The organism is Acidovorax sp. 22279 (assembly GCF_052045435.1).
Classification (GTDB): Bacteria; Pseudomonadota; Gammaproteobacteria; order Burkholderiales; family Burkholderiaceae_C; genus Acidovorax; species Acidovorax delafieldii.
Genome location: NZ_JBQEOV010000002.1, coordinates 112,945 through 170,131 on the forward strand (window position 1 = coordinate 112,945; position 57,187 = coordinate 170,131).

Consider the following 57,187-nt stretch of genomic DNA (forward strand, 5'->3'; position numbering starts at 1 on the left):
TCCCATGCGGGCTGGAACTTGCGCAAGAACTGCGCTGCGATGTCTGCCACCAAGGCCTCAAAACGGTTGTCCCAGCCGTACTCGCGCCCATAGATCTCGCCATGCTGCTGCACTACCCAGCCCATGTCGCCGGGCAAAGGGTCGCGCAGGACGGCGATTCGGGTGCCATCCGCCGCGTTGGAGGGGGAGGACAGCAGGGTTTCGATCCGTTCCATGGCCTCCACGACCTCCTGGCGCCGAGCCGGGGGCAAGGGGGCCAGCAGTGCTGCAGCTTCGTCGCGCGAACGCTGCTGCAGCGGCTCGAACACCTCGCGCCCGGCAGTGGTGAGCGTGACCAGGCTTTGTCGCGCGTCCTTGGTGCTGGCGTGGCGTTCTATCCACCCTGACTGCTCAAAACGCCGCAGTATCCGGCTCATGTACCCACCGTCCAGGCCGAGCTCCCGTGCGAGTTCGCTGGCCACGGGTGCCTCGCGGTGGGCCAGTTCATACAACACGCGCACATCGGTCAATGACAGCTTGCTGCCCAGGTATGGGTCCAGCACGCCAATGCGGCGGGTGATGAAGCGGTTGAAGCGGCGCACGGCCTTCACCGCGCTCGGGGAAACGGGGAGGGGGGCGGAAGGGGCGGGGGCAACGTTGCTCATGAATGCCTTTGTCAGTTAATTAATTGACAAAGGCAAGTATATGCTTGATGGTCATCAAACCTGTACCGGTGAGGGGCAAGGGCTACCAAGGGGACAAAAACCGTCTGCCAACGTAAAATCACAGGTTATCCACCACAGACGCGCCCTCCAAAGGCCCCCATCGCACCGGGGGCGGCCGCGACCCCCTTTGCATGAACGCCCCCGTTGACGTCTCCTTTTTTGCGCGCGCCGCAAAGCCCTTGACCAGCTACCGTCCGTACTGGGCCAAGCGCTTTGGCACGGCCCCGTTCCTGCCAATGAGCCGCGCCGAGATGGAGAAACTGGGCTGGGACAGCTGCGACATCATCCTGGTGACGGGCGACGCGTATGTGGACCACCCCAGCTTCGGCATGGCCGTGATCGGCCGCACGCTGGAAGCCCAGGGCTTTCGCGTGGGGATCATCGCCCAGCCTGACTGGCAGAGCGCCGAGCCCTTCAAGGTGCTGGGCAAGCCCAACCTGTTCTGGGGCGTGACGGCGGGCAACATGGATTCGATGATCAACCGGTACACCGCCGACCGGAAGATCCGTAGCGATGACGCCTACACCCCCGGCGACGTGGGCGGCAAGCGCCCCGACCGCGCCGCCATCGTCTACAGCCAGCGCTGCCGTGAGGCTTACAAAGACGTGCCCATCATCCTGGGCGGCATCGAAGGCAGCCTGCGCCGCATCGCCCACTACGACTACTGGAGCGACAAGGTGCGCCGCTCCATCGTGGTGGATAGCAAGTGCGACCTGCTGCTGTACGGCAATGCCGAGCGTGCGCTGGTCGAGGTGGCCCACCGCATTGCTGCGCGCGAGCCGGTCGAGAAAATCACCGACGTGCGCGGCACGGCCTTTGTGCGCCGTCCCGACGATGAAAGCGGCAAAGGTTGGTTCGAGATCGACTCCACCACCGTGGATGAGCCCGGTCGTGTGGAAGCGCACATCAACCCTTACATGACCACCAGCGAGCAGGCCGCCGCGCAAGGCAGTACCTGCAGCAAAGACGATGAAAGTGCTACTGATTCTGTAGCGATTGCCGCAGATATCACTAGCGCTACCGACCAAAATAGCCCCAATCCCGCCATCCAGCCGATCCAGTTCGTTGCCAACCCCGCGCTCAAGGTCAAGCTCAAGGTCCCTCCGCGCGAGAAGACCGTGATCCGCCTGCCCAGCTACGAGCAGGTCAAAAGCGACCCCGTACTCTACGCCCACGCCAACCGTGTGCTGCATCTGGAGACCAACCCTGGCAATGCGCGCGCACTGGTGCAGGCCCATGGCGAGGGTGTGACGGCGCGTGACGTGTGGATCAACCCGCCCCCCATCCCGCTGACCACGGCCGAGATGGACTACGTGTTCGACCTGCCTTACGCGCGTGGCCCGCACCCCAGCTACGCCGACGAAAACGGCAGCCATGACGGCGCGACCAAGATCCCCGCGTGGGAGATGATCCGGTTCTCCATCAACATCATGCGTGGTTGCTTTGGCGGCTGCACCTTTTGCTCCATCACCGAGCACGAGGGCCGCATCATCCAGAGCCGATCGGAAGATTCGATCATCCAGGAGATCGAGGACATCCGCGACAAGGTCAAGGGCTTCACCGGCACCATCTCCGACCTGGGCGGCCCCACGGCCAACATGTACCGCCTGGGCTGTCGCTCGCCCGAGATCGAGGCCGCCTGCCGCAAGCCCAGCTGCGTGTACCCCGGCATCTGCCAGAACCTCACGACCGACCACGGTCCGCTGATCAAGATCTACCGCCGTGGCCGTGCACTCAAGGGCATCAAGAAGATCCTGATCGGCTCAGGCCTGCGTTACGACCTGGCTGTGAAGAGCCCTGAATACGTGAAGGAGCTGGTGCAGCACCACGTGGGCGGGTATCTGAAGATCGCGCCCGAGCACACCGAGCAGGGGCCGCTCACCAAGATGATGAAGCCGGGCATCGGCAGCTATGACAAGTTCAAGCAGATGTTCGAGAAGTTCAGCGAAGAGGCGGGCAAGAAGCAGTTCCTGATCCCGTACTTCATCGCCGCACACCCGGGCACCAGCGACGAGGACATGATGAACCTCGCCATCTGGCTGAAGAAGAACGGCTTCCGCGCCGACCAGGTGCAGACCTTCTACCCCAGCCCCATGGCCACGGCTACGGCCATGTACCACTCGGGCCGCAACACGCTGACCCGCGTGCGCCGCGAAATGCGCGATGTGGATGAAGAGTCTGTGGACATCGTGCGCGGCGAAAAGCGCCGCCGTCTGCACAAGGCCTTCCTGCGCTACCACGACCCGAACAACTGGCCGCTGCTGCGCGATGCGCTCAAGGCCATGGGCCGGGCGGACCTGATCGGCAACGGCAAGCACCACCTGATCCCGACCTTCCAGCCGCTCACCGACGGTGGTTACCAGAGCGCGCGGCGCAAGAACTCGACCCCGACGGGGGCCAAGCCCGCCGTGGCACCGGCGTCGCGCACGGTGCAGCAGCCCACCAAGGGGCGCATCCTGACCCAGCACACGGGCCTGCCACCGCGCGTGACCGGGGGCGCGGCCAAGCCGGCTGCTGGCGGCAAACCGTTCAAGAAAGCGCGATAGTCCGCTGCTTGCTTGCTTGCTTGCTTGCGTGGCGTGGCGTGGCGTGGCGTGGCGTGGCGGGCAGGGCGTCCATCTGCCCATTGCATCTGCAGGCTGAAACGGGGCGCTGGCATGCCGCGCCAACGGCATCGGTGGGGTGGCGGGACTCAGGCGCGTCAGGCCCGCGCGGTGGTCAGGCGGTGGTGTAGTCCCTTGCCAGACATTCCGACAGCGGCACGGGCTTTGCCACCGCATAGCCTTGGGCGTAGTTCACGCCGATGAGTCGCAACGCATCAACGGTGGCGTCGGACTCGGCGAACTCGGCAATCGTCTGCTTGCCCATCACATGGCCGATGCGGTGGATCATTTCCACCATGGCACGGTTGGTGGGGTCTTGCAGAAGGTCTTTCACGAAAGCGCCGTCGATCTTGAGGTAGTTCACCGGCAGGTGCTTGAGGTAGGTGAAGGACGACATCCCCGCGCCAAAGTCATCGAGCGCGAACCGGCAGCCCAGTTGCTGCAGCTCCTTCATCAGGCGCACCGCGTTGGGCAGGTGCGATATCGCACTGGTCTCGGTGATCTCGAAGCACAGCAGCGCGGGGTCCAGGCCGGATTCGGTGAGCGTGGTACGGATGTACTTGAGCAGGCTGTCATCCCCCAGGCTGGTGCCCGAGAGGTTGATGGCGCAGGTGTGCAGCGGCTGGGCGCCCGGGGTGCGCTGGTGCTGCGCCAGCGCCTGCAGTGTGTGGCGGATCACCCAGCGGTCGATGGACGGCATCATCCCGTAGTGCTCGGCGGCCGGGATGAAGGTGCCAGGCGCCACCAGCTGGCCGTTTTCCTCCTCGCGCAGGCGCAGCAGCACCTCCATGTGCAGGCCTTCATCACCGGTGCCTTGCAGCGCGCGGATGGTCTGCGCGTACACCTGGAAACGGTTGTGCTCCAGCGCCAGGCGCAGGCGCCGCACCCAGTCCATGTCGCCTTCGCGCCGGGTCATCTCGATGTCTTCGGGCTGGTAGATGAACACCCTGTTGCGCCCACCTTCCTTGGCACGGTAGCAGGCCATGTCGGCCACGCGCATGGCCTCCTGGATGGAGGTGAGCGCTGGGATGAGCTGCACCATGCCGATGGAGAGGCCCGTGCTGAGCTGCTGGCCTTCCCACGCCAGGCGCAGGTCCTGGCCAGCCTGGCGCAATTGCTCTGCAATACGCGCCGAGGGGCCAACGGGGCAGTCCTTGAGCAGGATGCCGAATTCGTCGCCGCCCAGCCGTGCCAGCGTGTCCCCTTCGCGCAGGTGGCTTTGCAGCATGCGACAGACCTCCCGCAGCATCTCGTCGCCGGCCTGGTGGCCGCAGGTGTCGTTGATGAGCTTGAACTGGTCCATGTCCACGTAGAGCAGCGAGCCCTCGCGGCCCGGCTGGCGCGGGTGGCTGAGCAGGGCTTCAAGCCGGTGCTCGAACTCGCGGCGGTTCACCAGGCCCGTCAGCGCATCATGGCTGGCCTGCCACGAGAGCTGCTCTACATAGTGCTGCTCGCGCGTGATGTCGTGCAGCGCCAGCACCGCCCCGGTCAGCACACCCCGGTGCCGGATGGGAGAGCCCACCAGCCTCACCGGAACGATGCTCTGGTCCGGTCGCACCAGGGTGCGGTGGATGTTGCCCTTGGCGGCACCATCGCTGCGCAGCAGCGTCTGCACCAGGGCCTCGGCCGACAGGGGTGGTGCATCACCTTCGAAGACCAGCAACTGCGCCAGAGGTTGCCCGGTGGCCTGGGCGGCTGGGCGGGCCAGCAAGGTTTCTGCGGCTGGATTCATGTAGGTGACCTCGCCGTGGATGTTGGTCGTCAACACGGCATCGCCAATGGCGGCCAGCGTGGTGCGAGCCTGTTCCCGCTCGACCTCCAGGGCGCGCTCCGCGTTCTGGCGCTGGGCCAGCAACTTGTGCGTGTGCCACAGGGTCAGAAGGATCAGCACCAGGGCCATGCCCATGTTGGTCCACATCAGCAGGAGCACGATGTGGCGCGAACTTTCGCCCAGGGCCTCGCTGAAGTTCCGGGCCGCCGGGGTCACGCCCGCGTTGATCTCGCGGATGGTGTTCTGCCACCGTTCGCGCGTGGGGGCGTCCGCCGTGCCGGCGGTGTTGCGCTGGTGGATCTCGTGCGACAGCTCGCGCAGCGCACGGATGTACTCGTCGCCCACCAGCCATTGGTCTACCGGCTTCTTCACCAGATCAAAGCCGTCAAAGTAGCGCAGCAGCCAGATCAGGCCGTCAATGTCATCGGGGTGGTTGCCACCGCGCAGAAAGCCGTCGCGCGCCACATCCGTCTGCACCTGGCCTGGCTCCAGGGCCAGCCGGGCCGCCCGGTCGCCCAGCGGGATCTCCATGGCGCGGGTGAACCCTTCAAAGGCCTGGGGGGAGCCGGTGATGGCGTACTGGTTCAGAAAATAGATGGCGTCCTTCTGGCCTTTGGTCCATAGGCTTTCGCCAGCGACGAAGGCACGCACCGAGGACAAGACATGCAGGCTGGCCGTGGCGCACACCGCCAGCAGCAACACCATGGTGATGAAAGGCCAGGTCACCCGCAACGTCAACGGCACAGGCCTTCGCTCGACCGGCTGCAATACATCCATGGATGGGTCCCTCGCCTCGTACCAAGCTGCTTGCGCCAGTGATGCCTGGTGGCCCCATCCGGTGCGCCCTCATCAGTGTGTCCGCATGCTCCATCAATGCCTGCGGTCCAGTGTTGTCCTGGAACGCGTGGCTGATTCGGCGGTGCGGTGCTTCCGACCCACTATATAGAGATCAACTTGCCAGCGCATGCAAAGTTTGGCAACCCCTTGTGCCTGCGGGGAATGGCCGCCATGCCGATGCGCACCCGCACCTGAACCTGCGCGCGGCGGGCCATCGCTGGCTCCGCCCAGGTGTTGCCCGGCCTGGCAGAAGCCGGTGTTTACGGCGCCGCAGCGTGGGTGCCCACCAGCACGGACTGCGGGCCATCGTCTGCGGGCTGCGAGATCAGGTCTTCGATGATGAAGGTGCGGTAATAGAACGCCGTGACCGCGCCTTCGGGGGCAATGGCTGCCACCAGCGTGTCGGTGTCGTCTTTGTCGTTCACTGCGATCAGAATGCCGTGGTGGCCGGAGCCCGCCAGGTCGGCAATGCGCCGCACCATGTCGCCTTCGGCGCCCACAGATGGCAGCGGCGCATCTGCAGTGCCCAGGGTGTGCACAATTTCTTGCAGGATGACTTCGGGGCTGGCGTAGGCGACATCGCCCTGATGGCCTGCTGCCTGCAATGCGAGTGCGGCCTGGCGCGCGCAGTCCTCGTCGGGGAACAGCGCAAACACCTGGCCGGTGGGGTAGAAAACGCCGCCCATGGTGGTCATGGTGGAATCAAGGACGAGGGGTTTCATGGGCATCTCCCGAAGTGTTTCAGACCTTTGGGATTGAAACCGGGCCTCCCGGCGCGCTGTGTAGGCCAGCGGGCCATCCGTGCGTCAGCCCGCTTTGCGTTGCAGGGGGCTGGGTCACAAGAATATGTGCCAAAAGCGCTTGATGCGCTAGTGCTTTATGGGTTGGTTGCTATCAATTTGTAAGTTTTTGACCGCATCTGCTAGCCCAGCCATCCGCCCAGCCAGGCCCCCAGCGCCGCGCAATGTAGCACCACCGTCGCCCAATACACCGCGCGAAACTCCGCCTTGCGGGATTTGTGCCGCAGCCACTGCTGGGCCCACCATGCGCCGGGCCAGCCGCCTGCAAGGCTCAGCAGGTGCAGGTGGCTTTCCTTGGTGCGCCACCGGCCGTTTTGCGCGGCGCTTTTGTCGATGGCGTAGACCAGAAAGGTCAGGAGGTTGACGGCGACCGCCGCGCCCAGCACCCACCACGGCAGCCGGCCTGCCCAGAGGCCCCAGGCCAGCAGCCCCGCCCAGCCGAGCATGAGTAGCCGTATCAGCGCCGAGCCGGTGGGAGTGGTCGGTTCGATGGCCGCCACAGGGCGCCTGCGCCTGGGGGCTTGAGTTTGCCCCGCCCGTTGCACCGGCGCGCGCCGCGTGGGGTGCGCAGGGGGAGGCGGCGTCGGTGCCGTGCTGCGGGGCTGGAACGCGCCACCCGCGTGTGCAGTGGGCAACACTGCCATGGCCCGGGGCCCTTTTCCGCCGACATGAATCTCCTCGTACACCACGGCGAGCCCTTCGCGGGGCGGGGTGGTACCCCGGTAGTCCCGCACATGAAAGAACACATCGGCGGACGTGTCAGGGCTGCGGATAAAACCGAAGGCGCGGCTGGCGTCCCAGCGGACGACGGTGCCTTGTTTCTGCATCGGTCAGGAAGTGCTTTCAGGCCAGGGTGTGCAAAGGAATGTCTTGCGCCACCGCCAAAGCATCAAGCTGCGCGCGGGTCTGTGTGTGCAAGAACGCCGCCACGGCCGCGTGGGTGGCGGGGGCGCGCAGCACCTGCGGGTCGCCCGTGGCGGGCAAGCCTGCGGCAGCACACAGGCTGGCGGCGAAGTGGGGTTCCAACGCGGCCACGGCCACGCGGCCGTCGGCGCAGGGGTAGATGCGGTAGCCTGCGTGGTTGCCCCCCACGTCGCCCTCGGGGGTGGTCAGGCCCCAGTCGCGCGGCTGGGCCAGCCAGGCGGCGGCGTCGGCCAGGGCGACTTCGATGCACACGCCGTTGCCGGTGTGGGCGCGCTCCAGCAGGGCCTGCAGCACGGCTTCGCTGGCCATCAGGGCGCCACCCATGTCGGCGTACAGGGTGGGGGGCATCTCGGTGCCGGTCACCAGGCCTGCGTCGGCCAGGTAGGTGAGGTCGTGGCCGGGCTCTTCGGCCCGCTCGGCCGCCGCGCCCACGATGCGTACCAGCGAGAGGCGTGGATATTTTGATTGAAGCGCCTCCCAGGAGAGGCCCAGCTTGGCCAGGGCCGACGGACGGAACGAGGTGATCAGCACATCGGTGCTTGCCAGCTCTGCATGCAGCGTGGCCTGGCCTTCGGTCGTCTTGAGGTGGGCATGCACCACGCGCACGCCCTGGTGCAGCGTGGCATAGGCCGCAGGGCTGTAGATGCCCATGGGGTCGGCACTGGGGTAGCCGGGGGGCGGGGGCGGTTCGAGCTTGGTGCACTCGGCGCCCATGCGTGCACAGCGCATCAGGGCGGCAGGGCCGGGCAGGTTCAGCGCGAGGCTCAGGACGCGGACATTGCGCAGAGGCTGGGGCAGGGCGTTTGTCATGGGTGGGGCTTGTCTCGGTGTTGTGGTTTTGAAAGGAAGGCGCGGCGCCGGAACTTCAGGGGCGTGCGCGGGCTCACTCCCTGCGTTATACATAATTTGTTACGCTCCCTGACCCATGCAACGCAGAACCTCTTTGGCCGCCCTCACGGGCCTGGCCGCCTTTCCGGGAGCTTTCATGACTACGTCCCTGAGCAGCGCCGCCACGGCATCTGCATTGCAGGCGCTCAAGCCCTCGCCCCGCATGCCCGTGCTGTTTGTGGGCCACGGCAGCCCCATGAACGCCATCGAGGACAACGCCTGGCGCCGCAGCTGGCAGGCCATGGGCGCGGAGCTGATGGCGCGCGCCGTGCAGCCGCAGCTCATCCTGTGTGTGTCGGCCCACTGGCTCACGCGTGGTGGCTGGCAGCTCACTGGCATGGCCAACCCCAAAACTATTCACGACTTTGGCGGCTTCCCGCAGGCGCTGTTCGACCAGCAGTACCCCGTGCCGGGCGCCCCGGCGGTGGCGCGCAGCCTGGCCAAGGAGCTGAAATCCCCGGCCACGGGCGCTGCGCTGGGTGTGGACGAGGGCGAGTGGGGGCTGGACCACGGCACCTGGTCGGTGCTCAAGCCCATGTTTCCCCAGGCGCGCATTCCGGTGATGCAGCTCAGCATGGACTACAGCCGCGCCCCGGCCGAGCACTATGCACTGGGCCAGCAACTCAAGGCCCTGCGCGAGCGGGGTGTGCTCATTGTGGGCAGCGGCAACATCGTGCACAACCTGCGCGCATCCCGCCGTGGCTCGGCTGCCAACGAAGCCTACGACTGGGCCACGGAGTTCGACACCGTGGTGCAGGAGCAAATCAAGAAGGGCCAGCTGGGCGCCTTGCAGGACTTTCAGAAGCTGGGCGCCGTGGCCCAGCAGGCGCATCCCACGCACGAGCACTACCTGCCGCTGCTTTACGCAGCGGGAGCCGTGCTGCCCAGCGAGATGCCCCGCTTTTTCAACACGGGCTATCAGTCGGCATCGATCTCGATGCGGTCGGTGCTGTGGGGCTGATGGATGCTTTCTGAAGCGGATTGAATGCTTCTTTTTTGATAGCTATTGGTGCATGTACATCTAGCACTTGAGGCCAAAAACGCCTGAAATCGCCGCGTCGCAGCGGTGGGGCGGTCTTCAGGTCGCCGCGCGACCTGCGGCCTGGATCGTCAGCCACGGCCAGCGTTCGCGATAGCTTTGCGCCTTGGCCTCAAACAACGGCAGGTGCGGGCAGGCGGGGTTGGGTTTGAGAAGTCCTGCGTACAGCTCTTCCAGTCCGTACGGCGCGTACAGCGTGGGCTGAGCAACGCCGGGGGTGATGGCAGGTTGCAGGCCCACGCAGGTGCAGGGCACCAGAAAACGCTCGATCCCGTTGCGGGCGGACTGCAGCGGCGCATACGGGTAACCAAACCAGCGCTCGTACCAGAGGTGCACTCGGGCCTGGTTCTTGGCTTCCACGGTGATGGGCAGGTCGGCGAAGAGGGCGGTGACTTGGGCTTGCACCTGCTGCTCCGCCGATTCGGACAAGTCGTTGCCGTCGAAGTAGAACAGGTCGTAGTCCTTGATGTTCGCCGTGGGTTCCAGGCCTGAACGCAGGTTCCACACCGTCTGAAACAGGCAGCCCGCCACCAGCCATGCATCGGGCAGACCCAGAAACGGCAAACGCTCCAGAAGGGCCGCGTTGTGCGGGTTCTGGAGCGTTTCGCTCACAAAGCGGCGCGCGAGCGCCACTTCCTCATCGTGCTCAGACAACCTTTGCAATGGCCTGGCAGACGTAGTCGATGTTCTTGCTGTTGAGCGCGGCCACGCACATGCGGCCGGTGTCGGTGCCGTACACGCCGAACTCGTTGCGCAGGCGCACCATCTGGTCCTTGGACAGGCCCGAGTAGCTGAACATGCCGATCTGGGTGGTGATGAAGGACATGTCCTGCTTCACGCCAGCGGCCTTGAGGCCGTCCACCAGCTTCTGGCGCATGGCCTTGATGCGCACGCGCATTTCGGCCAGTTCTTGTTCCCACATCGCGCGCAGCTCAGGGTTGTTCAGCACAGCGGCCACCACTGCGCCACCGTGGATGGGTGGGTTGGAGTAGTTGGTGCGGATGACGATCTTGAGCTGGCTCAGCACGCGGCCGGCTTCTTCCTTGTCGGCGCACAGCACCGACAGGCCACCCACGCGTTCGCCGTACAGGCTGAAGCTCTTGGAGAACGAGGTGGAGACGAAGAAGTTCAGGCCAGCGGCCACAAACTTGCCGATCACGGCGCCGTCTTCGGCGATGCCGTGGCCGAAGCCCTGGTAAGCCATGTCCAGGAAAGGTGTCAGGCCCTTGGCCTTGACGGCGGCGATGACCTGGTCCCACTGGGCGGCGGTGATGTCGTAGCCGGTGGGGTTGTGGCAGCAGGCGTGCAGCACAACGATGGTGCCGGGGGCGGCAGCGTTCAGGCTGGCGAGAAAGCCTTCAAAGTTCACGCCGCGCTTTTCAGCGTCGTAGTAAGCGTAGGTATCGACTTCAAAACCGGCGTTGGTGAACAGCGCGCGGTGGTTTTCCCAGCTGGGGTCGGAGATCAGCACCTTGGCGTTGGGGCTGACCTTCTTCAGGAAATCGGCACCGATCTTGAGGCCGCCGGTGCCGCCGATGGCCTGCACGGTGGCCACGCGGCCAGACTTCACGGGTTCGCTCTCAGCGCCGAACACCAGGCTCTTGACGGCGTTGTCGTACGCCACGATGCCGTCGATGGGCAGGTAGCCACGGGCGGTGGGGGTGGACATCATGGTCTTTTCTGCGGCCTGCACACATTGCAGCAGGGGCAGCTTGCCGTTGTCGTCGAAATAAACGCCGACGCCCAGGTTGACCTTGTTGGGGTTGGTGTCGGCGTTGAATTGCTCGTTGAGGCCCAGGATGGGGTCGCGGGGGGCCATTTCGACGGCGGTGAACAGAGACATGAAAATCCTTGAAAGGTTGTCAGTAGCGAAGAATCCGGGCGTGGTGTACTGTGCCGGGTTCGGCCGATTTTAACGGCCCGCCTTCACCACCCGTTGACCGCCCCCATGCCGGATATCACAGAAGTCATAACTGAAAAGCAAGACGGCGAGTTCGTCCGCTTCCCCGATTCCCCGTTTGAACTGTTCCAGCCGTATCCACCGGCAGGCGACCAGCCCGAGGCCATCAACAAGCTGGTGGAGGGACTGAATGATGGGGAGACCTTCCAGACGTTGCTGGGTGTGACGGGATCGGGCAAGACCTTCACCATGGCCAACGTGATCGCGCGCATGGGCCGCCCCGCCATCATCTTTGCGCCCAACAAAACGCTGGCCGCGCAGCTGTACAGCGAGTTCCGCGAGTTCTTTCCCAAGAACGCCGTGGAATATTTCGTCAGCTACTACGACTACTACCAGCCAGAGGCCTACGTGCCGCAGCGCGACCTGTTCATCGAGAAGGACAGCGCGATCAACGAGCACATCGAGCAGATGCGGCTGTCTTGCACCAAGAGCCTGATGGAGCGGCGCGATGTGGTGATCGTGGCCACCGTGTCGGCCATCTACGGCATTGGCGAGCCTGAGAGCTACCACCGCATGGTGATGACGCTGCGGGTTGGGGACAAGCTGGGGCAGCGGGACGTGATCGCTCAGTTGATCCGCATGCAGTACCAGCGCAACGAGGCGGATTTCAGCCGAGGCAAGTTCCGTGTGCGGGGCGACACCATCGATGTGTTCCCGGCCGAACACTCCGAGCTGGCGATTCGCATTGAGCTGTTTGACGACGAGATTGAGAGCCTGCAGCTGTTCGACCCGCTCACGGGCCGCGTCAAGCAGAAGATCCCGCGTTTTACCGTGTACCCCAGCAGTCACTACGTGACGCCGCGCGACAAGGTGCTGGCGGCGGTTGAGACCATCAAGCTGGAACTGGCCGAACGCCTGCAGCAGCTGGTGGCTGACGGCAAGCTGGTCGAAGCGCAGCGGCTGGAGCAGCGCACGCGATTTGATCTGGAAATGCTGAGCGAAGTGGGCCACTGCAAAGGCATCGAGAACTACACGCGCCACCTGTCGGGCGCGGCGCCGGGCGATCCGCCCAGCACGCTGACCGACTACATGCCCAAAGACGCGATCATGTTTCTGGACGAAAGCCACCAGATGATCGGCCAGCTCAACGCGATGTACAGCGGCGACCGCTCGCGCAAGACCACGCTGGTCGAATATGGTTTTCGCCTGCCTTCGGCCCTGGACAATCGACCGCTCAAGTTCGAGGAGTTTGAGCAACGTATGCGGCAGGTAATCTTTGTATCGGCCACGCCCGCCGACTACGAAAAGACCCATGCAGGCCAGGTGGTGGATCAGGTAGTGCGCCCCACGGGCTTGGTGGACCCGGTGGTGGAAGTTCGTCCAGCCACCCATCAGGTGGATGACGTGCTACAAGAAATACGCATTCGTGTAGAAAAGCATGAGCGCGTACTCATTACCACGTTGACCAAGCGCATGGCCGAGCAGTTGACCGACTATCTCACCGACAACGGTGTCAAGGTGCGCTACCTGCACAGCGATGTGGACACCGTGGAGCGGGTGGAGATCATCCGTGACCTGCGCCTGGGGGCGTTTGACGTGCTGGTGGGCATCAACCTGCTGCGCGAGGGGCTGGACATTCCTGAGGTGTCACTCGTGGCGATCCTCGATGCGGACAAGGAGGGCTTCTTGCGCGCCGAGCGCAGCCTGATACAGACCATTGGCCGTGCAGCGCGCAACTTGAACGGCCATGCCATCCTGTACGCCGACCGCATCACCGACTCCATGAAAAAAGCCATGGGTGAGACGGAACGCCGGCGCATCAAGCAGATCGCATACAACGAGGCCAACGGGATCACGCCGCGCAGCATTGTCAAGCGGGTAAGAGACCTGATTGACGGCGTGTACAGCGAAAAAGCCGGCAAGGACGCCGAGCGCCTGGAGCAGGAAGCGTTGCAGCGGGCGCAGGTGGAGGACATGTCCGAGAAAGACGTGGCACGCGAGATCAAGCGCCTGGAAAAGCTCATGCTGGAACATGCTCGCAATCTGGAGTTCGAGCAGGCGGCCCGGGTGCGCGACCAGCTCACTCGGCTCAAGGACCAGGCCTTTGGTGCGCACGGCAGCGATTCCGTGGCCTTGTAAAAGGGATTGCGATTGGGAATGCGATGAGAAAATACTATTGAGTCGATTAATAACTATTTGGTTTTTTAACCCGACAGAATCAATAGGGATTTGTGCTATACTCGCACAAAACACTCAACAAAACAGCCCAACGATGAAGGGCTCCGCAGCAGGTGACTGGGCGGAGTAAGGGGCGGAGACGGTGCCTCGCTGGCAAACAGTCAGCGCAGGCGGTTTCTTCAACGAACAAGCCTTAGCACAAGGAGCTTGCGATGCGTCTCACAACCAAAGGCCGTTTTGCGGTCACCGCCATGATTGACCTGGCCCTGCGCCAGAACAACGGCCCCGTCACGCTGGCTGCCATCAGCCAGCGCCAGCAGATTTCGCTGTCGTACCTGGAGCAACTCTTTGGCAAGCTGCGCCGCCATGAACTGGTGGAATCCACCCGTGGCCCCGGCGGCGGTTATACGCTGGCCCGCAAGGCAGGCGACATCACGGTGGCCGACATCATCGTTTCGGTGGATGAACCCATCGACGCCACGCAGTGTGGTGGCAAGGAAAACTGCCTGGGTGAAGCCGGCCGTTGCATGACGCATGAACTGTGGGCCTCGCTGAACCAGCGCATGGTGGAGTTTCTGGACTCGGTCACCCTGCAAAAGCTGGTGGACGAGCAGCTCGCCAAGGGCGTGCAGATCGAAGACAAGCCTGTGGTTCGCCGCGCCATCTCCACGACGCCGGTGGTCAAGCCCATCCGCGTGAACGCCCCCAATTCGGTGTTCGCACTGGGTAACGTCTTCGCCAAATCCTGATGCTTGGTGCGCCGTGCTGGCCCTGGGGTCGGCACTGCCCTGACCGCGTTGTAATCGTTTTCCTATCTGTTCTGCCTCTTCTGTTTGCCAGCCAGAACCTTTTACTGAGCCAGCCATGGACATGACCCCGCACTTTCCCATCTATCTCGACTATGGCGCCACGACCCCGGTAGACCCCCGCGTGGTGGACGCCATGATTCCCTGGTTGCGTGAGCACTTTGGCAACCCGGCGTCGCGCAGCCACGCATGGGGCTGGGAGGCCGAAGAGGCGGTGGAAAAAGCGCGTGTGCAAGTGGCCGACCTGATTGGTGCCGACCCTCGCGAAATCGTATGGACCAGTGGTGCGACCGAGTCCATCAACCTGGCCTTGAAGGGCGCTGCGCATTTCTACAAAGGCAAGGGCAAACACCTCATCACGCTCAAGACCGAGCACAAGGCCGTGCTGGACACCATGCGCGAACTGGAGCGCCAAGGCTTTGAAGCCACCTATCTGGACGTGCAGGAAGACGGCTTGGTCAACATGGATGCCCTGAAGGCTGCCATCCGTCCAGACACCGTGCTGATCAGCATCCTCTTCGTGAACAACGAAATCGGTGTGATCCAGGACATCCCCGCCATTGGCGCCCTGTGCCGTGAGAAGGGCATCCTGCTGCATGTGGATGCCGCCCAGGCGACGGGCCGTGTCGAGATCGACATGAACGTGCTGCCCATCGATCTGATGAGCATGACCGCCCACAAGACCTACGGCCCCAAAGGCATCGGTGCGCTGTACGTGCGCCGCAAGCCCCGCGTGCGGCTGGAAGCCCAGATGCACGGTGGCGGCCATGAACGCGGCATGCGTTCGGGCACCTTGCCCACGCACCAGATCGTGGGCATGGGCGAGGCTTTCCGCATCGCCAAGGAAGAAATGGCCGAGAGCAACGCCAAGGCCAAGGCCCTGCAGCAGCGTTTGCTCGACGGCCTCAAGGACATCGAACAGGTCTACATCAACGGCAGCCTGGAGCGTCGTGTGCCGCAGAACCTGAACATGAGCTTCAATTTCGTCGAAGGCGAATCGCTCATCATGGGTATCAAGGGCCTGGCGGTGTCTTCGGGCTCGGCCTGCACCTCTGCCAGCCTGGAGCCCAGCTATGTGCTGCGCGCTTTGGGCCGCAGCGACGAGCTGGCCCACAGCAGCCTGCGCATGACCATCGGCCGTTTCACGACCGAGGAAGAGATTGACTACGCCATCTCCACCATTCGCGAGAACGTGGCCCGCCTGCGCGAACTGAGCCCGCTGTGGGAGATGTACAAGGACGGCATCGACATCAGCACCATCCAGTGGGCTGCTCACTGATTCCGCACAAATTCTGGACGTATTGAAGAGGTACACATCATGGCTTATTCAGACAAAGTGGTTGACCATTACGAGAACCCCCGCAACGTGGGTTCGTTCGACAAGGGTGACGATTCGGTGGGCACCGGTATGGTGGGCGCGCCTGCCTGCGGCGACGTGATGAAGCTGCAGATCAAGGTGAACCCTGAAACCGGCGTGATCGAAGACGCCCGCTTCAAGACCTACGGCTGTGGCTCGGCGATTGCCTCCTCGTCGCTGGTGACCGAGTGGGTCAAGGGCAAGACGCTGGACGAAGCCGCAGCGCTCAAGAACAGCGAGATCGCCGAAGAGCTGGCCTTGCCGCCCGTCAAGATCCACTGCTCCATCCTGGCGGAAGATGCCATCAAGGCAGCTGTGCTGGACTACAAGACCAAGCACGCCGCCACGGCCACTGCCGCCTGATTGTTTGACAGATAGATCGAGAGACATGGCCATTACGCTGACAGAAGCTGCAGCCCGGCACGTCAACCGCTACCTTGCCCGCCGTGGCAAGGGGTTGGGCGTGCGTCTGGGGGTCAAGACGACCGGCTGCTCGGGGCTTGCCTACAAGCTGGAGTATGTGGACGCGAGCGAGCCCGAGGACATCGTGTTTGAAAACCACGGCGTCAAGGTGCTGATTGACCCCAAGAGCCTGGCCTACATCGATGGCACCGAGCTGGACTTTGTCCGTGAGGGGCTGAACGAAGGCTTCAAGTTCAACAACCCCAACGAGCGTGATCGCTGCGGTTGCGGGGAGAGCTTCCGCGTCTGAACGTCTTCAGCTGATGTAACGCCAAACCGCCAACGCGCTCTGTGCTGGCGGTTTTTTCTTGGATTTTCTTCACGCCCCCTTGCGCATGAATCTGCAATCTGACGACTTCGAACTGTTTGGCCTGGCTTGCCGCTTTGCACAAGAACGCAGCGCCATCGACGCGCGCTGGAAGGAACTGCAGCGCGAAGCCCACCCCGACAAGTTTGCTGCGCAAGGCGCTGCGGCGCAGCGCGTAGCGATGCAGTGGTCCGTGCGCATCAACGAGGCTTACCAACGCCTGAAGGACCCCATGCGCCGGGCGGCCTATCTGTGCGAACTGCACGGAGCGCCTATCCGTGCCGAAGACAACACCGCCATGCCCGCTGCGTTTTTGATGCAGCAGATGGAATGGCGCGAGGCACTGGAAGATGCCCGCGCAGACAGCGAGCTGGACGCACTGGACGATGAGGTGGAACAAGCCCGGCGTGCCGCTCTGTCGCAGTGCGAGCAACTCATCGACCAGCAGCAGGACTATGCGGGCGCGGCCCGCCAGGTCAGAGCCCTCATGTTCATTGCGCGATTTGCGGACGACATAGAACGTCGCCGAGAGCAACTGGGACAATAGAGCGGTTTTGCTTTCCCCCTGGGGCCCCTGTCGCTTGCTGAGGTGATGGCGTCCCCCACCACGTTGAGACCCGAAATTTCATGGCGCTTTTGCAGATCTCCGAACCCGGCCAGTCCCCCGACCCGCACCAGCGGCGCATCGCGGTGGGCATTGACCTGGGCACCACCCATTCTCTGGTTGCCGCTGTGCGCAATGGTGTGTCCGAATGCCTGCCCGATGCGCAGGGTAGGGTGCTGCTGCCCTCGGTGGTGCGCTACCTGGCCAACGGCGGTCGCCAGATCGGATATGACGCCGTGGCGGCGCAGGCCCAGGATGCACGCAACACCATCGCCTCGGCCAAACGCTTCATGGGGCGTGGCCTCAAGGACGTGGCGGAAGCGGGCAAGCTGCCATACGACTTCGTGGCTGCTGCTGATGGCGGCGAGGGCGGTATGGTCAGCCTGGCCACGGTGGATGGCAACAAGTCGCCCGTCGAGATCAGTGCCGAGATTCTGGCCACGCTGCGCTACCGCGCTGAAGACACCTTCAATGATGATCTGTATGGCGCAGTGATCACCGTGCCTGCTTACTTCGACGACGCCCAGCGCCAGGCCACCAAAGATGCGGCCAAGCTCGCTGGCATCAACCTGCTGCGCCTGATCAACGAGCCCACTGCGGCGGCGATTGCCTATGGCCTGGACAACGCCAGCGAGGGCGTCTACGCCGTCTATGACCTGGGTGGGGGTACGTTTGATATTTCCATCCTGCGCCTGACGCAGGGCGTGTTCGAGGTGATCGCCACGGGCGGCGACTCTGCCCTCGGTGGCGACGACTACGACGCGGCGCTGGCGGACTGGGTTTTGCAGCAGGTGGGGCAACAGGCGGTCACACCAGCCGACAAGTCGGCCGTGCGCATGGCGGCGCGCGCCTGCAAAGAGGCATTGACTGCTACTGATTTGGTAGCATTCAAGGCAGAGCTATCTAGCGCTTCTGTGCAATTTGACGTCAAACGGTCGGATTTTGCCGCGGTGACGGCCGATTTGACCGCCCGCTCCATGGCGGCTGTGCGCCGTGCCCTTCGCGATGCGCATCTGGCGCGCGATGAAGTGCAGGGCGTGGTCATGGTGGGCGGCTCCACCCGCATGCCGCAGGTGCAGCGGGCCGTGGCCGAGTTCTTTGGCAAGGAGCCACTGACCAACCTGAATCCCGACGAAGTGGTCGCGCTGGGTGCCGCCATCCAGGCCAACCAGCTGGCCGGTAACAACACGGCAGGCGACCTGCTGCTGCTGGACGTGATTCCGCTGTCCCTGGGTATCGAGACCATGGGCGGGCTGGTGGAACGCATTGTTGCGCGCAACGAGACCATACCTACCGCCAAGGCGCAGGACTTCACGACCTACAAGGATGGACAGACCGCGCTGGCCATCCATGTGGTGCAAGGCGAGCGTGACCTGGTGCGGGACTGCCGCAGCCTGGCGCGCTTTGAGTTGCGCGGTATTCCCCCGATGGCGGCCGGCGCTGCGCGCATCCGTGTGACCTTCACCGTCGATGCCGATGGCCTGCTGAGCGTGGCCGCGAAAGAGCAGGGCAGTGGGGTGGAGGCCCGCATTGACGTGAAACCATCGTACGGCCTCACGGACGACCAGATCGCGCGCATGCTGCAGGACGGCTTTGCCACGGCCGCGCAGGACATGAAAGCCCGTGCCGTGGTCGAGGCCCGCGTGGACGCCGACCGCATGCTAATTGCCACGCAAAGCGCGCTTGACGCGGATGGCGACGTGCTCAGCCCCAAGGAGCGGGCTGCCATCGACGCCCTGATGGTGGCCTTGCGCCACCAGCGCGACGCCGACGATGCCGCGGCCATTGAGGCCGCCACGGAAGCCCTGGCCAAGGGCACCGAGGCGTTTGCAGCCCAGCGCATGAACCGCGGTATCCAGCAGGCCCTGGCCGGCAAGAACGTCGCGAGCCTGTGATACGAGCCAGCGCATCCCTCTGAACAAGAAAAAGACCACCCCATGCCTGTCATCAAGATCCTTCCCCATCCCGAATACTGCCCCGCTGGCACTGAGATCACGGCGCCCGCAGGCACCTCGATCTGCGAAGCCCTGCTGGACAACCACATCAACATCGAGCACGCCTGCGACATGAGCTGTGCCTGCACCACCTGCCACGTCATCGTGCGCCAGGGGCTGAATTCGCTGAATGCGGCAGAAGAAGAGGAAGAAGACCTGCTGGACCGCGCCTGGGGCCTGGAACCGCAGTCGCGCCTGTCGTGCCAGGCCATCCTGGCGCAGACCGACCTGATCGTCGAAATTCCGAAGTACACGATCAACCACGCCAAGGAAAACCACTGATGTCCCGGCAAATTGTTCTGGACACTGAGACCACCGGCCTTTCGGCCGAAGGTGGTGACCGCATCATTGAACTGGGTTGTGTGGAGCTGCTCAACCGCAAGCTGACCGGCAACAACCTGCACCTGTACTTCAACCCTGGCCGTGACAGCCATGAAGATGCGCTGAAGGTGCACGGCATTAGCAATGAGTTCCTGAAGGACAAGCCCAAATTTGCCGACGTGGTGGACGACATCCTGCAGTACCTGCAGGGCGCCGAGATCATCATCCACAACGCTGCGTTCGACGTAGGCTTTCTCAACAAGGAACTGGAGCTGGTGGGGCGCCCGGCGTTTGGCACCTATGTGCAAAGCGTGACTGACACGCTGGCCATGGCCAAGGAGATGTACCCGGGCAAGCGCAACTCGCTGGACGCCCTGTGCGACCGTCTGGGCGTGGACAACTCGGGCCGTACGCTGCACGGCGCCTTGCTCGACGCCGAGCTGCTGGCCGACGTCTACATCAATCTCACGCGCGGGCAGGATGCCTTGCTGATCGCCGACGATGGCCATGACAGCGCTGACGGCGTGAAGGTGGCAGCCATCGATTTGCGTGGCCTTGCGCTGCCGGTGCTGCGGGCGAGCGAACAAGAGCAGGCGGCCCATGCCGAGGTGCTCACGCAGATCGACAAGGCCAGCGGTGGCAAAACAATTTGGCGAACTCTCCAGTCGGCCTGAAAAGCTGTGCCATAATAGAAGGCTGTCGCAGCGACAAGGGTGATTAGCTCAGCGGTAGAGCACTGCCTTCACACGGCAGGGGTCACATGTTCGATCCATGTATCACCCACCATGTTGCTGCCAGACTTTTCGCAGCGGTATCTTTCTCCAAGGTACTTGCGACGGGTGATTAGCTCAGCGGTAGAGCACTGCCTTCACACGGCAGGGGTCACATGTTCGATCCATGTATCACCCACCAATTCAAAAACCCCTGCAGGTTCCTGACCTGCAGGGGTTTTTTCTTGGCTCGTCCGCCTGTCTGCAAGCTGCAAAGTGCAGCGACCATTCGCCAAAGCGGCGTACAACGCAGGCTTGCGCGCTACATTTGTCGCCCGTACCTGCAACGCTGCATCCATGATCACCTTCCACAATCCCTTGCACCAGGGGCATGCACCGGCCCACGAATTCTTCCGGGGCGAGCGCGTGCCCTGTTTTGAAAAACCCGAACGTGTGGACTATGTGGAAGACGCCCTGCGCACACGCGGCCACGCCATGGTGTTGCCCGATGTGGACTGCAATGCCGTGCTGGCGCAGGTGCATGCGCCGCGCTATCTGGCCTTTCTGCAGACCGCCTGGCAACAATGGCTGGCGCTGGACCCAACCAATGCTTCAGTGCAGCCTTTTCCGTCTGTCTGGCCGGTGCGCACGCTGCGCAGTGATGTGGAACCCGATAACTTTGTCGCACGGCTGGGGCTGTACTCCATGGACAACGGTACACCCATGGCGGCAGGAACCTGGGCCGCAGCCAAGGCGGGGGCCGATGCTGCTGCCAGCGCGGCGGCACGCGTTGCGCTGGGGACGCACGCCGCGTTTTGCTGCACACGGCCGCCAGGGCATCATGCGGGCCCGGACTTCATGGGGGGCTATTGCTTCTTGAACAACGCCGCCGTGGCAGCGCAAACCCTGCGCAACCAGGGCGCCCAGCGTGTGGCGGTGCTGGATGTGGACTACCACCACGGCAACGGCACGCAGAGCATCTTTTACGACCGCAGCGATGTGCTGTTCATCAGCATGCACGGTGACCCGCGCACGGAGTACCCCTTCTACCTGGGCCACGCCGACGAGACGGGCAAGGGGGCTGGTGTTGGTTTCAACCTGAACCTGCTCTTACCTGCGGGCACCAGCGCGGCAACATGGTTCGATGCACTTGAGCAAGCGTGCCTGCGCATCACGGATTACCGCGCCGACGGGCTGGTGATTTCTCTGGGGCTGGATGCCTTTGAGGGCGATCCCATCTCGCGGTTTGCACTGGCATCGTCAGATTTCACCCGCCTGGGCGAGCGGCTGGCACGGCTGGGGTTGCCCACGGTGTTCGTGCTGGAAGGCGGCTATGCGGCGGCCGAGCTGGGCACCAATGCCGTCAACGTGCTCGATGGTTTTGAGCAGGCCTGACGCGGCACCCGGCAGGTGATGGAGGAGACGCACTGATGATCGATACGGTGGATTGTGTGGTGGTGGGCGCGGGCGTGTTGGGTCTGGCGGTGGCCCGTGCACTGGCGCTCCAGGGGCGGGAGGTGATGGTGTTGGAGGCAGCGGACGCCATCGGCACTGGCACCAGTTCGCGCAACAGCGAGGTGATTCATGCCGGGCTGTATTACCCCGCAGGTTCGCTCAAGGCCCGGCTGTGCGTGCGGGGCAAGGAATTGCTTTACGCCTACTGCATGGAGCGCGGTGTGCCCCACCGCCGCTGCGGCAAGCTGCTGGTGGCCACCTCTGCCGCCCAGCTGGACAGCCTGGAAGGTATCCAGGTGCGGGCCCGTGCCAACGGAGTGCTGGACCTGCAACGCCTCAGCCGCGAAGAAGCCCTGGCGATGGAGCCAGCGCTGGCGTGCGTTGGTGCCTTGCACTCGCCCAGCACCGGCATCGTCGATAGCCATGCGCTCATGCTGGCGCTGCAGGGCGATCTGGAGCATGCGGGTGGTGTTGTAGCGCTGAATTCGCCGCTAGCTCTAGCATCTATTGGCTCTGATGCTATTGATTTGGAAGCGATTGATGGCACACGCCTCCGCGCACGCACCGTGGTCAACGCCGCCGGGTTGCACGCCCCCGCGCTGGCTGCAAGGTTTGCGGGGCTGGCCCCGCAGCATGTGCCTACCGCTTACTACGCCAAGGGCAACTATTTCACGTTGACGGGCAAGGCGCCGTTCAGCCGACTGATTTACCCGGTGCCCGAGGCGGCTGGGCTGGGTGTACACCTCACGCTGGACCTGGGCGGCCAGGCCAAGTTTGGCCCGGACGTGCAATGGGTGGACTCGCCCGACGATCTGCAGGTGGACCCCGCGCGCGGCGATGCCTTCTATGCCGAGGTGCGCAAATATTGGCCGGGCTTGCCAGATGGCGCTCTGGCGGCGGGCTACGCGGGCATGCGCCCCAAGATCCACGGGCCCAGTGCACCCGCTGCCGACTTCGTCATTCAAGGGCCTGCTGTCCATGGGGGAGCCGGGTTGGTCAACCTCTTTGGCATCGAGTCGCCCGGCTTGACAAGTGCCCTGGCCATTGCGGAGCATGTGGCTGCGCTGGTTTGATCTGCAGCAAGCCATTTGCAATCAGTAACCTCTTGCGTCCCCGTCCTACGAGGGGTTTCTGCGCGGATGGCTAAGATGAACTTCAGTCCCAACGTTCGCGTGCGGGGTTTTCCATCACTTTTGGCACTACACAGAAAGGCTTGTATGACTGCTTCTGACACCACGACCACCCAGGGCGAACTGGAAAAGCTGGTTTCCGATCTGCGGGGGCTGTTGGCCAACAAGGACCTGGACGCAGTGCCTGAAATCAAGCTGTTGCGCCAGCGCCTGGACGATGGCATGCACAACGTGCGTGAGTCCGCTGTGCGCGCCGCTCAGGACGCCGCCCGCCAAGCGAAGGAAGCCGCCTTGGCCGCCGACCGCTACGCCCATGACGAACCTTGGCGTGTGGCGGGTGCCGCATTGGCCGTGGGTGCGTTGGTTGGCTTTCTGCTTGCACGCCGCTGATCGTCGCTGTCCCACCATGACGGCACGCCACAGAGGCAACAAGACATGAATTGGCTCTCGCTGCTGGGTCTGGAAGGGTTGGCCGCCCGCTGGCGTGCCAACCTGATCGAGGGCGCCATCGCCGCCGAAGACCGGATGGATCTGGCCCGCCTGGAATGGGCGGACCTGAAGCAGCGGCTGCAACAACTGCTGGTGCTGACCATTCTGGTCGTTGGGCTTACGGTGGTGGCCCTGATCATGGTGTCGCTGGCGGTGCTGGTGCACTTTTGGGACTCACCGCAACGCACGCTGGTGGCGTGGCTGGTGGCTGCCGTGTGGGCTGCAGGCTGGGCCGCCGCCACGGTGTCGTTGGTGTCTGTGGCGCAGCGCGCGGGCAGCGGCTTTGCGCTGACGCGGCGAGAGTTGGCCCAGGACTGGCGTGACATCAAGGAGCGCTTGTGAGCACCCCCCACCCAACAATTGGTACACCGCAGACTGCGCCCACGGTAAGGCTGGTGGCTACGCCGGAGCAGCAGCGTGTGCTTGACCGAATTGAACTGCAGCGCGAGCGGCTGCGTGCCCGCCGCGTGGCCCGGGCCCAGGCCCGCGCGCTCGCGGAGCAAGCCGGAGGCGCCACGGGCGGTGGAGATGCCTCGCTGGCGCTGCGCGCCGCCGGGTTCGCGCGCGAACACCCGCTGGCGGTGGCGGCCATGGCCGGTGTCGCTCTGGTCGCCGGCCCGCGCAGGTTGATCCGATGGGCGGGCATTGTCCTGCCGATGCTGATGCGCTTGCGGCGCTGACCACTGGCGGGGTTGCGGAGGGCGGCGTCCCGCTACTCAAACCCACGCCGAAAACTGAAACGGAGCCCTGTTGCCAGAGGCTCCGTTTTCTTATGGGGCCATGCGGTCGAGCGTTTGTGGCCCGAGGGGTCAGCGCAAGGCCTTGATGGCCTTGGCGGCCTTCACAACCAGCGCAGGGCCTTCATAAATCAGGCCGGTGTAGATCTGCACCACGTCTGCCCCTGCGCGAATCTTGCTCACTGCGTCGTCGGCGCTCATGATGCCGCCGACACCAATGATGGGGAATCCGCTGCCCAAGGTTGCGCGCAGCTGCCGAATGACCTGGTTGCTGGCTTCCAGCACCGGAGTGCCACTCAACCCCCCCGTCTCTTCCGCGTGGCGCATGCCTTGCACCGCAGCGCGGCTGATGGTCGTGTTGGTGGCAATCACACCGTCCATGCCGTGGCGCTGCAGCGTGGCAGCGATCACTGCCACCTGGGCTTCATCCAGGTCCGGTGCAATTTTCACAAAAACCGGCACGCGCCGCTGGTGCTGGGCAGCCAGCGTCTCACGGCGCTCGGCAATCGCTCCCAGCAGTGCATCCAGTGCGGCATCGCTTTGCAATGCGCGCAGGTTCTGGGTGTTGGGTGAGCTGATGTTGACCGTCACATAGTCGGCATGGGGGTATACGCCCTCCAGGCAGATCAGGTAGTCGCTGGTGGCGTTCTCGATGGGGGTGGTGGCGTTCTTGCCGATGTTGAGACCGAGCAGCATGGGATGCTGACGGTTCTGCTTGCGAAACTGCGCCTGCTGCACATTGCGCAGGAAGGCGTCCAGGCCTTCGTTGTTGAAGCCCAGGCGGTTGATCAGTGCGCGGGCCTCGGGCAGGCGAAACATGCGCGGCTTGGGGTTGCCCGGCTGCGCTTTGGGGGTCACGGTGCCCACCTCCACAAAACCGAAACCCATGGCGCCCAGCGCGTCAATGCAGCGCGCATTCTTGTCCAGGCCCGCCGCCATGCCCACGCGGTTGGGAAACTTCAGCCCCGCCAGGGTGATGGGGTCGCTCACAGTTTCGTTGCACCAGGCCCATTGCAGCGGCGTGCGCTGCCCGCGCGCCAGCATGTCCATGGTGAGTTCGTGGGCGGCCTCGGCATCCATGCCGAAGAGAAAGGGGCGGGTGAGGGCGTAGGGGATCAGGGACATGGGGAGATAATTCAGGATTACCCCCGATTTTCTCCCATGACGACCACCACTCCCCTGACCCAAGACGAACTCAAGACCCTGGTAGGCCAAGCCGCGCTGCAATACGTGGTGCCTGGCGAGATTGTGGGGGTGGGCACCGGCTCCACCGTCAACAAGTTCATTGACGCCCTGGCGGGCATGAAGGACCAGATCAAGGGCGCTGTCTCCAGCTCCGTTGCAAGCACTGAGCGCCTGAAGGCACTGGGTATTGCCGTGTTCGATGCCAATGAGGTCCCATCGCTCTCCGTCTATGTCGACGGCGCGGACGAGATCGACGGCCAGGGTTACATGGTCAAGGGTGGCGGCGCTGCACTGACACGCGAGAAGATCGTGGCAGCGTTGGCCGAGCGCTTTGTGTGTATTGCCGACGAATCCAAGTTGGTGAAGGCCCTGGGCCAGTTTCCGTTGCCGGTGGAGGTGATCCCGATGGCTGCCAATCACATTGCGCGCCGTTTTGCCGCCATGGGTGGACAGGCCAGCTTGCGACTCAAGGACGGACAGCCACTGGTGACTGACAACGGCCAGCACATTCTGGACGTGAAGGGCTTGTCCATCACCGACCCGCTGGCGTTCGAGTCAGAGATCAACCAATGGCCTGGCGTGGTGACCGTGGGTGTGTTTGCCCACCAGAAGGCATCCGTGTGCCTGCTGGGTACGGCGCAGGGCGTGAAGACCATCACCTATTGAGGAATGGTGGAGGGGTGGGGGACAAGTCCACCACCGTAGTTCGCCAATACAAAAGGGGCCTCTGGAGGCCCCTTTTCTGTTGTGTGGAGGTGAATGGAAGGACGTAGCCGCCTGGAGGCGGCTACGTCACAGTGTCAGAACCGGATACCGGCGGGATTGCTTGGTGTTGGGCCGTCATTGACCGGTGGAGGGAGCGCGGGCCGTGCCGGCGCTTTCGGTTCAGCGGCGGGTGCGGACTCCACCGGCTTGGCCGCAACCAGCGGGGTGGGCGCTGGCTGGCGGTAGTTGCTGGGCAACTGGGATTGTTTGGGGTAACCCGCTGCGTCGAGGTATTGGATCCACTCCGCGTCTGAAAAGCCCACCAGTTGCTGGCCGCCAATGGTGCCAAAAGGCAGGCTGGTGCTGCCACTCAGGCGTTGCAGTGCGGCAATGTCCTCATTGCTGGCCACTGTGCGCTCGGTGTACGGCACACCGCGTGATGTCAGCATGTTGCGCAAGCTTCCGCAGGGTGCGCAGTCATTGCCGGTGTAGATGGTCACCGGGTACCGGTTGGCCACCTGGCGCAGTTCGTAAGGCAACGCTCCATTGGCCGCTGCCGGGCTTGCGGTCGCGGCAGCCGGGGCTGCAGGGCTGCGCGCGGGCGGTGCAGTGGTTTCGGCCGGAGGGCGGTCTGAGAAAGTCACCTTGCCGTCGGGCCCGACAATGCGATAGACATTCTGCGCCTGGGCCCCCACAGAGGCCAGGGCCATCAACAAGGAGGCAGCGGCAGGAGCGAACGTTGTACGGGGCATGCGGGTTCTCCTCATTCTTGTGGGGCTGTGGTTTTTAGAGGCCGGGCGACAGACCGCACTCAGGCGGTCAGTTCTTCCGCCATGCCTTGGTGGCGCAGCAGGGCATCCAGACTGGGCTCGCGGCCACGGAAGGCCTTGAAGGACTCCATGGCGGGGCGGCTGCCACCCGCTTCCAGAATGGCCTCACGGTAGCGTCTCCCGGTTTCGGTGCTGGGCAAGCCGTCGGTACCGGCGGTTTCTTCAAAGGCGGCGTAGGCGTCGGCGCTGAGTACCTCGGCCCATTTGTAGCTGTAGTACCCCGCTGCATAGCCGCCGGCAAAGATGTGGCTGAAGGTGTGGGCCGTGCGGCTGAACGCGGGCGGCTGCAGCACGGCCACTTCCTGGCGCACCTGGGTCAGCAGGGGCATGAAGTCCTGGGCCGGGTCGTGTTCGGTGTGCAGCAGCATGTCGAACAAGGCAAACTCGATCTGGCGCAGGGTCTGCATGCCGCTCTGGAAGTTCTTGGCGGCGATCATCTTGTCAAACAGCGTGCGCGGCAGCGGCTCGCCGGTGTCCACGTGGGCCGTCATGTGTCTGAGCACATCCCATTCCCAGCAGAAATTTTCCATGAACTGGCTGGGCAGCTCCACGGCGTCCCATTCGACGCCGCCAATGCCGGAAACATCGCGTTCGTTCACCTGGGTCAGCATGTGATGCAGTCCATGGCCAAATTCATGGAACAGCGTGATCACGTCGTCATGGGTCAACAGTGGCGGCTTACCGTCCACACCGTCCGCGAAGTTGCAGACGAGGTGGGCAATCGGTGTTTGCAGCACTCCGGTGTCGGGGCGCTGCCAGCGCGTGCGCACGTCATCCATCCAGGCGCCGCCCCGCTTGCCGGTGCGCGCGGGCTGATCGAGGTAGAACTGGCCCACCAGTTGGCCGTTGCGTTCGATGCGATAGAACTCCACCGCAGGGTGCCACACCGGTGCCGTGTCGCGGCGGATGGACACTTCAAACAGCGTCTCAATGATCTTGAACAGGCCTGCCAGCACCTTGGGTGCCGTGAAGTACGCCTTGAGCTCCTGCTCGCTGAAGGCGTAGCGGGCTTCCTTGAGCTTTTCAGAGATGTAGGGCCAGTCCCAGGGCTGCGGATCGGTCAGCCCCAGGTGTTCGGCCGCAAAGGCGCGCAGGTCGGCCACGTCCTTTTCGGCATAGGGCCGGGCGCGGCGGGCGAGATCACGCAAGAACTGGACAACCTCGGCGGGTGACTGGGCCATCTTGGGCACCACGGACACTTCACCGAAGTTGGCGTACCCCAGCAGCTGGGCTTCTTCTCGGCGCAAGGCCAGGATTTCGCCAATCAGCGCGGTGTTATCGAATTTCTGGCCTTCGCCTTCGGCCTGGTCCGAGGCACGGGTGACATAGGCGCGGTATAGCTTGGCGCGCAGGTCGCTGCGGGTGGCAAACTGCATCACCGGCAGGTAGCAAGGCATTTTCAGGGTGAGCTTGTAGCCTGGTTTCCCGTCCGCCTGTGCGGCCGCCAAAGCGGCTTGCTGCACATCGGCCGGCACACCGTCCAGTTCCTCAGCGGTGGCGTAGTAGGCATACGCATCGGTGGCGTCCAGCGCGTTTTCGCTGAACTTCTGGCTCAGCTCGGCCTGGCGTTCCTGGATCTGGGCGAAGCGCTCTTTGGCCGTCCCGGTCAGCTCAGCGCCGCTAAGCACAAAGTTGCGCACTGCGTTGCGGTGGGCTTGGCGTTGCTCGGGCGTCAGGGTGGCGGGGTCGATGGCCTTGTACTTGGCATAGAGGCGTTCGTCAGCGCCCAGGCGGGTCCAGAACTCCGTGACGCGGGGCAGGGCGGCGTTGTAGGCCGCGCGCAGTTCCGGCGTGTCGGCAACGCTGTTGAGGTGGCTGACAGCCCCCCAGGCGCGGCCGAGCTGTTCGGTGGCTACATCCAGCTCCTTGGCGATGGCATCCCAGCGGGCAGGGAAGTCGGGCGCCGTGACGGTCTCCAGAGCCTGATTGGCACGCTCCAGCAGCACATCAACCGCAGGGGCTACGTCCTGTGGGGTGATGCGGTCAAAGGCGGGGAGGTCGGAGAAGTCGAGAAGGGCGTTGCTCATGCGGGATTAGATGGCGCCAGGCGGCGCAGGTTCAAGTTGCAAAGCGGCTGGCGTCTTCCCCGGGCGCGGTCAGCGCGCGGCAGCCCGCTCGGCGGCTTCGATGGTGTTCACCAGCAGCATGGTAATGGTCATGGGTCCAACCCCGCCAGGGACGGGGGTGATCCAGCCCGCCACCTCTTTGACGCCCTCAAAGTCCACATCGCCACACAGTTTGCCGTCGGCCTTGCGGTTGATGCCCACGTCGATCAAGATGGCACCGGGCTTGACCATGTCGGCGGTGAGCGTGTTGGCGCGGCCGACCGCAGCCACCACGATGTCTGCCTGGCGGGTGTGGTAGCCCAGGTCGGGGGTGCCGCTGTGGGTGACGGTGACCGTGGCATTGGCCTGCAGCAGCAGCAGGGCCATGGGCTTGCCCACGGTATTGCTGCGCCCGATGACCACGGCATGTTTGCCCTTGATCGACTGGCCGGTGGACTCGATGAGCTTCATGCTGCCGTAGGGCGTGCAGGGGCGGAAACCGTCCAGCCCGGCCATGAGTTCGCCAGCCGACAGCACCGAGTAGCCATCCACATCCTTGGAGGTGGCAATGGCCTCGATGACCTTGTGCGGGTCAATGTGCTTGGGCAGGGGCATCTGCACCAGGATGCCGTGCACTGTGGGGTCGGCATTGAGGGCTTCTATGCGTGCCAGCAGCGCAGCCTCGCTGAGATCGGCGTCGTACTTTTCAAAGATGGAGCGCACGCCGCTGTCCTCGCAGGCCTTGACCTTGTTGCGCACATACACGGCCGAGGCTGGGTCTTCGCCCACCAGAATCACCGCCAGGCCAGGCTGGTGGCCACGGGCGGTGAGGGCGGCAGCGCGTTGCGCCACCTCGCTGCGAAGTTGGCGGGAAAGGGCGTTGCCGTCGATGAGTTGGGCTGTCATGTCAGAAAATACAAGTCAAAATGGCTGGTTGCGCTAGTTCAATATGTGCTGGTAGCTATCAAATTGGGAGCAATCAGCCCTTGGGCGCGTTCTGCCCCAGAGCGATCTTGAGCAGATCGGCCACCGTGTTGGCGTTGAGCTTTTCCATGATGTTGGCGCGGTGTGCCTCCACCGTCTTGATGCTGATGCCCAGGTCGTCAGCGATCTGCTTGTTCAGGCGACCGGCCACGATGCGTTCGAGCACCTGCGCCTCGCGGCTGGTGAGCTTGGACAGCAGGGCGTCGCGGCTGGCGGCCTGCTGGTAGCCCGCGAAGGCTTCGCGGGCGTGGTCCAGCATGCGCTCGACCAGGCCCACCAGCTCTTCTTCGTCAAAAGGCTTCTGGATGAAGTCCAGCGCACCTTTCTTCATGGTGTTCACTGCCATAGGCACGTCGCCGTGGCCGGTGATGAACACGATGGGAAGCGGCGATTTGCGCTCAATGAGGCGGTCCTGCAGTTCCAGGCCGGTCATGCCGCCCATCCGGATGTCCACGATCAGGCAGGCCACCTCGCGCGGATCGTAGCGTGAGAGAAACGTCTCGGCCGAATCAAAGCAACGCACCCGGTAGTCCTTGCCTTCCAGCAGCCACTGCAGGGAATCGCGAACTGCTTCGTCGTCGTCCACAACGTAAACAGTGCCTTTTTTCGGAATCAAGCTCATGCAACAGTCCTTGGGTTTTGTTCGTTTGCTACAGAATTTGTAGTGGCATCAGCAGGCTTGGCAAGCGGCAGCCAGAAGGAGAACCTGCAGCCTGTAACCTCCGAGCCATTGTAGAGGTTCTCCGCCTGCATCCGGCCCTGGTGGGACTCGACGATGCTGCGGCACAGATTGAGGCCCATGCCCATGCCTTCCTGCTTGGTAGAGAAGAATGCCTCGAACAGGCGCTCCAGCACTTCGGGGGCCAGCCCCTTGCCGGTGTCCTGCACCGAGAACTCGACCACCTGGCGGTCATCGATCTGCTTGGGCACCACGCGCAGCTCCACGCTGCGGTTGGGGGCGGGGCGGTCGGCGTGCTGGATGGCCTCGGCGCCGTTCTTCATCAGGTTGACGAGCACCTGCTCGATCAGGATGGTGTCGGCCATCACTTGCGGCAGGCGCGCGGCGACGTAGTGCGTCAGGCGCACGTTGTGTCGGCGCAGTTCGATGTCGGCCAGCTCGACGGCTTCGTTGACCATCGAATGCACATCGGCCAGCGTGCGGTTGGGCTCGCTCTTTTTCACGAACGAGCGGATCCGCTGGATGATCTGGCCTGCGCGCTGCGCCTGGTGGGCTGTCTTTTGCAGGGCGGTGAGCAGAGCCTCTTCGGTGAGCTGGCCGCTCTGGATGCGCGAAACCATGCCGCTGCAGTAGTTGTTGATGGCGGTGAGCGGCTGGTTGAGTTCGTGCGCCACGCTGGATGCCATCTCGCCCATGGTGATGAGGCGGCTGACCGACTGCGCGCGCTCGGCCTGCCGCTGGGCCTGCTCTTCAGCCAGGCGGCGGGGGGTGATGTCCGTGGCAATCACCATCTGGGCCAGGCGGCCGTCCACCCAGTTCAGATAGCGCGAGCGCACTTCCAGCCACTTGCCCAGGTCGGGCAGGTAGATCTCGGCGTTTTCACTGCGGGCGCTGGTCAGCGTGTCGGTGGGCAGGCCCATCAGGCCGTCCTCATCGTCCATGCCACTTTGCTCCTTGCCCGCAATCGGCACCACACCTGCCTGCGCCACCAGTTGCAGGTGCCCGCCGGTTTGCGACCCGAACCACTGACGGTAGAGCTTGTTGGCAAACAGCAGCTCTTCGCTGCCCAGTGGTGCCACCGACACCGAGGCGTCCAGCGATTCCAGCACGATGGTGAAGCGTTCATGCGACGCCGACAGCTGTTCACGAATGCGGTTGGGCTCGGTGATGTCAGTCATCGACGTCATCCAGCCTGTCTGCTGGCCATGGGCATCGATCAGCGGAGACACATAGAGCCGGGCGTCGAACAGCGTCCCGCTCTTGCGCTTGACGCGCACCTGAAAGCCGCCTGCCATGGTGTTGCCACGCAGTTCGTCGCGCAGCTTGGCCTGCAGGGTTTCGTGATCGGCCTCGGGCCAGTAGGGGAAGGGGGCTTTCAGGCCCACCAGCTCTTCGGCACTCCAGCCCGTCATCTGGCAAAAGGCGGCATTTACATAGCTGATGCGGCCTTCCATGTCCAGGGCGCGCATGCCGGTGAGGATGGAGTTTTCCATCGCCCGGCGAAAGTTGGTCTCGGCCACCAGGGCCTCTTGCGCCTGCATGCGGCGACGGGTGTGGCGCCAGGTGGCGATCAGCATCCAGGCCGTCATCGCGCTCAGCGTGCCCACCAGCCAGAACAGCCCGCTGCCCACCACGCCAAGCGACGTGCGGTAGGCCTGGGCGCGCAGCACCAGACCGTTGCCGACGGGGGAGACCGGTACCTCGTACTCGTTGGCCTTGGGCGTCCAGGGGAGCAACTGCGTGGCCTTGTTGCGCGGGCCCAGTGGCGTGCCCGCCAGCACCTGGTTCTTGCTGTCGAGCAGCGTCACCGCGTAGCGCGCCAGCACTTCGGTGGGGGTGCCGTAGCGCAGCAGGCTGTCGATGGAATATTCACCCAGCACCACGCCGCTGAACTTGCCCTGGTTGTTGAGCGGTACCTGCAACTGCAGCAGTGGTGTCGCATCGCCCGACGTGGCGGCCGGCTGCGCGTACACCGGTTGCTGCAGGTCCCGCGCCAGGCCAAAGGTGTCGGCGGTGTCCCCGGGCTTGAGGACTTCGCCTGCGATGCGCAGCTCACCACTGGCCAGTGTCGGGGCGGCCTGGCTTGCGCGGATGCGTCGGCGGTCGTCAATCCAGGTGATGGCCTGCAGCTCAGGGTACTGGCTGATCAGTGCCTCGGCGCGGCTGATGAACTCCGCCTTACCCAGGTCCTGGTTGGACACATCGCGTGCGATGCGCATGAGTTGCTCTTGCCGCTCCAGCAGGCGCAGGCGTACGCGCTGCTGGGCGTATTCCACGTCGCGCCGTAGGGCTTCTTGTTCGCGCTCGGCTTCTTCGGCGCGCAAGTACCAGAACGCCGCAACGATGGCGGCCAGGAACATCAGCACTGCCGCGAGGGGGGCAAGTGCGGCAAAACGGTCTTGCCGGGTGGGCGACAAGCCGCGCCACCACTTGCGCCACCAGCGTATCGGCGCTGCCACGGTCGTGGCCGTGGGGGAGGGGGTGGTGGGCATCGAATCCATGTAGGGAGTGTAGAGGAGCCCCGGGAGCGCTCAGGCCTTCCGCATCATGTGCGTCTGCAGCAAATTATTGCAATATGAAATGAATAGGCACCATTTGAAATTACGAAAAAATATGCGAAACTAGAGCCAACGTACTAAATTGCTGCCACACCTACAGGAGACAAAGCATGTCAGCTCAGCCCGACCCTCAGGCCGGTTTCGGCATCGGTTCCGATACCGACCAGCAAGAAACCCGTGAATGGATGGACGCGCTGTCCGCCGTGATCGACAAGGAGGGCCCAGAGCGCGCCCACTTCCTGTTGGAACAACTTCTTGAACACGCCCGTCAGAGCAGCATCGACCTGCCGTTTTCTGCCAACACGGGTTACGTCAACACCATCGAGCCGGAAAAAGAGGCGCACTGCCCTGGCAACATCGCCATCGAAAAGCGCCTGCGCGCCTACATGCGCTGGAACGCCATGGCCATGGTGGTGCGTGCCAACCGCCTGAACCCTGCCGACGGCGGCGACCTGGGCGGTCACATTGGTTCATTTGCCTCGGTGGCCAGCATGTTCGGTGCGGGCTTCAACCACTTCTGGCATGCCGCCAGCGAAGACCACGGCGGTGACCTGCTGTACATCCAGGGCCACAGCGCCCCCGGCATCTATGCGCGCGCTTACCTTGAGGGCCGCCTGAGCGAAGAGCAGCTCGACAGCTTCCGCCAGGAAGTGGACGGCAAGGGCCTGTCCAGCTACCCGCACCCCAAGCTGATGCCCGAGTTCTGGCAGTTCCCTACGGTGTCCATGGGCCTGGGGCCATTGATGGCCATCTATCAGGCCCGCTTCCTCAAGTACCTGCACGCCCGTGGCATTGCCAACACCGAAAACCGCAAGGTGTGGGTGTTCTGCGGCGACGGTGAAATGGACGAACCCGAATCCCTGGGCGCCATCGGCCTGGCCGCGCGCGAAAACCTCGACAACCTGGTCTTCGTGATCAACTGCAACCTGCAGCGCCTGGACGGCCCGGTGCGGGGCAACGGCAAGATCGTGCAAGAACTCGAAGGCGAGTTCCGCGGCGCGGGCTGGAACGTGATCAAGCTGCTGTGGGGCAATGGCTGGGATGCCTTGCTGGCCCGCGACAAGACCGGCAAGCTCAAGCAGCTGATGATGGAAACGCTGGACGGCGACTACCAGGCCATGAAGGCCAACGACGGCGCCTTCGTGCGCAAGAACTTCTTCGGCAAGTACCCCGAGACGCTCAAGCTCGTCGAGCACATGACCGACGAAGAGGTTTTCGAGCTGCGCCGTGGCGGCCACGAGCCCGCCAAGGTGTATGCCGCCTTCCACGCTGCCAATGAGCACAAGAACCAGCCCACCGTGCTGCTGGTCAAGACCGTCAAGGGTTATGGCATGGGCAAGGCCGGTGAAGGCAAGAACACCGTGCACCAGACCAAGAAGCTGTCGGACGAGGACATCAAGTACATCCGCGACCGCTTCAACATCCCGATCCCGGACAGCCAGCTGGCTGACATTCCGTACTACAAACCGGCCGATGACACCCCGGAGATGCAGTACCTGCACGAGCGCCGCAAGGCCTTGGGTGGCTACCTCCCCAAGCGTCGTCCCAAGGCGGACGAGCACTTCACCGTGCCCGCCATCGAGACCTTCAAGGCCATCCTGGAGCCCACGGCCGAAGGCCGTGAAATCTCCACCACCCAGGCCTACGTGCGCTTCATCACGCAACTGCTGCGCGACCAGGCCCTGGGGCCGCGTGTGGTGCCCATCCTGGTGGATGAGGCCCGCACCTTCGGCATGGAAGGCCTGTTCCGCCAGATCGGCATCTACAACCCCAAGGGCCAGCTGTACACCCCGGTCGATCGCGACCAGGTGATGTACTACAAGGAAGACAAGGCCGGCCAGATCCTGCAGGAAGGCATCAACGAAGCCGGCGGCATGGCCAGCTGGATCGCTGCCGCCACCAGCTACAGCACCAACAACCGCATCATGGTGCCGTTCTACGTGTACTACTCGATGTTCGGCTTCCAGCGCATTGGCGACCTGGCCTGGGCTGCGGGTGACATGCAGGCCCGTGGCTTCTTGCTGGGTGGCACCTCGGGCCGTACCACGCTCAACGGTGAAGGCCTGCAGCACGAAGATGGTCACAGCCACATCCTGGCCAACACCATTCCCAACTGCGTGAGCTACGACCCCACCTTTGCCCACGAAGTGGCGGTGATCATGCACCGTGGTCTCAAGCGCATGGTCGAGCAGCAGGAAAACGTCTTCTACTACATCACGCTGCTTAACGAGAACTACCCGATGCCGGGCCTCGTGGAAGGCACGGAAGAGCAGATCATCAAGGGCATGTACCTGTGCAAGCCCGGCGCCGAGGGTGACAAGCGCGTGCAACTGCTGGGTTCGGGCACCATCCTGCGCGAGTCGCTGGCCGCCCAAACCCTGCTGGCCGCCGACTGGGGCGTGCAGGCCGATGTTTGGAGCTGCCCGAGCTTCAACGAACTCACCCGCGAAGGCCAGGACGTGGACCGCTGGAACCTGCTGCACCCGCTGGAAACCCCGCGTGTGCCGTTCGTGGCGCAGCAACTGGGCAGCAGCACGGGCCCCGTGGTCGCATCCACGGACTACATGAAGGCCTATGCAGAGCAGATCCGTCCCTTTGTGCCCAAGGGCCGCAACTACAAGGTGCTGGGCACCGACGGTTTTGGTCGCAGCGACTTCCGCAGCAAGCTGCGCGAGCACTTCGAGGTGAACCGCCACTACATCGTCGTGGCCGCCCTCAAGGCGCTGAGCGAAGACGGCGTGCTGCCCGCCACCAAGGTGGCCGAGGCGATCGCCAAGTACGGCATCAATGCTGACAAGATCAACCCGCTCTACGCATAAAACGAACGGAGACAGAACAATGGCATTGGTCAACATTCAAGTCCCGGACATCGGGGACTTCGACGAAGTGGGCGTGATCGAGTTGCTGGTCAAGGTGGGTGACACCGTGAAGGCCGAGCAGTCGCTCATCACGGTCGAATCGGACAAGGCATCGATGGAAATCCCATCCAGCCACGCAGGCGTGGTCAAGGAACTCAAGATTGCATTGGGCGACAAGGTCAAACAAGGCTCGGTGATTGCCGTGGTGGAGTCCGCTGACGCGGGCGCAGCCGCAGCCCCGGCCGCTGCGCTGGCTCCTGCAGCGGCGGCTCCCGCCCCGGTGGCGGCACCTGCGCCAGCTCCTGCTGCTGCTGCTGCTGCCCCCGCAGCCTCTGCGGCCACTGGCCCGGTCGAAGTGCGCGTGCCCGACATCGGCGACTTCAAGGACGTGGCCGTCATCGAGATGCTGGTCAAGGTCGGCGACACCATCAAGGTCGAGCAGTCCCTGTTCACCGTCGAATCCGACAAGGCCTCCATGGAGATCCCGTCGCCTGCCGCTGGCGTGCTCAAGGAACTCAAGGTCAAGATTGGCGACACCGTCAACATTGGTGATCTGGTGGCTCTGCTTGAAGGTACGGCAGCTGCTGCAGCGCCTGTAGCAGCACCCGTTGCGGCCGCTGCGCCGGCACCAGCCCCAGTGGCTGCGGCTGCTCCTGCGGTGGCAGCCGCAGCACCCGCCGCTGCCACCGCCTCGGTGGCTGTCCCTGTCCACCAGCCCGGCACTCCCACGGCAGGCCTGCCCCATGCATCGCCTTCGGTGCGCAAGTTCGCCCGCGAACTGGGCGTGCCCATCGACGAAGTCAAGGGCACCGGCCCCAAGGGCCGCATCACCCAGGACGACGTGGCCGCCTTCACCAAGCAGGTGATGGCAGGTGCGGTGCAGACCAAGGCCCAGGCCGCCAAGGCGCCCGCTGCTGCATCTGGCGGCTCCGGCGTGGGGCTGGACCTGCTGCCCTGGCCCAAGGTGGATTTCACCAAGTTCGGCCCGGTGGAGCGCAAGGATCTCTCGCGCATCAAGAAGATCAGCGGCGCCAACCTGCACCGCAATTGGGTCGTCATCCCGCACGTCACGAACCACGACGACGCGGACATCACCGACCTCGAAGCCTTCCGCGTGCAGTTCAACAAAGAGAACGAGAAGAGCGGCGTGAAGGTCACCATGCTCGCCTTCATGATCAAGGCCGCCGTGGCCGCGCTCAAGAAGTTCCCTGAGTTCAACAGCTCGCTCGACGGTGATCAGCTGGTGCTGAAGAACTACTACCACATCGGCTTTGCGGCCGACACGCCCAACGGCCTCGTTGTGCCGGTCATCCGCGACGCAGACAAGAAGGGCATCCTCCAGATCAGCCAAGAGATGGGCGACCTGGCCAAGAAGGCGCGCGACGGCAAGCTCGGCCCGGCCGACATGACCGGCGGCTGCTTCTCCATCAGCTCCCTGGGCGGCATTGGCGGGCGTTACTTCACGCCCATCATCAACGCTCCCGAAGTCGCCATCATGGGCGTGTGCAAGAGCAGCCTGGAGCCCAAGTGGGACGGCAAGCAATTTGCGCCGCGCCTCATGCTGCCCCTGAGCCTGAGCTGGGACCACCGCGTGATCGACGGCGCCGCTGCTGCACGCTTCAACGTGTACTTTGCCTCGCTGCTGGCGGATTTCCGCCGCATCGTGATGTAACGAAAGGGCAAGACACACCATGGCAATCATCGACATCAAGGTGCCTGATATCGGCGACTTCGCCGAAGTGGCCATCATCGAAGTGCTGGTCAAACCCGGCGACACCATCAAGGCCGAGCAAAGCTTGATCACCGTGGAGTCCGACAAGGCCTCCATGGAGATCCCGTCTAGCCACGCTGGTGTGGTCAAGGAACTCAAGGTCAAGCTCGGCGACAAGATCGCCGAAGGCTCGGTGGTGCTGACGCTGGAAGTGCAGGGTGCAGGCGCAGCCGTTCCAGCGCCTGCCGCATCCCCAGCGCCTGCAGTTTCAGAGCAGAAACCGGCTGTAGCACAGGTAAATAATGTGCCGGCAGCTATCAATCCAGTAGCATCCAGCTATGCTGGCTCCGCTGATCTGGACTGCGACGTGCTCGTGCTCGGCGGCGGCCCCGGCGGCTACAGCGCCGCCTTCCGTGCGGCCGACCTGGGCCTCAAGGTCGTCATCGTCGAACGCTACGCCACCCTGGGCGGCGTGTGCCTGAACGTGGGTTGCATCCCCTCCAAGGCGCTGTTGCACGTGGCAGCCGTCATGGACGAGGTCAGCCACATGGCCGACCTGGGCGTGGACTTCGGCGTACCCGCCGTCAACATCGACAAGCTGCGCGGCCACAAAGAGAAAGTCATCGGCAAGCTCACCGGCGGCCTGGCCGCCATGGCCAAGATGCGCAAGGTGACCACCGTGCGTGGCTATGGTGCCTTTGTGGGTGCCAACCACCTCGAAGTGGAAGAAACCACCGGCACTGCGCAGGAGAAGACGGGCACCAAGAAGGTCATCGCCTTCAAGAAGGCCATCATCGCTGCCGGCAGCCAAGCCGTGCGCCTGCCCTTCATGCCCGACGATCCACGCGTGGTCGACTCCACTGGCGCCCTGGCGCTCAAGGAAGTGCCCAAGCGCATGCTCATCCTGGGCGGCGGCATCATCGGCCTCGAAATGGGTACCGTGTACAGCACGCTGGGCGCGCGCCTGGATGTGGTCGAAATGATGGACGGCCTGATGCAGGGCGCCGACCGCGACCTCGTCAAGATCTGGCAGAAGATGAACGCCAAGCGTTTTGACAACATCATGCTCAAGACCAAGACGGTGGGCGCCAAGGCCACGCCCGAAGGCATTGAGGTGACGTTTGCCGCAGCGGAAGATGGGGGCGCCGCCCCCGCGCCCCAGGTGTACGACCTCGTGCTGCAGGCCGTGGGCCGCACGCCCAACGGCAAGAAGATCGCTGCCGAGAAGGCTGGCGTCGCTGTGACGGACCGTGGCTTCATCAACGTCGACATCCAGATGCGCACCAACGTGCCGCACATCTTCGCCATCGGCGACATCGTGGGCCAGCCCATGCTGGCGCACAAGGCGGTGCATGAGGCGCACGTGGCGGCTGAAGTGATAGCAGGTGAACTGCAAGGCAACAAGGAGCTGGCCGCCGCCGCCTTCAACGCCCGCGTGATCCCATCGGTGGCCTATACCGACCCCGAAGTGGCCTGGGTGGGCCTGACGGAAGACCAGGCCAAGGCCCAGGGCATCAAGGTCAAGAAGGGCCTGTTCCCCTGGACGGCCTCCGGCCGCGCCATCGCCAACGGCCGCGACGAGGGCGTGACCAAGCTGCTGTTCGACGACTCGCCCGAAGCCCATGGCCACGGCAAGATCCTGGGCGGCGGTATGGTCGGCACCCATGCGGGCGACATGATCGGCGAGATCGCCCTGGCTATCGAGATGGGAGCCGACGCGGTGGACATCGGCAAGACCATCCACCCGCACCCCACGCTGGGCGAAAGCATCGGCATGGCGGCGGAGATTGCCCACGGGTCTTGCACGGACGTGCCACCACAGAAGAAGTGATCCGATGATTCGCTGAGAACGCTGCCGGTTCGGTCGCTGGCCGCGCAAGCCCAGAAGGGGTTGCGCGGCCTTTTCATTTTCTGGCGTGCATGCCGGCAAGCACGAGCCAACAGTGGCTGCGTGCGCTGGAGTGGTTGCGCTAAGTCTGCACGGGGTCCGCATGGGCATCTCAGAGCCTGTGACTTTTTGTTACTGTGGGCATCAAGTTTGCTAAGGGGTCACTACGAATCACTCTTTTGGTGAGACCCTGCATGAAACAAAATGCCTCGTTAGGTTCACATTTCTTCGTCTGGGGCCTTGTCTGCGCGTCCAGCTTTGTGGTGCTGGCTGCCAGCGCCTGGAGCTTGCACAGTGATCTGCAAGTTGCTCCCAGCGCCTTTGATGCCGCCTGGCAACGCTTGATGTGGCTTCTGTTGGCTGCTGCGGTGCTTGTCGGCGTCGCCTTGGTTCGTCTACATCGGTCCGTAGCCCGCCAGTTGGGTGGCAGTCCCGACGCGTTGAGCGAACACATCGCCCACTTGAGCGCAGGCCAATTAATGGCCTCCACCGCAACGCAGAGAACCGAATCCAGCAGTGCCCTGGCGGCAATTCATGCACTGCGCGACTCGCTGGCTGAAAAAATCGGGCTATTACGGCAAGAGGCCGAAACGGTGGCTGTGGAATCGGTCACTTTTTCGTCCAATAACCTGGATCTGGCCACCAATATGTCGCAGCAGACCGAGTTGCTGCAGCAAAGCAGATCCCACATTGGTAGCCTGATCGACACAGTCAAACAAGCGGGCAGCAGGACCGCAGACTCTCAAAAGTCGGTGCGTTTCGCCTCCGATATTGCGACCCGAGGTAATGAGGTGGTCAGCAAGATGACCAACACCATGGATGCCCTGAGTGAATCCTCGGGAAAGATCGAGGAGATCATTGGTGTCATTGATGGCATTGCATTCCAGACCAACATCCTGGCGCTCAATGCAGCGGTGGAGGCTGCACGCGCGGGCGAACAGGGCAAGGGTTTCGCGGTGGTGGCTTCAGAGGTGCGCACGCTGGCCCAGCGCTCCGCGAGTGCGGCGAAGGAGATCAAGACCCTGATTGCGGGCTCTGTGGAGAAGATTGCGCAGTCTGCCAAGCTGGCCGACCAGGTGGCGAACTCCATGGACGAGATCAACGCCAGCTCGCAGCAAGTCACCCAGATCATGGAAGAGATAGCTGCGGTCACCCAGCAGCAGGAGCGCGATATTTCCCAACTGAGCGGCTCGCTGGACCACCTGGATGTCGTGACCGAACGTTATGCCGAGCTCCTGCACGATGCCAGCGTGCATGCGGAAACCCTGCAGACCCGGGCTGCCGGGCTGCGCTACGCGGCAGCTGCATTCCGCGTGGCCGGCCTTCCTCCGGCCAATGCGCTGCCAGAGCTGCCCATCGCACGGGCCAGCGAGCGGCAAGTAGCCCGTCCCGCAGCGGCACTGCGCATTCGGCAAGAGTCCAAGGAATTGGCTGGGCAGCTCTCGCGCGGCGTGCAGCTCATCGTCGGCACGGCGCACGAACCCCCGCTGAACTACACCGATGCCGCCAACAAGCAGGACGCGAGCGGTGCGGATGTCAAAGGTTTTTCCCCTGATGTAGTGCGCGAGATTCTGGCTCGCACCGGGCATCAGGCACAGGTGCGCATCACCTCCTGGGAGCGCAGTTACGCCGCGCTGCAGACCGAGCCCAATGCCGTGCTGTTCACCATGGCGCGCACACCCAGTCGCGAGAACCAGTTCCACTGGGTCGGCCCGCTGGTTCACAGCAACGCTGTGCTGTTTATCAAAAAAGGGAGCGGCGTCACCGTCAAGAGCTTGTACGAGGCGCGCAAGCTGCCCAGCATCGCGGTCATCAAGGGCGATTCCAAAGAGGAGTTCCTCAGGGGCAAGGATTTTCGCAACCTGGACTACTCGCCAGACTGGGCTACCGCATTCCGCAAGCTGCTCGAAGGCAAGGTCACCGCATTGGTCATGACCGACATGGATCTGCCCACCACCGCTCGCGATGCAGGTCTGGACCCGGCCGACTTCGAGCCGGTCTACGAACTCTTTGTGAATCGCCTGTACATAGGCATGTCCAAACGCACAGACCAGGCTGTGGTGCGCAGCTGGCAAGACGCGCTGGACGCCATGAAGCGTGATGGCAGCTTCCTCCGTCTGGCAGAACAGTGGTCAAGACATTGGGGCGCCCAATGGGTGGTGCGCGACGGAGCGGTGCAAGCGCAGTGAGTCGCCCCGGCTTCACTTGACGCCTTCGATCGAACTGGCGGTGCAGCAGCGGCGCTGGCCGCATGGGAGCCCGGTGGCACGGCTTTGCGAGGGGGACGAGGGCGTGGTGTGACCCTGGGCCGGCGGCCGACGATCGGGCGTGCTTCCAATATGGGCGAAAATAGGGGGTTTTCGTCGTCAGTCCCCGCCGGTCATCGGTTCGGCCCGGCCTGTTTTTTCACTGCTCCTTTTTGCTTGTCCATGCAAGACGTAACTTCCTCCAAGATCTCTGTCGAGAAGATCGGCGGCACTTCCATGACCGCCTTTGGCGATGTGCTGCGCCACATCGTGCTGCACGACCCCAAGCGCATTAACGGCCGGATCTACGTGGTGTCTGCCTATTCGGGCGTGACGAACCAGCTGCTGGAGCACAAGAAGACGGGCGAGCGCGGCATCTATGCCCTGTTTGCCGAAGGCAAGGGTTACCAAGATGCGTTGACCCAACTGGCGGTCAGCCTCAAAAAACTGAACGCCGGCTACGCTGACCTGGGATTGCCGCTGGATGTGGCCGATGCCTTTATTGACCAGCGCATTGGCCAGGCGCGCGAATATCTGAACGCCATGCAGCACGTGCTGGCCAGCGGCTATCTCAGCCGCAAGGATGTGTTGCTCGCGGCGCGCGAGGTGCTTGCTTCGATTGGCGAGTCGCACAGCGCATTCAACTCCGTCGAGATTCTCAAAGCCAACGGCGTCAACGCCATGCTGATGGATCTGGCCGGTTTTGACGACAACGAAGCCTGGACCATTGACGAGCGCATTGCCAACAGCTTCAAGGGCCTGGACCTGAGCGACAAGGTGGTGGTGGCCACCGGCTACACCAAGGGCACCGAAGGCATCATGCGCGAGTTTGACCGCGGTTATTCCGAGGTCACCTTCAGCAAGATCGCCGTGGAAGTGCGCCCCGCCGAGGCCGTGATCCACAAAGAATTCCACCTGTCGTCGGCCGACCCCAATCTGGTGGGCCTGGAAAACGCCATCGTGGTGGGCGCCACCAACTACGACGTGGCCGACCAGCTGGCCGACGTGGGCATGGAAGCCATCCACCCCAAGGCCGCCAAGCCCATGGAACTGGCTGGCATCCCGATCCGCCTGAAAAACACCTTTGAGCCCGACCACCCCGGCACGCTGATCACCAAGGATTTTGTGGGCGAGCGCGCGCGTGTGGAGATCGTCACGGGCACCGACAAGGTCACGCTGATCGAGATCCACGACCCCAGCATGGTGGGCACCGTGGGCTTTGATGCTGGCCTGATGAACGTGTTCTGCAAACACGATGTGAGCTACATCCTCAAGGCGACCAACGCCAACTCTATCGCCCATCTGGTGTGGGACAACCAGGTCACGCCCGAGCTGGTGGCCGAGCTGCAGAAGGACTACCAGGTCGTGACGATCAAGCCCAGCGCGATTGTGTGCACCATCGGCTCCAACATCGGCATCCCAGGCGTGCTGGCCAAGGCCGCACAGGCGCTGGCCGATGCGAGCGTCAATGTGAACTGCGTGTCGCAGACCCTGCGCCAGGTGAACATGCAGTTCGTGATCGAACGCGAGGACTACAAGACGGCGATCAAGGCGCTGAACATGGCGTTGTGCGTGAACTCGGGCGCCCCCATTCCGCGCGCCTGAACGGGGTTTCGCCTTCGGCTCAAGCCCGCTCCGTGCGGGCTTTTTTGCGTCCACGTCTGCCATCGCACGTTGGAGCGCAGTGAATCGGCAGATCGTGGGGGACGAGTGCTATGCTACTTTTTTTAGAGCAGAAAAGTCCTGTTCATCCAGCGCATCAAGCCAGGTTGTATGCTGATTTTGCTGATCAGCATTACGCCCGCGAGTACCAGCGCCGCACCACCCATCTGCCACCACGTCAATGGTTCATCCAGAAGCCAGACGCCAAAAAAAATGGTGAGGATGGGGCCCAGCGTGCCGATCAGCGCGGTCTTGGATGCGCCAATGCGGCGGATTGCGGCCGATGCCATGAACACCGGCAACACCGTGGAGAACACGGCCATGCCCAGCGCATGCAGGTAGACCGGCGCAGGCTGAATCAAGGCACCCGCAGGTTGTGACACCACAAAATGCAACAGCGTGGCGCCGGTGGACACCAGCATCGCCAGTGCCGTGAAGCGTGCAGCGCCTAGCCTGCGGATGGCGGGCTCGCTGCCCGCCTGGTAGAAAGCGTACGACAGGGCCGAACCGAACACAAAGCCCGCGCCGATGAGCACGGCGCGCGTGTTGCCCGCAATGTGCAGGTCATGCGCAAAGGCCAGGCCGATGCCCGCGTAGGACAGCAGCAGCGCCCCCATCTCACGCCGGGATGCCCGCTTGCCCATGAACAGCACGCCGATCAGGATGGTGAGTGTGGGGTAGGTGAACAGGATCAGCCGCTCCAGGCTGGCGGTGATGTATTGCAGGCCGATGAAGTCGAGGATGCTCGCGCCGTAGTAGCCCAGCAGGCCCAGCGCAATCACGAGCAGCCAGTCGCGCCGGGCAAGTGGTGCCNGCCAGCCGACCCAGGCAAACACCGGCACGGAAAACGCCATGCGCAGGCACAGCAGGGTGACGGAGTCCACGGGCGTGGCCTGGGGCACCGCGTAGGCCAGTTTCACGAAGATGGCTTTGAACGAGAAGCCCAGCGCTGCCAGGATGGCAAGGAGGAGGCCAAGGCGTTCGGCGGACCAGTGTTTCCAGGGCATGGGGGGATGGTGAGTGGGGTGGCGTAGAAACTGCCAGACCATGCGAAAACAGCGAACGCAGTGCACATGGGGCAGTGGCAATATGAAAGGATGCGGCGATAGTGCCTTGTAGACACGGCAGGCACAATTGGCATTGCCGCAACCATGCGTTCGTCAAAAACGAACGTGAGAGGGGCCTCCATTGACCTATGACCTGATCGATCTGCGCCTTTTTGTCGCCATTGCCGAAGAGCGCAACCTCACGCGCGGCGCTGCACGCGCCTACCTTGCGCCGTCGTCGGCCAGCCACCGGCTGCGCCGGCTGGAGGAGGCGCTGAACACCTCGCTGTTCGAGCGCCAGACCCGGGGCGTGGCGCTGACCCGGGCGGGCGAGGCCCTGCTGCGCAATGCGCGCCAGGTGCTGGCCAGCGTCGAGCAGATGCATGCCAACCTCTCGCCCTTTGCCAGCGGCATCCGGGGCCATGTGAGCCTGTGGGCCAATACCCATGCCACGCACACCTTTCTGCCCGACGACCTGGCGGGTTTCCTGAGGCAGCACCCGCAGGTCAGCGTGAGCCTGGAGGAGCGCACCAGCGCAGAGATCGTGGTCGCAGTGGCCAGCGGCGAGATCGAGGTGGGTGTGCTGGCCGACAGTGGCACGGACGCGGGTGTGGAGTTGTCACCCTACCGGCAGGACCGCCTGGTGCTCATCGTGCCCGCAGGCCATGCGTTGGCAGGGCGTGGCCGCGTGGGTTTTGCCGAGGTGCTGGACCAGGCCTTTGTGATACTGCACGCGGGCTCGGCCATCCACACCTTCACGACCAACGCCGCTGCCGCGCTGGGGCGGCATCTGGACGTGCGCATTCAGGTGCGCAGCTTTGAAGCCGTGTGCCGCATGGTGGGGGCGGGCGTGGGCATTGGCCTGGTGCCCCGGGGAGCGGCCCTGCAGGTGGCGGGCCTGAGCGAGCCGCCGGTGCTGGTCGAGCTGGGCGAGCCCTGGGCGCAGCGCGACCTTCAGATCTGCGTGCGCAAGGGGGCGGTGCTGACGGGCTTTGCTGCGGCGCTGGTCGCGCACCTGCGCCAGGGCGCTGGCGCCGCTACTGCCTAGTTGCGTGATCAGGCCGCTGCGATCTCCACCTTGGCGCCACCGGCCTGCAGCTTTTTGCGCAGTGCCTGCGGTGTGGCGGCAGGCACCACCAGCGCGGCCAGTTCGTGCAAGGGGGCCACGCTGAACGGCGATGCCGTACCCAGCTTGTCGATCGAGGCCAGCACCACCGTTTCTGCCGCCCGCTGGTGCAGGGCGCGTTTGACGGCGGCTTCTTCAAAATCTCCCGTGGTCAGACCGGCCTCGGCATGCACGCCGGTCACGCCCATCAGGTACAGGTCGGCCCGTAACTGCGCGGCGGCCTCGACCACGCTGGCACCCACATTCACCATGGAGTGGCGGAACAAGCGCCCTCCCAGCACCAGCACCTCCACCTGCGTGTGCCCAGCCAGCGCCACCGCTACGGTGGGGCTGTGCGTGACCACAGTGGCGCGCAAGTCCAGCGGCAGGTGCTGCACCACCTGCAACGACGTGGTACCCCCATCCAGGATCACCACCTGGCCGGGCAACACCAGCGCGGCCCCGGCGCGGCCCAGGGCGCGTTTGTCTTCGGGGGCCAGTTGCTCACGCACTTGCAAGCGGCCCACTGCGGCCGAGGCGGGCAGGGCGCCGCCGTGCACGCGCTGCAAGCGGCCCTCCGCAGCCAGTTCGCGCAGGTCGCGCCGCACGGTGTCTTCCGAGATGCCCAGCTCCTCGCTGAAGGCCTTCGCCACGATCTGGCCGTCCCGACGCAGGCGGTCGAGCAGAAGCTGTTTGCGTTGGGTGGTCAGCATGAAGGGTTACACGAATTGATTGCACGAATTTGCATGTTTGTGCATGATATTGCGTAAATCAATCTTGTCAAAACCATGCACTCATTACCCGACCACACTGCCTTCGCGCTGGCGCTTGCCGTGCGTCGCTACCCAAGCCCGCCGGCGGGGGGTATTGCATGAGCCGCCCTGTGCCCGATGTGCCCATCGCTGAGCTGAACGCCCGCACCGAGCATGTGAAGCTGCTGGATGTGCAGGTGCTCTCCGACAACTGGTACGTGCTGCGCAGGGTCACCTGCTCGCTGCGCCGGCGCGACGGCCAATGGCAGACGATGAACCGCGAGGCCTACGACCGGGGCAATGGCGCCGCACTGCTGTTGTTTGACCCGGGTCGCTGCACCGTGGTGCTGACGCGCCAGTTCCGGCTGCCCGCCTTTCTCAACGGTTGCGCTGACGGCCTGCTGATCGAGACCTGCGCGGGCCTGCTCGACGGTGACGACCCCGAAACCTGCATCCGCCGCGAGGCCGAGGAAGAAACCGGCTACCGCGTGCGCCAGCCGCGCAAGGTGTTTGAGGCCTACATGAGCCCGGGCTCGGTGACGGAAAAGCTGCACTTTTTCGTGGCCGAGTACGAACCCGGCGACCGCATTCGCAGCGGCGGCGGCCTGGAGGGAGAGGGCGAGGACATCGAGGTGATCGAGATGCCGCTGGCCGACGCCCTGGCCGGCATTGCCAACGGCACGATCCAGGACGGCAAGACCATCATGCTGCTGCAGTATGTGGCCTTGGACCTGCGAGGCACCGCCCTGTAAAAAAGGCGGTGCTCGCAGGTGCTCAAGGCCGCACCAGCCGCAGCGGCTCGCCCACGCGCGCCTTCACCACATCGTCGCGGTGGAAGGGCAGGGTGTGCCAGCGCTTGGCCGAGAACTCGCGCATCTGGTCGTTGGCGTGGGGCGATGCGGGGTTGGTGGACTGGCCATAGGTCAAGATGGCCTGGGCCACTGGGCCCTTGGCGTCGAAGGTCACGGTCTGCACATAGCTGGTGCCGTAGTCGATGCGCAAGCCTGCCTTGTTGATGGGTGCGGGCTCCTGGCGGCCCAGGTTGTTGAGCACGCCTTCAAACTCCTCGCCGCCGTGTAGCGCAATCGCTTCTTCGGTGATGGCGGGGCGCTGCACGCTGCCCAGCGTGGCGTCGAGCGTGTAGCCGCTGGTGCGGATGGCCTTGACGGCGCCGTCCAGCGCCTCCCACACTTTGGCGGCGGTGGCGGCGTCCTCCATCTTCAGGCCTGCAGGGGTGGCCACGGGTTGCGCAGGGTCGAAGGGCACGCGGTGCACGCCGGGGATGTTGCGCGCAGTGCGCCAGAACTCTCGGAACACATGGGCGCCGCGGGCATCGACGTTGTTGCGGCGGTCCCAGCCTTTCAGGGCCGCACAGCCGTCGCGCGATTCGGCCGTGGGCGCCTTGTCGCAGGCGGCCAGCAGGTCGGGTACCACCACCTGGGCCATGAAGTTGCGGTTCTCAAACAACTGGCCCTGGATGGCCTGCAGCGTGACCTTGCCCCGGCCGAGCATTTCAGGAATCTCGGCCAGACCGGCGCGGGTGCGTGGCCGGGTCAGGCTGGCGTCGCCCACCAGGGGCGAGATGCCCTCAAACTTCTGGCCGGGGTGGGTGTAGACAAAGCTGTCATTGCTGTTGTGGACCCAGTCCGTGCGGAAGGCCACGGGCATGCGGCCGATGGGGATGAGCCCCGGCACGGGCGATGCGCTGTCGCGGCGCCAGTCGCAGTCAGCGCGTGATCCGTTCAGCACCACCAGGCCGGCAGCGGCGCGCAGCGCGGCGGCGGGCTGGCTGGGTGCGCAGCGGGCGAGCTGGACGGCATCCACATCGGGCACCACGCTCACGTCGGCATACATGGCCTGGCCGCTGCGGTCGGCGGCCAGCGTGTTCACCCAGGGCAGGCCCAGGTTGGCGTGCGCCTTGTGCAGGTCCTGCACCGAGCGGGCGCGGGCAAAGGCCAGGGCCGCGTCCATCATGCGGGTGTTGCCAGTGTTGGCGTCGCGCAGGGCGTAGGCGGTCTTGGCGTTCCAGGTCAGGCCCGCGCGGGGCACCACCACCAGCGGGCCCCAGCGGGTGGACCACACCGTGTGCTCTTGCGTCTGCAGCTTGCCATCCGGGCCGGGGATCTGGGCGCTGACCTTGCGGGCGGTCATCTTCTCGGGCTTGCCGTCCACCAGGTAGGTGGTGGGGTCGCCCTCGGCCAGCGTCACTTCGTAGAAGGTGAAACGCTTGCCGGTGGACACCGTGTGTGACCAAGCCACGTCCTTGTTGAAGCCGATGGAGACCATGGGGTAGGTGCCAATGCCCACGCCCATCACGTCCATCTGGCCGGGCATGGTCAGGTGCATTTCATAGAAACGGTTGGGGCCGCTCCACGGGAAGTGCGGGTTGCCCAGCAGCATGCCGTTGCCGTTGGCCGTCACATCCTTGCCAAAGGCCCAGGCGTTGGAGCCCAGGGGCGAGTCGAGCAGGCCCACGTCGCGCAGCGCTTGCGCGGCATCGGCCAGGTTCACTTCAGCAGAGGGCGCCTGCGCGGCCTTGGCGGCGGGCGGCTGGGCGCCCAGCATGCCATCGGCCAGCGCGGCAATACCGGCCTGCACGGCCACCACCTCGGCCATGCGGCGGTATTGGGCCAGGGTCATGGGCTGCACCCAGGGCTTGCCCCGGCAGGCATCGGGCAGGGTGGCGGCGTTGTCGGCCAGGAAGCGGTTGTAGCCCGCCACATAACCACGCGCCAGGGCCTGCGTTTCGGCACTGGTCTTGGCCCAGGCGCGCTCCAGCATGGCGTCGTCCATGTGGGCTGCCATGAACAGGTCGATCTGCGCATTGGGGATGTAGCGGCGGCCCAGCAGCCCGATGGTCTGGGCGCCGAAGGTGCTGCTGCGCTGGCCGCGCGCGGTCACGAGCTGGTCGGCTGTCATGCAGACGTTGTCCTGCGCGTAGGCATAGGCCACGCCGTAGGCCAGCGATTCGGGGTCGTTCGCGGTGATGTGTGGAATGCCGTAGGTGGTGCGCTCAATGGTCACGCTGCGATCTGCGTGTGCAGCGCCTGGCTGGCTGGCGCAGCCCGCCAGAAAGAGGGCGGTGCAGGCCGCGCCCAGGGTGGTCAGGGCCATCGAGAGGCCGCGATGGGTTGAGGGTTCGTGCATGGGTGGGTGTCTCCGTTTGTGTGGGCCCGCAGCGCAGGGCCATGGCTGCGGGGCGCTGTCGTCGCACGGTCATGCTACTGCCCGGTAACACCGAGAAGCGGTGGCGTTTTGGCCACAAAGGGTGGCAAGATCGCCACCATGCCCACTGCCAAAACTGCACTGCCGTCCTGCCTGAACGTGGGCATCCTCTGGGGGCACGGCAGCATTGCCAGCACCGCCGCCGCTGCGGTGGACGCTCTGCGCGCCATGAACATGCTGGCGGCGATGCGCCCTGGGGGCGCGCAGCCCGTGGTGCGCTGGTTGTGGCTGCAGATGCCGCACGAGCGCGACGCCACCCCACCGCCAGTGCCTGGCGCGGAACTGGGCTCGGAGCCGCTGGATGTGGTCGTCATCCCCGGCTGGCTGGTCCCCACGGGGCCGCAGTTGCGTGAGATCAGTCGGCGCTACAGCGAGCACTTTGGCGCCATGCTGCAGGGCCACCTGCAGCGGGGCGGGCTGGTGGCTGCGCTATTCAACGGGTCCAGCCTGCTGGCGCACTGTGGCTTGCTGGCTGGGCGCAAGGCGGCGCTGCCGTGGGTGTTTGCGCCGTCCATCGTGCTGCAGTCCAGCGAGAGTGGGGCAAGGACGGCCTATGTGGCCGAGGTGGCCTGGCAGCGGGAGCGAACCTGGCAGCGTGACGGTGCCCTGTGGACCACCGCATCCCTGCAGGACACCCTGGCCGCCATGCTGGACCTGCTGGCCCAGACACCGGCGGCCGAGCTGGCGCAGGCCGCATCGCACGCGCTGCTTTTTGACCCGCAGCGCCAGCTGACCGCCACCACCGCCATGGAGACCCCCACGGGCAACCCGCTGGCTGCGGGCGCACTGGAGCAGGCGCGGCGCTGGCTGCAGGACCACCGCAACGAGCCCTACAGCCTGCAGGCCACGGCCCGCGCCGCCGCCACCAGCCCGCGCACATTGCTGCGCTGGTTTGCCCAGGTGCATGGCGAAACACCTCAGGACTACCTGCACCGGCTGCGCATTGCCCAGGCCCAGGCGCTGCTGCAGACCACCTACCTCACGGTGGACGATGTGGCGCAGCAATGCGGCTACAACGACACGGGCAGTTTTCGCAAGGTGTTCACCCGCGTGGCCGGGGTGACGCCAGGGGCGTACCGCCAGCGCTTCAAGCTGCGCACATCGCGCAAGCAGTGGTTGGGGCGGCAGGGGCTGCCTGGCACCGACGGGCCGGCGTAGCCGGGCCCACGGCAATTCGCTGTCTCTGGTGGGTGTCTGCGCCAGTGCTGGCGGCGATAATGCTCAATTGCTATTGAATCAATAGCTGCCCAGGCATGCTGGACTAGCACATCATGCCGTTTTGATTCTGAAATTGTTTTTTGCCAGCCCTTTTCTCCATGCAAGCCCTGCTCGACGCCATTGCCTCCATGCCCCTGCCCACCGACGCCCAGCGCGTCTTCCACGGCCGGGGTGGGCTGTTTCCGGGCTGCGAGCAGTGGGTGCTGGATGCGTATCCGCCAGTGTTCGTGCTGACGAGCTTTGCGCCAGCCAGCGACGCTGAACTGGCGACCGTCGGCGAGGCGCTGCAGGCACGCTGGTCCCAGATTGCGCCGGAAGGCCAGCCGCTGAACTGGGTCTTCCAGCACCGGGGCGAGGCCCTGCGCATCGAGGGGCGCAGTGAAACCCGCCTGATGGCAGGTGCGGTGCCCGACCCCCATGTGGTCACCGAAGCGGGCGTGCGCTACCGCGCGCATGTGCTGCGCGGCCAGAACCACGGCCTGTTTCTGGACATGGCCGCAGGCCGCCAATGGGTGCGCAACTACGCCGCAGCGCGCAGTGCAGACCGCTATGGCCTCAAGGTGCTGAACCTGTTTGCCTACACCTGCGCGTTTTCGGTGGTGGCACTGCAGGCGGGCGCCAAACAGGTGGTCAACGTGGACATGAGCCACGGCGCCATCGGCATCGGGCAGCAGAACCACCAGCTCAACGGCATCACCACGGGCGCCGCCTTCTTGCCGCACGACATCTTCAGCAGCTGGGGCAAGATCAACCGCAGCGGCCCTTACGGCCTGGTCATCGTGGACCCGCCCAGCTACCAGAAGGGCAGCTTTGTCGCCACCAAGGACTACGCCCGCCTTATGCGCCGCCTGCCCGACCTGCTGGCCCCCGGCGGCCACGCGCTGCTGTGCCTCAATGCGCCCGAGTTGGGCTTGGCCTTTTTGCAGGACCAGATGCAGGAGCTGGCGCCCGATCTGCGGTTTGTGGAGCGCGTGGCCAATCCACCCGTGTTTGCGGATGTGGAGCCGGAGTGGGCGCTGAAGGTGCTGGTGTACCAGGCGCCCGAGCTGGCGGCGCCGGCCTGAGAGCCTGTTCTAGAACACCCCCATCCCCAGCCCTGCCGCCATGGCTTCGCCCAGCGCGCGGCAGCGCTCCAGGTCGGTCGATGCAATCTGTTTGGGGGCCAGGATGGCTTCGGGCGTTTGCGCGTGGGTGCAGACGATCAGTGGGTCCGCCACCTGCCTGAGGCGCCAGCCCGTGGCGATGCGTGCGATCTGGCGGGCGGCATTGGTTCCGTCGCTGCCAGCGCAGACCAGGGTGGCGTAGGGGCGGCCATTGATCTGGTCGAGCGCCGCGTAATAGGTGCGGTCAAAAAAGTCCTTGAGCAGTCCGCTGACAGCTGCAAGGTTTTCTGGGGTGGCAAACAGATAGCCGTCCGCCGCCAGCACATCGGCGGCCTGGGCCTGGGGCGCGGCCAGCAGCCGCACCTCCACGCCACTGTCGGCTGCCACCGCTCCCGCGCAGGCCGCGTCCACCATCTGCCGGGTGCCGCCGGTGTGGGAGTGGTAGACGATCAGCAGGGTTTTGGCAGCGGTCATGGGGGCAGCATAGAGGCAGCGGTACTCGCAGCGAAGCAGGGTGCGTCACCGAACGGGTTTCTACCACCCTGCTGCGTTGCCAGGCGGCGACTTGCACAGCGCTTTCGATGCCAGAATCGACAGCTGTCAAACACTGAAATCCCCGCTGCCTCATGACCCTGATGCCTGCTGTGTCTTCATGGCTGCAGACCACACGCTCGCGGCTGACCTTGCTGTTTGGCGGTACGGCAGTCCTGGCGGGGTTGGCGATTGGCTTGGTGGCCGACCAGGTGCTGACGCGGCACCTGACCGAGCTGAGTGGCCAATCACTGGTCAGTGCCAGCCAGCCCATCGCGCTGGCGCTGGCCCAGGGCATGCAAGAGCGTGAGCGCGAGATCGCGTTGCTCAGCTACCTGCCCATGCTGACCCGTGACGACGGCTACGCACCCCAACTACAAGCGCACCTGGAGCAAATCCGCCAGTCCTACCCGTTTTACTCCTGGATTGGCGTGACCGACGCGCAGGGCGTGGTGCAGGTGTCCACCGGGAACCTGCTGCGGGGCCAAAACGTGTCGCAGCGCCCCTGGTTCAGCGCGGGCCAGCAAGGGCCCTATGTGGGCGATGCCCACGATGCGGTGTTGCTGGACAAACTGCTGCGCGCACCCGGCAGCCCGGTGCCCCTGCGCTTCATGGACTATGCGTCGCCCGTTCGGGGGCAGGACTCGGTACTCAAAGGCGTGGTGTCGGCCCATGTGAACTGGGCCTGGGTGCAGGACATCATTCGCCGCGCCACACCGCAGTCTCCGATGACAGGCGGGCTGGAGGTTCTGCTGGTGAACAAGGACGGCGTCATCAACACCGCAGGCGCGGTCGAACAGCCCCGTGCGGCGCTGCCCATTCTTCCGTCGCAGGGTACGTTCCAGGTCATGTCCTGGGGCGATGACCCCAAGGAGACCTACCTGACTGCCGTGGTGCCCGTGCGCGCACAGACGGTCACGGACCTGGGCTGGATGCTGGTCACGCGGCAGCCTCTGGAGATGGCGCTTGCGCCCATCAACCGCTTGCACACGCTGCTCGCGCTGCTGCTGGGGCTGATGGCGGCCCTGCTGGTGGCTCTGGCCTACTGGGCGGCGCGGCGCTTTAGCCAGCCCGTGGAGCGGCTGGCCGAGGCGGCTCGCCAGGTGCAGGCCTCGGGCCAGGTGGCGGCGCTTGATTTTGAAATGGACACGGTGGAGTTCCAGCATCTGCGCTCCGCCCTGCAGAACATGACCCAGGGCCTGATAGACGGCAAGGCCGCGCTGGAGCAGGCCAACGCCGAGCTGGAGCATCGCGTGATCGAGCGCACCCTGGCCCTGCAGCAAACCGAGCAGCGCTACCTGTCGATTCTCGAAGACCAGACCGAGATCATCTGCCGCTTTGACGCCAACAACCGCATGACGTTTGTGAACGATGCGTTCTGCAGGCTCTTTCATCTGCGCCGCGAGGATGTGCTGGGGCGGGTATGGTCGCCCATCGTGTACCCGGACGATTTGCCCTTGGTCACACAGAAGCTCGCCGCCATCCACCCTCGCAATCCGGTGGTGGTGATCGAAAACCGCGTGGTGTCGGGCGATGGTTCCATCCGCTGGTGCCAGTTCAGCAACCGTGCGCTGTTTGACGATGCGGGGCAGCTGGTGGAATGGCAGTCTGTGGGGCGCGACATCACCGAGCGCCGCCAGCTGGAGGCCGAGCTGGCACAGGCCTCAGAGCAATTCCAGGACCTGTATGACCACGCGCCCTGCGGGTACTACGCGCTGGACCGCCAGGGCAAATATGTGCACCTGAACCTGCTCACCCTGCAGTGGTTGGGCCTGCCGCGCGAGGAGGTCATCGGCAAGCTGGGCCCCGCAGACTTTTTTGATGACGAGGGCAAGGCGCTGTTCACCGCGTGTTTTCCGGTGTTCTTGCAGACGGGCAAGATCGGACCGCTGGAGTTCAACCTGTGTGGCCGTGGTGGCGTCCAGCGGCGGGTGAGCGTGTCGTCCACTGCCATCCTCAATGCGCAGGGCGACTATGTGATGAGCCGCTCCATCATGTACGACGTGAGCGAGCTGCACGCCGCGCGCCAGCAACTGCACACGCTGAACCTGGAGCAGCAGGCGATGCTGGACAACGACCTGATCGGCATCGCCAAGGTCAAGGACCGTGTCATCGTCTGGCGCAACCCGGCGCTGGAACGCATCTTTGGCTATGCGCCCGGCACGCTGCAGGGGCGAACGACGGAAGAGATGTACGTGGACCAGGAGGACTTTCTGGCATTTGGCCGCGATGCCTACGCGGTGCTGGCCTCTGGCCAGCACTACCGGCAGCAGCGCCGCATGCGCAAGGTGACGGGCGAGATGGTGTGGATTGACGTCAATGGGGTATTGCTGGAGGGGCAGGGCGAGTCGCTCTGGCTCATGCAGGACATCACCGCCATGAAGCAGTACCAGGAGCAGGTGGAGCACATCGCCTTCCACGATGGGCTCACCCACCTGCCCAACCGGCTGTTGCTGGCCGACCGCATGGCCCAGGCTTTTGCCCTGAGCGACCGCACCCAGACCCAGGCGGCAGTGTGTTATCTCGATCTCAACGGCTTCAAGCCCATCAACGACCGCTACGGGCACGACATGGGCGACGAGGTGCTCAAGGTCACCGCCCGCCGCCTGCTGAAGCAGGTGCGGGGCAACGACACGGCGGCCCGCATCGGTGGGGACGAATTTGTGCTGGTGCTCACCGCCGTGAAGGACCCGGCCGAGGTGGACCAGGCGCTGCGCCGGGTGATGGCGGCCATCGAGCAGCCCATCGATCTGGGTGAGGGCCGCGTGGTGAGCGTGTCGGCCGCCGTCGGCACCGCCCTTTACCCCCGCGACGGCACCACCACGTTCGAGCTGCTGCGTGCGGCGGACCAGGCCATGTACGCCGACAAGGGGCATGTGTCGGCCGAGCGCAGCTTGTGACCGTTCTTGGGCCGCCGCTCACCAGCTGCACCAACGGGCATCAGCCGCCCTGCATCAGCACTTCGGTGATGTAGCTCCACTCAGACGCCTCTACCGGTGTGATGGACAGGCGGCTGCCTTTTTGCAACACCCGCATCTCCGCCAGCGCCGGGTGGGCGCGGAGCTCGGCCAGGCTGATCAGCCGCGTCTTGCGCAGCGCCTGCACATCCAGCAGCAGCCAGCGGGGGTTGTCTGCCGGGGATTTGGGGTCGTGGTAGGGCGATGTGGGGTCGAACTGCGTGGGGTCGGGGCGGGTGCCGCTGGCCACGCGGGCGAGGCCGGCGATGCCGGGCTCGGGGCAGCTGGAGTGGTAGAACAGCACGCCGTCACCCACCTGCATCGCATCGCGCATGAAGTTGCGGGCCTGGTAGTTGCGCACGCCGGTCCAGGGGACAGTGGCTTTGGGCGCGGCCAGAGCGTCGTCGATGGAGCACTCGTCCGGCTCGGACTTCATGAGCCAGAACTGGGCCGGGCGGTCCGCGGCGGCGTGCGGGGGGTGTGAAGGGGTGGGAGCGGTGACCATGGACGCATTCTGTCAAAGATGCCGCAGGTGGTGTCGGGCGCCGCAACCCAAGTCGCAGGAAGTGAACTGCTATTAATATGATAGCTATCCAGGCATGTTCCACTAGCGCTTGTGGCCAAAAACACCATAAATCGGCGGCCAACGCGTTGAAATGGCCTGCTGTCCGCATGGCAGATTGCGCAGCCCGGGGACGCGCCGCAGAATCTGACCGTGCAAGGCTGGTCGCCCCGGTCCAGGCCGAATGTGGCGGCACTCACCAGGGCCATCACCGCGTCGGTTTGTTGTCTTATTTGCCCTGAACTTTGTCCATGACCAAACGCTCTTCCTCAACCCATGCGCAGGGTGCACGCGACCCGGCTGCCCGTGGCGGCAAGCGCGCTGGGGGCTGGCTGCTGGGCCTGTTTGCCCTGCCATTTGCAGCCGTGGGTGTGGGCATGCTGCTGCTCAGTGTGCTGCCCACGCTGTACGACTGGGCACGCATGCAGTGGTGGCAACCCATTCCGGCCACGTTGGTGGCTGCGCGGCTGGAGACCAGCCGCAGCAGCAAATCCAGCTCCTACACCGTCAAGGCCACCTACCGTTACCAAGTGGCGGGGCGTGAGTACCAGGGCGAGCGCGTGGCGATCAGCGGTGGTGGCGACAACGTGGGCGATTTTCAGGAAGCGCTGGGTGTGCGGCTGGAGCAGGCACTGCGCGACGGCGCGCCCGTTCAGGTCTGGGTCAGTCCGTCCGATCCTGCGGACGCCGTCATTGACCGCAGCCTGCGGCCCGGCCTGCTGGCCCTGAAGATGGTGTTTGTGGTGGTGTTTGGCGGCGTGGGCGTCGGTCTGCTGGTGTATGTGCTGCGCCCCACCCGCGCCCCGCAGGGCCGTGCGGGCAGTGGCGCCCAGTCGCTGGCGCCAGGCATGCCCGGGCGGGTGGAGCGCACGCCCGGCGGGGTGGCCATGTACTTTCCGGCGGGCCGTTGGTGGGGACTCAAGCTGGCGCTGGCCTTGGTGGGGGCTGTGTTTTTGACCGTCGGGGGGCTGGTGCCCTGGGAGCAGGAATCATCGGGCGATGTGGCGCCGTGGCTGTTCCGCCTGCTGTTTGGCGGTGTGGGCGGTGTGGTGCTGCTGGCCAGCTTCTACGCCATCGCCAACAGCCTGCGCGTGCAGCTGGACCACACCGGCCTGCGCACCGAGCGTCGCCTGCTGGGCCTGATGCTGCGCTGGCACCAGGTGCCTCCCCACGATATCGTCCGGCTGTGTGTGACCGAAAGCTACTCCATGGAGATCAACAACCGCCGCGAGGTGTATTTCCGCATTGAAGCTCTGCTGCACAGCGGCAGGAGGATCACGGTGGCTCAGGATCTGCGGGGGCGCAAGGAAGCGGACCGGAT

Annotated in this window: 46 protein-coding genes, 2 tRNA genes and 1 pseudogene (2 of these 49 running past the window's edge); 31 read left to right on the plus strand and 18 right to left on the minus strand. The window is 64.4% G+C overall.

Annotation, left to right across the window (positions count from 1 at the left end):
* Positions 1-644: the 5' portion of a bifunctional helix-turn-helix transcriptional regulator/GNAT family N-acetyltransferase gene (locus ACTJKQ_RS03340; RefSeq protein ID WP_440595991.1), read on the minus strand. 319 nt of this gene lie to the left of the window's left edge; only the first 644 of its 963 coding nucleotides appear in the window; it begins with the start codon at positions 642-644; its stop codon lies beyond the left edge, outside the window.
* Positions 645-835: 191 nt separating this feature from the next.
* Between ACTJKQ_RS03340 and ACTJKQ_RS03345 the strand changes: the two genes are divergently transcribed.
* A complete protein-coding gene (locus ACTJKQ_RS03345) occupies positions 836-3,250 on the plus strand; it encodes a YgiQ family radical SAM protein (RefSeq protein WP_440595992.1) in 2,415 nt (804 codons plus the stop codon).
* Positions 3,251-3,422: 172 nt separating this feature from the next.
* Here the strand turns inward: ACTJKQ_RS03345 and ACTJKQ_RS03350 are convergent, their stop codons facing one another.
* The 4 genes from ACTJKQ_RS03350 to ACTJKQ_RS03365 form a co-directional block, all read right to left on the minus strand.
* Positions 3,423-5,855 (minus strand): EAL domain-containing protein, encoded by a 2,433-nt coding sequence (locus ACTJKQ_RS03350; protein WP_440595993.1) that lies wholly within the window; start codon positions 5,853-5,855, stop codon positions 3,423-3,425.
* 320 nt (positions 5,856-6,175) lie between these two features.
* Positions 6,176-6,637 carry a hypothetical protein gene (locus ACTJKQ_RS03355; protein WP_056065035.1) on the minus strand — a complete coding sequence of 154 codons (462 nt, stop codon included), beginning with the start codon at positions 6,635-6,637 and terminating at the stop codon, positions 6,176-6,178.
* Positions 6,638-6,837: 200 nt separating this feature from the next.
* Positions 6,838-7,542 carry a DUF1294 domain-containing protein gene (locus ACTJKQ_RS03360; RefSeq protein WP_440595994.1) on the minus strand — a complete coding sequence of 235 codons (705 nt, stop codon included), beginning with the start codon at positions 7,540-7,542 and terminating at the stop codon, positions 6,838-6,840.
* 16 nt (positions 7,543-7,558) lie between these two features.
* The gene (locus ACTJKQ_RS03365; protein ID WP_440595995.1) at positions 7,559-8,449 is read right to left on the minus strand and encodes a CoA transferase; all 891 of its coding nucleotides are present in this window, start codon (positions 8,447-8,449) and stop codon (positions 7,559-7,561) included.
* 133 nt (positions 8,450-8,582) lie between these two features.
* On the opposite strand from ACTJKQ_RS03365, the gene ygiD reads away from it, so the two are divergent.
* Positions 8,583-9,488 (plus strand): 4,5-DOPA dioxygenase extradiol, encoded by a 906-nt coding sequence (gene ygiD, locus ACTJKQ_RS03370; protein WP_440596155.1) that lies wholly within the window; start codon positions 8,583-8,585, stop codon positions 9,486-9,488.
* A 117-nt stretch (positions 9,489-9,605) separates the two neighbouring features.
* On the opposite strand, the gene ACTJKQ_RS03375 is transcribed toward ygiD, so the two are convergent.
* The gene (locus ACTJKQ_RS03375) at positions 9,606-10,220 is read right to left on the minus strand and encodes a nucleotidyltransferase family protein (RefSeq protein ID WP_440595996.1); all 615 of its coding nucleotides are present in this window, start codon (positions 10,218-10,220) and stop codon (positions 9,606-9,608) included.
* Positions 10,213-11,409 (minus strand): amino acid aminotransferase, encoded by a 1,197-nt coding sequence (locus ACTJKQ_RS03380; RefSeq protein ID WP_440595997.1) that lies wholly within the window; start codon positions 11,407-11,409, stop codon positions 10,213-10,215. The genes ACTJKQ_RS03375 and ACTJKQ_RS03380 overlap by 8 nt, the downstream gene beginning before the upstream one ends.
* A gap of 105 nt (positions 11,410-11,514) precedes the next feature.
* Between ACTJKQ_RS03380 and uvrB the strand changes: the two genes are divergently transcribed.
* The 16 genes from uvrB to ACTJKQ_RS03460 all read left to right on the plus strand — a co-directional run bounded on the left by uvrB (position 11,515) and on the right by ACTJKQ_RS03460 (position 23,959).
* Positions 11,515-13,605, plus strand: a complete 2,091-nt coding sequence (gene uvrB, locus ACTJKQ_RS03385) for an excinuclease ABC subunit UvrB (protein ID WP_099730352.1) — start codon at positions 11,515-11,517, stop codon at positions 13,603-13,605.
* A gap of 251 nt (positions 13,606-13,856) precedes the next feature.
* A complete protein-coding gene (gene iscR, locus ACTJKQ_RS03390) occupies positions 13,857-14,393 on the plus strand; it encodes a Fe-S cluster assembly transcriptional regulator IscR (protein WP_015013980.1) in 537 nt (178 codons plus the stop codon).
* Between the two features lie 115 nt (positions 14,394-14,508).
* A complete protein-coding gene (locus ACTJKQ_RS03395; RefSeq protein WP_056063047.1) occupies positions 14,509-15,729 on the plus strand; it encodes an IscS subfamily cysteine desulfurase in 1,221 nt (406 codons plus the stop codon).
* 39 nt (positions 15,730-15,768) lie between these two features.
* A complete protein-coding gene (gene iscU / locus ACTJKQ_RS03400) occupies positions 15,769-16,170 on the plus strand; it encodes a Fe-S cluster assembly scaffold IscU (RefSeq protein ID WP_056744672.1) in 402 nt (133 codons plus the stop codon).
* A 25-nt stretch (positions 16,171-16,195) separates the two neighbouring features.
* The gene (iscA, locus tag ACTJKQ_RS03405) at positions 16,196-16,519 is read left to right on the plus strand and encodes an iron-sulfur cluster assembly protein IscA (protein WP_056063043.1); all 324 of its coding nucleotides are present in this window, start codon (positions 16,196-16,198) and stop codon (positions 16,517-16,519) included.
* An 85-nt stretch (positions 16,520-16,604) separates the two neighbouring features.
* Positions 16,605-17,123 carry a Fe-S protein assembly co-chaperone HscB gene (hscB, locus tag ACTJKQ_RS03410; protein ID WP_056744674.1) on the plus strand — a complete coding sequence of 173 codons (519 nt, stop codon included), beginning with the start codon at positions 16,605-16,607 and terminating at the stop codon, positions 17,121-17,123.
* Positions 17,124-17,203: 80 nt separating this feature from the next.
* On the plus strand, positions 17,204-19,075 hold the full coding sequence (gene hscA, locus ACTJKQ_RS03415) for a Fe-S protein assembly chaperone HscA (protein ID WP_108499212.1): 1,872 nt from the start codon (positions 17,204-17,206) through the stop codon (positions 19,073-19,075).
* Between the two features lie 42 nt (positions 19,076-19,117).
* Positions 19,118-19,456, plus strand: a complete 339-nt coding sequence (fdx, locus tag ACTJKQ_RS03420; protein WP_056744679.1) for an ISC system 2Fe-2S type ferredoxin — start codon at positions 19,118-19,120, stop codon at positions 19,454-19,456.
* On the plus strand, positions 19,456-20,169 hold the full coding sequence (gene dnaQ / locus ACTJKQ_RS03425; protein WP_056063030.1) for a DNA polymerase III subunit epsilon: 714 nt from the start codon (positions 19,456-19,458) through the stop codon (positions 20,167-20,169). Before fdx ends, dnaQ begins: the two co-directional genes overlap by 1 nt.
* 37 nt (positions 20,170-20,206) lie before the next feature.
* Positions 20,207-20,281 (plus strand) — tRNA-Val (locus ACTJKQ_RS03430).
* Positions 20,282-20,332: 51 nt separating this feature from the next.
* Positions 20,333-20,407: transfer RNA gene (locus tag ACTJKQ_RS03435), tRNA-Val, on the plus strand.
* A 155-nt stretch (positions 20,408-20,562) separates the two neighbouring features.
* On the plus strand, positions 20,563-21,600 hold the full coding sequence (locus tag ACTJKQ_RS03440; protein WP_440595998.1) for a histone deacetylase family protein: 1,038 nt from the start codon (positions 20,563-20,565) through the stop codon (positions 21,598-21,600).
* A gap of 35 nt (positions 21,601-21,635) precedes the next feature.
* On the plus strand, positions 21,636-22,733 hold the full coding sequence (locus ACTJKQ_RS03445) for an NAD(P)/FAD-dependent oxidoreductase (protein WP_108499210.1): 1,098 nt from the start codon (positions 21,636-21,638) through the stop codon (positions 22,731-22,733).
* 144 nt (positions 22,734-22,877) lie between these two features.
* Complete coding sequence (locus ACTJKQ_RS03450) at positions 22,878-23,180, plus strand: DUF883 family protein (RefSeq protein WP_008904788.1); 303 nt, start codon at positions 22,878-22,880, stop codon at positions 23,178-23,180.
* Positions 23,181-23,225: 45 nt separating this feature from the next.
* Positions 23,226-23,621 (plus strand): phage holin family protein, encoded by a 396-nt coding sequence (locus ACTJKQ_RS03455; protein ID WP_099730347.1) that lies wholly within the window; start codon positions 23,226-23,228, stop codon positions 23,619-23,621.
* The gene (locus tag ACTJKQ_RS03460) at positions 23,618-23,959 is read left to right on the plus strand and encodes a hypothetical protein (protein WP_369882137.1); all 342 of its coding nucleotides are present in this window, start codon (positions 23,618-23,620) and stop codon (positions 23,957-23,959) included. Before ACTJKQ_RS03455 ends, ACTJKQ_RS03460 begins: the two co-directional genes overlap by 4 nt.
* Before the next feature lie 129 nt (positions 23,960-24,088).
* On the opposite strand, the gene ACTJKQ_RS03465 is transcribed toward ACTJKQ_RS03460, so the two are convergent.
* The gene (locus tag ACTJKQ_RS03465) at positions 24,089-25,141 is read right to left on the minus strand and encodes a quinone-dependent dihydroorotate dehydrogenase (protein WP_440595999.1); all 1,053 of its coding nucleotides are present in this window, start codon (positions 25,139-25,141) and stop codon (positions 24,089-24,091) included.
* Positions 25,142-25,177: 36 nt separating this feature from the next.
* Between ACTJKQ_RS03465 and rpiA the strand changes: the two genes are divergently transcribed.
* A complete protein-coding gene (gene rpiA, locus ACTJKQ_RS03470; protein ID WP_440596000.1) occupies positions 25,178-25,867 on the plus strand; it encodes a ribose-5-phosphate isomerase RpiA in 690 nt (229 codons plus the stop codon).
* Positions 25,868-26,001: 134 nt separating this feature from the next.
* Here the strand turns inward: rpiA and ACTJKQ_RS03475 are convergent, their stop codons facing one another.
* From ACTJKQ_RS03475 to ACTJKQ_RS03495, 5 genes are all read right to left on the minus strand, one after another.
* The gene (locus tag ACTJKQ_RS03475) at positions 26,002-26,658 is read right to left on the minus strand and encodes a glutaredoxin family protein (RefSeq protein WP_056063005.1); all 657 of its coding nucleotides are present in this window, start codon (positions 26,656-26,658) and stop codon (positions 26,002-26,004) included.
* 59 nt (positions 26,659-26,717) lie between these two features.
* Positions 26,718-28,763 carry a M3 family metallopeptidase gene (locus ACTJKQ_RS03480; protein WP_440596001.1) on the minus strand — a complete coding sequence of 682 codons (2,046 nt, stop codon included), beginning with the start codon at positions 28,761-28,763 and terminating at the stop codon, positions 26,718-26,720.
* Positions 28,764-28,832: 69 nt separating this feature from the next.
* Positions 28,833-29,687, minus strand: coding sequence for a bifunctional methylenetetrahydrofolate dehydrogenase/methenyltetrahydrofolate cyclohydrolase FolD (gene folD, locus ACTJKQ_RS03485; protein ID WP_440596002.1), 855 nt, complete (start codon positions 29,685-29,687; stop codon positions 28,833-28,835).
* Between the two features lie 73 nt (positions 29,688-29,760).
* Positions 29,761-30,387, minus strand: a complete 627-nt coding sequence (locus ACTJKQ_RS03490; protein WP_007848524.1) for a response regulator transcription factor — start codon at positions 30,385-30,387, stop codon at positions 29,761-29,763.
* Positions 30,384-32,945 carry a PAS domain S-box protein gene (locus ACTJKQ_RS03495; RefSeq protein ID WP_056062995.1) on the minus strand — a complete coding sequence of 854 codons (2,562 nt, stop codon included), beginning with the start codon at positions 32,943-32,945 and terminating at the stop codon, positions 30,384-30,386. Before ACTJKQ_RS03495 ends, ACTJKQ_RS03490 begins: the two co-directional genes overlap by 4 nt.
* A gap of 167 nt (positions 32,946-33,112) precedes the next feature.
* On the opposite strand from ACTJKQ_RS03495, the gene aceE reads away from it, so the two are divergent.
* The 6 genes and pseudogenes from aceE (at position 33,113) to ACTJKQ_RS03525 (ending at position 43,310) form a co-directional block, all read left to right on the plus strand.
* On the plus strand, positions 33,113-35,821 hold the full coding sequence (gene aceE, locus ACTJKQ_RS03500) for a pyruvate dehydrogenase (acetyl-transferring), homodimeric type (RefSeq protein WP_146870831.1): 2,709 nt from the start codon (positions 33,113-33,115) through the stop codon (positions 35,819-35,821).
* Positions 35,822-35,840: 19 nt separating this feature from the next.
* Positions 35,841-37,532, plus strand: coding sequence for a dihydrolipoyllysine-residue acetyltransferase (gene aceF, locus ACTJKQ_RS03505; RefSeq protein WP_440596003.1), 1,692 nt, complete (start codon positions 35,841-35,843; stop codon positions 37,530-37,532).
* Between the two features lie 19 nt (positions 37,533-37,551).
* Positions 37,552-39,402 carry a dihydrolipoyl dehydrogenase gene (gene lpdA / locus ACTJKQ_RS03510; protein WP_440596004.1) on the plus strand — a complete coding sequence of 617 codons (1,851 nt, stop codon included), beginning with the start codon at positions 37,552-37,554 and terminating at the stop codon, positions 39,400-39,402.
* A gap of 704 nt (positions 39,403-40,106) precedes the next feature.
* Positions 40,107-40,613: pseudogene (locus ACTJKQ_RS03515) on the plus strand (methyl-accepting chemotaxis protein); the annotation flags it as partial.
* Positions 40,590-41,648, plus strand: a complete 1,059-nt coding sequence (locus ACTJKQ_RS03520) for a substrate-binding periplasmic protein (protein WP_440596156.1) — start codon at positions 40,590-40,592, stop codon at positions 41,646-41,648. The pseudogene ACTJKQ_RS03515 and the gene ACTJKQ_RS03520, both read left to right, overlap by 24 nt.
* A gap of 240 nt (positions 41,649-41,888) precedes the next feature.
* Complete coding sequence (locus ACTJKQ_RS03525) at positions 41,889-43,310, plus strand: aspartate kinase (RefSeq protein ID WP_440596005.1); 1,422 nt, start codon at positions 41,889-41,891, stop codon at positions 43,308-43,310.
* A gap of 122 nt (positions 43,311-43,432) precedes the next feature.
* Here the strand turns inward: ACTJKQ_RS03525 and ACTJKQ_RS03530 are convergent, their stop codons facing one another.
* Complete coding sequence (locus tag ACTJKQ_RS03530) at positions 43,433-44,416, minus strand: DMT family transporter (protein WP_440596006.1); 984 nt, start codon at positions 44,414-44,416, stop codon at positions 43,433-43,435.
* Positions 44,417-44,555: 139 nt separating this feature from the next.
* Between ACTJKQ_RS03530 and ACTJKQ_RS03535 the strand changes: the two genes are divergently transcribed.
* Positions 44,556-45,461 carry a LysR family transcriptional regulator gene (locus ACTJKQ_RS03535; protein ID WP_440596007.1) on the plus strand — a complete coding sequence of 302 codons (906 nt, stop codon included), beginning with the start codon at positions 44,556-44,558 and terminating at the stop codon, positions 45,459-45,461.
* A gap of 8 nt (positions 45,462-45,469) precedes the next feature.
* On the opposite strand, the gene ACTJKQ_RS03540 is transcribed toward ACTJKQ_RS03535, so the two are convergent.
* The gene (locus ACTJKQ_RS03540) at positions 45,470-46,231 is read right to left on the minus strand and encodes a DeoR/GlpR family DNA-binding transcription regulator (protein ID WP_440596008.1); all 762 of its coding nucleotides are present in this window, start codon (positions 46,229-46,231) and stop codon (positions 45,470-45,472) included.
* A 158-nt stretch (positions 46,232-46,389) separates the two neighbouring features.
* Between ACTJKQ_RS03540 and ACTJKQ_RS03545 the strand changes: the two genes are divergently transcribed.
* A complete protein-coding gene (locus tag ACTJKQ_RS03545) occupies positions 46,390-47,022 on the plus strand; it encodes an NUDIX domain-containing protein (RefSeq protein WP_440596009.1) in 633 nt (210 codons plus the stop codon).
* Between the two features lie 22 nt (positions 47,023-47,044).
* Here the strand turns inward: ACTJKQ_RS03545 and ACTJKQ_RS03550 are convergent, their stop codons facing one another.
* Positions 47,045-49,417, minus strand: coding sequence for a penicillin acylase family protein (locus ACTJKQ_RS03550; RefSeq protein ID WP_440596010.1), 2,373 nt, complete (start codon positions 49,415-49,417; stop codon positions 47,045-47,047).
* Between the two features lie 138 nt (positions 49,418-49,555).
* Here ACTJKQ_RS03550 and ACTJKQ_RS03555 point away from each other — a divergent pair, with 138 nt between their 5' ends.
* On the plus strand, positions 49,556-50,653 hold the full coding sequence (locus ACTJKQ_RS03555; RefSeq protein WP_440596011.1) for a GlxA family transcriptional regulator: 1,098 nt from the start codon (positions 49,556-49,558) through the stop codon (positions 50,651-50,653).
* Between the two features lie 158 nt (positions 50,654-50,811).
* Positions 50,812-51,777 carry a class I SAM-dependent methyltransferase gene (locus ACTJKQ_RS03560; RefSeq protein ID WP_440596012.1) on the plus strand — a complete coding sequence of 322 codons (966 nt, stop codon included), beginning with the start codon at positions 50,812-50,814 and terminating at the stop codon, positions 51,775-51,777.
* 9 nt (positions 51,778-51,786) lie between these two features.
* On the opposite strand, the gene ACTJKQ_RS03565 is transcribed toward ACTJKQ_RS03560, so the two are convergent.
* On the minus strand, positions 51,787-52,290 hold the full coding sequence (locus ACTJKQ_RS03565; RefSeq protein WP_440596013.1) for a flavodoxin family protein: 504 nt from the start codon (positions 52,288-52,290) through the stop codon (positions 51,787-51,789).
* Positions 52,291-52,442: 152 nt separating this feature from the next.
* On the opposite strand from ACTJKQ_RS03565, the gene ACTJKQ_RS03570 reads away from it, so the two are divergent.
* Complete coding sequence (locus ACTJKQ_RS03570; RefSeq protein ID WP_440596014.1) at positions 52,443-55,247, plus strand: PAS domain S-box protein; 2,805 nt, start codon at positions 52,443-52,445, stop codon at positions 55,245-55,247.
* 40 nt (positions 55,248-55,287) lie between these two features.
* Here ACTJKQ_RS03570 and ACTJKQ_RS03575 read toward each other — a convergent pair whose 3' ends face one another.
* A complete protein-coding gene (locus ACTJKQ_RS03575; RefSeq protein ID WP_440596015.1) occupies positions 55,288-55,809 on the minus strand; it encodes an EVE domain-containing protein in 522 nt (173 codons plus the stop codon).
* Positions 55,810-56,117: 308 nt separating this feature from the next.
* Here ACTJKQ_RS03575 and ACTJKQ_RS03580 point away from each other — a divergent pair, with 308 nt between their 5' ends.
* Positions 56,118-57,187, plus strand: partial view of a DUF3592 domain-containing protein gene (locus tag ACTJKQ_RS03580; protein ID WP_440596016.1) — the 5' portion only. The gene runs 43 nt beyond the window's last position; only the first 1,070 of its 1,113 coding nucleotides appear in the window; the start codon lies at positions 56,118-56,120; its stop codon lies off the right edge, out of view.

What these genes read in the sequence shown, in the direction of transcription:
- iscU (WP_056744672.1), top strand. Translation starts at nt 15,769, where the DNA reads ATGGCTTATTCAGACAAAGTGGTTGACCATTACGAGAACCCCCGCAAC.
- ACTJKQ_RS03455 (WP_099730347.1), top strand. Translation starts at nt 23,226, where the DNA reads ATGAATTGGCTCTCGCTGCTGGGTCTGGAAGGGTTGGCCGCCCGCTGG.
- ACTJKQ_RS03350 (WP_440595993.1), bottom strand. Translation starts at nt 5,855, where the DNA reads ATGGATGTATTGCAGCCGGTCGAGCGAAGGCCTGTGCCGTTGACGTTG.
- ACTJKQ_RS03365 (WP_440595995.1), bottom strand. Translation starts at nt 8,449, where the DNA reads ATGACAAACGCCCTGCCCCAGCCTCTGCGCAATGTCCGCGTCCTGAGC.
- ACTJKQ_RS03495 (WP_056062995.1), bottom strand. Translation starts at nt 32,945, where the DNA reads ATGGATTCGATGCCCACCACCCCCTCCCCCACGGCCACGACCGTGGCA.
- ACTJKQ_RS03570 (WP_440596014.1), top strand. Translation starts at nt 52,443, where the DNA reads ATGACCCTGATGCCTGCTGTGTCTTCATGGCTGCAGACCACACGCTCG.
- rpiA (WP_440596000.1), top strand. Translation starts at nt 25,178, where the DNA reads ATGACGACCACCACTCCCCTGACCCAAGACGAACTCAAGACCCTGGTA.
- ACTJKQ_RS03445 (WP_108499210.1), top strand. Translation starts at nt 21,636, where the DNA reads ATGATCGATACGGTGGATTGTGTGGTGGTGGGCGCGGGCGTGTTGGGT.
- folD (WP_440596002.1), bottom strand. Translation starts at nt 29,687, where the DNA reads ATGACAGCCCAACTCATCGACGGCAACGCCCTTTCCCGCCAACTTCGC.
- ACTJKQ_RS03545 (WP_440596009.1), top strand. Translation starts at nt 46,390, where the DNA reads ATGAGCCGCCCTGTGCCCGATGTGCCCATCGCTGAGCTGAACGCCCGC.
- aceF (WP_440596003.1), top strand. Translation starts at nt 35,841, where the DNA reads ATGGCATTGGTCAACATTCAAGTCCCGGACATCGGGGACTTCGACGAA.
- ACTJKQ_RS03565 (WP_440596013.1), bottom strand. Translation starts at nt 52,290, where the DNA reads ATGACCGCTGCCAAAACCCTGCTGATCGTCTACCACTCCCACACCGGC.
- ACTJKQ_RS03490 (WP_007848524.1), bottom strand. Translation starts at nt 30,387, where the DNA reads ATGAGCTTGATTCCGAAAAAAGGCACTGTTTACGTTGTGGACGACGAC.
- ACTJKQ_RS03525 (WP_440596005.1), top strand. Translation starts at nt 41,889, where the DNA reads ATGCAAGACGTAACTTCCTCCAAGATCTCTGTCGAGAAGATCGGCGGC.
- ACTJKQ_RS03465 (WP_440595999.1), bottom strand. Translation starts at nt 25,141, where the DNA reads ATGTCCCTGATCCCCTACGCCCTCACCCGCCCCTTTCTCTTCGGCATG.
- ACTJKQ_RS03380 (WP_440595997.1), bottom strand. Translation starts at nt 11,409, where the DNA reads ATGTCTCTGTTCACCGCCGTCGAAATGGCCCCCCGCGACCCCATCCTG.
- ACTJKQ_RS03480 (WP_440596001.1), bottom strand. Translation starts at nt 28,763, where the DNA reads ATGAGCAACGCCCTTCTCGACTTCTCCGACCTCCCCGCCTTTGACCGC.
- uvrB (WP_099730352.1), top strand. Translation starts at nt 11,515, where the DNA reads ATGCCGGATATCACAGAAGTCATAACTGAAAAGCAAGACGGCGAGTTC.
- lpdA (WP_440596004.1), top strand. Translation starts at nt 37,552, where the DNA reads ATGGCAATCATCGACATCAAGGTGCCTGATATCGGCGACTTCGCCGAA.
- ACTJKQ_RS03395 (WP_056063047.1), top strand. Translation starts at nt 14,509, where the DNA reads ATGGACATGACCCCGCACTTTCCCATCTATCTCGACTATGGCGCCACG.
- ACTJKQ_RS03560 (WP_440596012.1), top strand. Translation starts at nt 50,812, where the DNA reads ATGCAAGCCCTGCTCGACGCCATTGCCTCCATGCCCCTGCCCACCGAC.
- aceE (WP_146870831.1), top strand. Translation starts at nt 33,113, where the DNA reads ATGTCAGCTCAGCCCGACCCTCAGGCCGGTTTCGGCATCGGTTCCGAT.
- iscA (WP_056063043.1), top strand. Translation starts at nt 16,196, where the DNA reads ATGGCCATTACGCTGACAGAAGCTGCAGCCCGGCACGTCAACCGCTAC.
- ACTJKQ_RS03520 (WP_440596156.1), top strand. Translation starts at nt 40,590, where the DNA reads ATGGAAGAGATAGCTGCGGTCACCCAGCAGCAGGAGCGCGATATTTCC.
- hscB (WP_056744674.1), top strand. Translation starts at nt 16,605, where the DNA reads ATGAATCTGCAATCTGACGACTTCGAACTGTTTGGCCTGGCTTGCCGC.
- ACTJKQ_RS03440 (WP_440595998.1), top strand. Translation starts at nt 20,563, where the DNA reads ATGATCACCTTCCACAATCCCTTGCACCAGGGGCATGCACCGGCCCAC.
- dnaQ (WP_056063030.1), top strand. Translation starts at nt 19,456, where the DNA reads ATGTCCCGGCAAATTGTTCTGGACACTGAGACCACCGGCCTTTCGGCC.
- ACTJKQ_RS03360 (WP_440595994.1), bottom strand. Translation starts at nt 7,542, where the DNA reads ATGCAGAAACAAGGCACCGTCGTCCGCTGGGACGCCAGCCGCGCCTTC.
- ACTJKQ_RS03550 (WP_440596010.1), bottom strand. Translation starts at nt 49,417, where the DNA reads ATGCACGAACCCTCAACCCATCGCGGCCTCTCGATGGCCCTGACCACC.
- ACTJKQ_RS03540 (WP_440596008.1), bottom strand. Translation starts at nt 46,231, where the DNA reads ATGCTGACCACCCAACGCAAACAGCTTCTGCTCGACCGCCTGCGTCGG.
- ACTJKQ_RS03355 (WP_056065035.1), bottom strand. Translation starts at nt 6,637, where the DNA reads ATGAAACCCCTCGTCCTTGATTCCACCATGACCACCATGGGCGGCGTT.
- ACTJKQ_RS03555 (WP_440596011.1), top strand. Translation starts at nt 49,556, where the DNA reads ATGCCCACTGCCAAAACTGCACTGCCGTCCTGCCTGAACGTGGGCATC.
- ACTJKQ_RS03345 (WP_440595992.1), top strand. Translation starts at nt 836, where the DNA reads ATGAACGCCCCCGTTGACGTCTCCTTTTTTGCGCGCGCCGCAAAGCCC.
- ACTJKQ_RS03475 (WP_056063005.1), bottom strand. Translation starts at nt 26,658, where the DNA reads ATGCCCCGTACAACGTTCGCTCCTGCCGCTGCCTCCTTGTTGATGGCC.
- iscR (WP_015013980.1), top strand. Translation starts at nt 13,857, where the DNA reads ATGCGTCTCACAACCAAAGGCCGTTTTGCGGTCACCGCCATGATTGAC.
- fdx (WP_056744679.1), top strand. Translation starts at nt 19,118, where the DNA reads ATGCCTGTCATCAAGATCCTTCCCCATCCCGAATACTGCCCCGCTGGC.
- ACTJKQ_RS03575 (WP_440596015.1), bottom strand. Translation starts at nt 55,809, where the DNA reads ATGGTCACCGCTCCCACCCCTTCACACCCCCCGCACGCCGCCGCGGAC.
- hscA (WP_108499212.1), top strand. Translation starts at nt 17,204, where the DNA reads ATGGCGCTTTTGCAGATCTCCGAACCCGGCCAGTCCCCCGACCCGCAC.
- ACTJKQ_RS03450 (WP_008904788.1), top strand. Translation starts at nt 22,878, where the DNA reads ATGACTGCTTCTGACACCACGACCACCCAGGGCGAACTGGAAAAGCTG.